This window comes from Exiguobacterium sp. AB2 (assembly GCF_000696055.1).
GTDB classification, from domain to species: domain Bacteria; phylum Bacillota; class Bacilli; order Exiguobacteriales; family Exiguobacteriaceae; genus Exiguobacterium; species Exiguobacterium alkaliphilum.
In genome coordinates, this window is record NZ_JNAA01000023.1 from 1 (window position 1) to 40,772 (window position 40,772).

At 52.3% G+C, this 40,772-nt stretch carries 44 protein-coding genes and 1 pseudogene; 26 read left to right on the top strand and 19 right to left on the bottom strand.

The features are described 5' to 3' along the window. Positions 1 to 4 precede the first annotated feature (4 nt). The 5 genes from DI14_RS03615 to DI14_RS03630 all read right to left on the bottom strand — a co-directional run bounded on the left by DI14_RS03615 (position 5) and on the right by DI14_RS03630 (position 4,471). Positions 5 to 826: a YihY/virulence factor BrkB family protein gene (locus tag DI14_RS03615; protein ID WP_369792693.1), complete on the bottom strand. Its 822-nt coding sequence runs from the start codon at positions 824 to 826 to the stop codon at positions 5 to 7. Then, on the bottom strand, positions 748 to 951 hold the full coding sequence (locus tag DI14_RS15595; RefSeq protein WP_235193384.1) for a hypothetical protein: 204 nt from the start codon (positions 949 to 951) through the stop codon (positions 748 to 750). The genes DI14_RS03615 and DI14_RS15595 overlap by 79 nt, the downstream gene beginning before the upstream one ends. Before the next feature lie 67 nt (positions 952 to 1,018). Next, positions 1,019 to 1,453 (bottom strand): NUDIX domain-containing protein, encoded by a 435-nt coding sequence (locus DI14_RS03620; RefSeq protein ID WP_034805399.1) that lies wholly within the window; start codon positions 1,451 to 1,453, stop codon positions 1,019 to 1,021. Between the two features lie 66 nt (positions 1,454 to 1,519). Continuing rightward, positions 1,520 to 2,446, bottom strand: coding sequence for a PfkB family carbohydrate kinase (locus tag DI14_RS03625; protein ID WP_034805330.1), 927 nt, complete (start codon positions 2,444 to 2,446; stop codon positions 1,520 to 1,522). Between the two features lie 117 nt (positions 2,447 to 2,563). Continuing rightward, positions 2,564 to 4,471, bottom strand: a complete 1,908-nt coding sequence (locus tag DI14_RS03630; protein ID WP_034805331.1) for a heavy metal translocating P-type ATPase — start codon at positions 4,469 to 4,471, stop codon at positions 2,564 to 2,566. A gap of 198 nt (positions 4,472 to 4,669) precedes the next feature. Between DI14_RS03630 and DI14_RS03635 the strand changes: the two genes are divergently transcribed. After that, the gene (locus DI14_RS03635) at positions 4,670 to 5,605 is read left to right on the top strand and encodes a DMT family transporter (protein ID WP_034805332.1); all 936 of its coding nucleotides are present in this window, start codon (positions 4,670 to 4,672) and stop codon (positions 5,603 to 5,605) included. A 132-nt stretch (positions 5,606 to 5,737) separates the two neighbouring features. Further along, positions 5,738 to 6,040 (top strand): hypothetical protein, encoded by a 303-nt coding sequence (locus tag DI14_RS03640; RefSeq protein ID WP_034805333.1) that lies wholly within the window; start codon positions 5,738 to 5,740, stop codon positions 6,038 to 6,040. A 38-nt stretch (positions 6,041 to 6,078) separates the two neighbouring features. On the opposite strand, the gene DI14_RS03645 is transcribed toward DI14_RS03640, so the two are convergent. The 3 genes from DI14_RS03645 to yfkAB are packed head-to-tail and all read right to left on the bottom strand — an operon-like array spanning position 6,079 to position 8,616. Beyond that, on the bottom strand, positions 6,079 to 7,221 hold the full coding sequence (locus DI14_RS03645) for an MFS transporter (protein ID WP_034805334.1): 1,143 nt from the start codon (positions 7,219 to 7,221) through the stop codon (positions 6,079 to 6,081). Positions 7,222 to 7,262: 41 nt separating this feature from the next. Next, entirely contained in the window at positions 7,263 to 7,457 is a 195-nt protein-coding gene (locus tag DI14_RS03650; protein ID WP_034805335.1) for a hypothetical protein, read from the bottom strand. A 52-nt stretch (positions 7,458 to 7,509) separates the two neighbouring features. Further along, entirely contained in the window at positions 7,510 to 8,616 is a 1,107-nt protein-coding gene (gene yfkAB / locus DI14_RS03655; RefSeq protein ID WP_034805338.1) for a radical SAM/CxCxxxxC motif protein YfkAB, read from the bottom strand. Between the two features lie 85 nt (positions 8,617 to 8,701). Here yfkAB and DI14_RS03660 point away from each other — a divergent pair, with 85 nt between their 5' ends. Genes DI14_RS03660 through DI14_RS03670 form a run of 3 tightly spaced genes read left to right on the top strand, consistent with a single transcriptional unit; the run spans position 8,702 to position 10,781 of the window. Next, complete coding sequence (locus DI14_RS03660) at positions 8,702 to 8,899, top strand: hypothetical protein (protein WP_024371614.1); 198 nt, start codon at positions 8,702 to 8,704, stop codon at positions 8,897 to 8,899. A 6-nt stretch (positions 8,900 to 8,905) separates the two neighbouring features. Continuing rightward, on the top strand, positions 8,906 to 10,282 hold the full coding sequence (gene rlmD / locus DI14_RS03665) for a 23S rRNA (uracil(1939)-C(5))-methyltransferase RlmD (protein ID WP_034805339.1): 1,377 nt from the start codon (positions 8,906 to 8,908) through the stop codon (positions 10,280 to 10,282). 7 nt (positions 10,283 to 10,289) lie between these two features. Next, a complete protein-coding gene (locus DI14_RS03670; protein WP_338042349.1) occupies positions 10,290 to 10,781 on the top strand; it encodes a cytidine deaminase in 492 nt (163 codons plus the stop codon). Between the two features lie 30 nt (positions 10,782 to 10,811). Here DI14_RS03670 and DI14_RS03675 read toward each other — a convergent pair whose 3' ends face one another. Beyond that, positions 10,812 to 11,012 (bottom strand): hypothetical protein, encoded by a 201-nt coding sequence (locus DI14_RS03675; protein ID WP_034805341.1) that lies wholly within the window; start codon positions 11,010 to 11,012, stop codon positions 10,812 to 10,814. A 122-nt stretch (positions 11,013 to 11,134) separates the two neighbouring features. On the opposite strand from DI14_RS03675, the gene DI14_RS03680 reads away from it, so the two are divergent. The 3 genes from DI14_RS03680 (at position 11,135) to DI14_RS03685 (ending at position 12,132) form a co-directional block, all read left to right on the top strand. Then, positions 11,135 to 11,422 (top strand): hypothetical protein, encoded by a 288-nt coding sequence (locus tag DI14_RS03680; RefSeq protein ID WP_034805344.1) that lies wholly within the window; start codon positions 11,135 to 11,137, stop codon positions 11,420 to 11,422. 244 nt (positions 11,423 to 11,666) lie between these two features. Further along, complete coding sequence (locus DI14_RS15415) at positions 11,667 to 11,837, top strand: hypothetical protein (protein WP_160165636.1); 171 nt, start codon at positions 11,667 to 11,669, stop codon at positions 11,835 to 11,837. Positions 11,838 to 11,841: 4 nt separating this feature from the next. Further along, entirely contained in the window at positions 11,842 to 12,132 is a 291-nt protein-coding gene (locus DI14_RS03685; RefSeq protein ID WP_034805345.1) for a hypothetical protein, read from the top strand. A 278-nt stretch (positions 12,133 to 12,410) separates the two neighbouring features. Here the strand turns inward: DI14_RS03685 and DI14_RS03690 are convergent, their stop codons facing one another. From DI14_RS03690 to DI14_RS03720, 7 genes and pseudogenes are all read right to left on the bottom strand, one after another. After that, the gene (locus DI14_RS03690; protein ID WP_369792692.1) at positions 12,411 to 12,689 is read right to left on the bottom strand and encodes a transposase; all 279 of its coding nucleotides are present in this window, start codon (positions 12,687 to 12,689) and stop codon (positions 12,411 to 12,413) included. A gap of 222 nt (positions 12,690 to 12,911) precedes the next feature. Further along, positions 12,912 to 14,303 (bottom strand): cell wall metabolism sensor histidine kinase WalK, encoded by a 1,392-nt coding sequence (locus DI14_RS03695; RefSeq protein ID WP_034805348.1) that lies wholly within the window; start codon positions 14,301 to 14,303, stop codon positions 12,912 to 12,914. Then, positions 14,300 to 14,989 (bottom strand): response regulator transcription factor, encoded by a 690-nt coding sequence (locus DI14_RS03700; RefSeq protein WP_034805350.1) that lies wholly within the window; start codon positions 14,987 to 14,989, stop codon positions 14,300 to 14,302. Before DI14_RS03700 ends, DI14_RS03695 begins: the two co-directional genes overlap by 4 nt. A 168-nt stretch (positions 14,990 to 15,157) precedes the next feature. Beyond that, positions 15,158 to 15,724, bottom strand: a complete 567-nt coding sequence (locus DI14_RS03705) for a GNAT family N-acetyltransferase (protein WP_034805351.1) — start codon at positions 15,722 to 15,724, stop codon at positions 15,158 to 15,160. Positions 15,725 to 16,082: 358 nt separating this feature from the next. Then, positions 16,083 to 17,207: pseudogene (locus DI14_RS03710) on the bottom strand (RNA-guided endonuclease TnpB family protein). A 235-nt stretch (positions 17,208 to 17,442) separates the two neighbouring features. Beyond that, the gene (locus DI14_RS03715; RefSeq protein ID WP_034805352.1) at positions 17,443 to 18,588 is read right to left on the bottom strand and encodes an amidohydrolase; all 1,146 of its coding nucleotides are present in this window, start codon (positions 18,586 to 18,588) and stop codon (positions 17,443 to 17,445) included. A 16-nt stretch (positions 18,589 to 18,604) separates the two neighbouring features. Then, on the bottom strand, positions 18,605 to 19,513 hold the full coding sequence (locus DI14_RS03720) for a TIGR01777 family oxidoreductase (RefSeq protein WP_034805353.1): 909 nt from the start codon (positions 19,511 to 19,513) through the stop codon (positions 18,605 to 18,607). 158 nt (positions 19,514 to 19,671) lie between these two features. Between DI14_RS03720 and recX the strand changes: the two genes are divergently transcribed. The 12 genes from recX to DI14_RS03780 all read left to right on the top strand — a co-directional run bounded on the left by recX (position 19,672) and on the right by DI14_RS03780 (position 32,640). Beyond that, positions 19,672 to 20,484: a recombination regulator RecX gene (recX, locus tag DI14_RS03725; protein ID WP_034805355.1), complete on the top strand. Its 813-nt coding sequence runs from the start codon at positions 19,672 to 19,674 to the stop codon at positions 20,482 to 20,484. 51 nt (positions 20,485 to 20,535) lie between these two features. Further along, positions 20,536 to 22,173: an L-lactate permease gene (locus DI14_RS03730; RefSeq protein ID WP_081825810.1), complete on the top strand. Its 1,638-nt coding sequence runs from the start codon at positions 20,536 to 20,538 to the stop codon at positions 22,171 to 22,173. Positions 22,174 to 22,504: 331 nt separating this feature from the next. Continuing rightward, positions 22,505 to 24,247, top strand: a complete 1,743-nt coding sequence (locus tag DI14_RS03735) for an ABC transporter ATP-binding protein (RefSeq protein WP_034805357.1) — start codon at positions 22,505 to 22,507, stop codon at positions 24,245 to 24,247. A gap of 22 nt (positions 24,248 to 24,269) precedes the next feature. Then, positions 24,270 to 26,315: an ABC transporter ATP-binding protein gene (locus DI14_RS03740; RefSeq protein WP_051622531.1), complete on the top strand. Its 2,046-nt coding sequence runs from the start codon at positions 24,270 to 24,272 to the stop codon at positions 26,313 to 26,315. A gap of 9 nt (positions 26,316 to 26,324) precedes the next feature. Further along, entirely contained in the window at positions 26,325 to 27,500 is a 1,176-nt protein-coding gene (locus DI14_RS03745) for an RNA-splicing ligase RtcB (protein ID WP_034805358.1), read from the top strand. 69 nt (positions 27,501 to 27,569) lie between these two features. Then, entirely contained in the window at positions 27,570 to 27,884 is a 315-nt protein-coding gene (locus tag DI14_RS03750; protein ID WP_034805360.1) for a YfhH family protein, read from the top strand. After that, positions 27,881 to 28,150 (top strand): YfhJ family protein, encoded by a 270-nt coding sequence (locus DI14_RS03755; protein ID WP_034805362.1) that lies wholly within the window; start codon positions 27,881 to 27,883, stop codon positions 28,148 to 28,150. Before DI14_RS03750 ends, DI14_RS03755 begins: the two co-directional genes overlap by 4 nt. Before the next feature lie 161 nt (positions 28,151 to 28,311). Further along, positions 28,312 to 28,851 carry a helix-turn-helix domain-containing protein gene (locus DI14_RS03760; protein ID WP_034805364.1) on the top strand — a complete coding sequence of 180 codons (540 nt, stop codon included), beginning with the start codon at positions 28,312 to 28,314 and terminating at the stop codon, positions 28,849 to 28,851. Positions 28,852 to 28,867: 16 nt separating this feature from the next. Continuing rightward, complete coding sequence (locus DI14_RS03765) at positions 28,868 to 29,974, top strand: ABC transporter ATP-binding protein (RefSeq protein WP_034805366.1); 1,107 nt, start codon at positions 28,868 to 28,870, stop codon at positions 29,972 to 29,974. Then, the gene (locus DI14_RS03770; protein ID WP_034805368.1) at positions 29,961 to 30,782 is read left to right on the top strand and encodes an ABC transporter permease; all 822 of its coding nucleotides are present in this window, start codon (positions 29,961 to 29,963) and stop codon (positions 30,780 to 30,782) included. Before DI14_RS03765 ends, DI14_RS03770 begins: the two co-directional genes overlap by 14 nt. After that, positions 30,779 to 31,573 (top strand): ABC transporter permease, encoded by a 795-nt coding sequence (locus DI14_RS03775; RefSeq protein WP_034805369.1) that lies wholly within the window; start codon positions 30,779 to 30,781, stop codon positions 31,571 to 31,573. Before DI14_RS03770 ends, DI14_RS03775 begins: the two co-directional genes overlap by 4 nt. Continuing rightward, positions 31,570 to 32,640, top strand: a complete 1,071-nt coding sequence (locus tag DI14_RS03780) for a PotD/PotF family extracellular solute-binding protein (RefSeq protein ID WP_034805370.1) — start codon at positions 31,570 to 31,572, stop codon at positions 32,638 to 32,640. The genes DI14_RS03775 and DI14_RS03780 overlap by 4 nt, the downstream gene beginning before the upstream one ends. Positions 32,641 to 32,695: 55 nt before the next feature. On the opposite strand, the gene DI14_RS03785 is transcribed toward DI14_RS03780, so the two are convergent. Beyond that, entirely contained in the window at positions 32,696 to 33,055 is a 360-nt protein-coding gene (locus DI14_RS03785; RefSeq protein WP_034805372.1) for a DUF779 domain-containing protein, read from the bottom strand. A 1-nt stretch (position 33,056) separates the two neighbouring features. Then, positions 33,057 to 34,577, bottom strand: coding sequence for an aldehyde dehydrogenase (gene adh, locus DI14_RS03790; protein ID WP_034805373.1), 1,521 nt, complete (start codon positions 34,575 to 34,577; stop codon positions 33,057 to 33,059). Between the two features lie 221 nt (positions 34,578 to 34,798). Between adh and DI14_RS03795 the strand changes: the two genes are divergently transcribed. Continuing rightward, on the top strand, positions 34,799 to 35,332 hold the full coding sequence (locus tag DI14_RS03795) for a YceI family protein (RefSeq protein ID WP_034805375.1): 534 nt from the start codon (positions 34,799 to 34,801) through the stop codon (positions 35,330 to 35,332). A gap of 29 nt (positions 35,333 to 35,361) precedes the next feature. Here DI14_RS03795 and DI14_RS03800 read toward each other — a convergent pair whose 3' ends face one another. Continuing rightward, positions 35,362 to 36,342: a metal-dependent hydrolase gene (locus DI14_RS03800; protein ID WP_034805385.1), complete on the bottom strand. Its 981-nt coding sequence runs from the start codon at positions 36,340 to 36,342 to the stop codon at positions 35,362 to 35,364. Positions 36,343 to 36,426: 84 nt separating this feature from the next. Between DI14_RS03800 and mutY the strand changes: the two genes are divergently transcribed. The 5 genes from mutY to DI14_RS03825 all read left to right on the top strand — a co-directional run. Next, complete coding sequence (mutY, locus tag DI14_RS03805) at positions 36,427 to 37,479, top strand: A/G-specific adenine glycosylase (protein WP_034805387.1); 1,053 nt, start codon at positions 36,427 to 36,429, stop codon at positions 37,477 to 37,479. Next, entirely contained in the window at positions 37,448 to 37,873 is a 426-nt protein-coding gene (locus tag DI14_RS03810; RefSeq protein WP_034805389.1) for a hypothetical protein, read from the top strand. The genes mutY and DI14_RS03810 overlap by 32 nt, the downstream gene beginning before the upstream one ends. A gap of 89 nt (positions 37,874 to 37,962) precedes the next feature. Beyond that, the gene (locus tag DI14_RS03815; RefSeq protein WP_034805392.1) at positions 37,963 to 38,505 is read left to right on the top strand and encodes a DUF402 domain-containing protein; all 543 of its coding nucleotides are present in this window, start codon (positions 37,963 to 37,965) and stop codon (positions 38,503 to 38,505) included. A 36-nt stretch (positions 38,506 to 38,541) separates the two neighbouring features. Then, positions 38,542 to 40,290, top strand: coding sequence for an ABC transporter ATP-binding protein (locus tag DI14_RS03820; RefSeq protein WP_034805394.1), 1,749 nt, complete (start codon positions 38,542 to 38,544; stop codon positions 40,288 to 40,290). An 89-nt stretch (positions 40,291 to 40,379) separates the two neighbouring features. Next, positions 40,380 to 40,772 (top strand): hypothetical protein (locus DI14_RS03825; RefSeq protein ID WP_034805397.1); only part of this gene is annotated, 393 nt, incomplete at its 3' end.

Sequence of the window (40,772 nt, forward strand, 5' to 3'; positions counted from 1 at the left end):
TTTCTTATCCGTACGTATTGATTGGGATATCTTTATAATCGTCTTCTGTTTCGCCTTTTTTCTTCGCTTTCTTGTTCTTCTTGAAATCACGTTCATATTCTTGTTCGCTTGGGGACTTGAAGAATCGCATCCACGTGGCGTTGATCTCGGAGCCGATCAAGATGATCATACCGGTCAATTGAAGCCATAATAGTGTCACGATAATTCCGCCGAGCGAACCGTACGTCGAATCGTAGTTTCCGAAGTTCGACACGTATAGACTAAACCCGAGCGAGACGAGTTGCCACGTGATGACCCCGAAGATGGCGCCTGGAATCGTGCTCTTCCAAAAGACGTGTTGCTGGGGTGCGATTTTATAGAAAATCGACAGCGTCAAAATCAAGATGACCGTCGTCAGCGCGTAACGAAAAATATTGATTAAGATGACCTCGGCCCCGGAAATCGGAAGGAATTCCATAAGGAACGAGATGATCTGCGACCCGAACACGTTCGAGACGATGAGGAGCAATACGCCAACACCGAGTAAGAACGTCAATCCGAGGGCGATGCCTTTACTGACAAAGAAATTTCGTTCGTTGTCTTCCCCGTAGGCGTGAATCGCCATGTTGATGAGCCGCTCGACCCCTTTCGAGGCCGACCAAATCGCTAAAATCGCACCGATGGAGAGCAGTCCGCCACGCGGTTCCCCGAGCGCTTCAAAGATGCCCGATAGGAACTCGGTCGCGGCCGCGCCTGGGGCCAAGTTGTTCAACTGCTCTTGGAATGACGCCTGTGTGATGTCAAAGAACGACAGCAGCGCCAGAATGAAGATGATTCCTGGGAAAATAGATAAAAACCAAAAAAAGCGAGCGTCGCACCAAAGTCTTGGACGTTATGATCTTTAAATCGGCGCAATAATTCTTTTCCGAACGCGAGCCAATTCTTTTTTTCTTTCACTTCTTTCGTGTCCATAACATGCCTCCTGAACGTTATCGTTAGAAACTATCTTCCCGATTTGTGAGGAGGTTACACTATAAATTCAATCTTCGGCCAATGTTTTGTCGTAAAAGCGCTCTGAAGACTGACTAAGCAATTCTGCGAGCAAGGGCGGACGGACAGGAAGGTGGCTGAGTGCACTCCGTTTGATCCACATCGGTGTGTAGGATCCTTCCGTCTGTTCGGCTTGAAACTCTTCGCCCGTCCCGGTCCCGAATTCGCCACCGGTGACGCGGGCCCAGTAGTAGGGGTTCAATTCACCGTTGAATGCGACATGGGCGGCGACGCCTTCAAGTTCGACGTGTACGCCGAGTTCCTCGTGCGCTTCGCGTATCGCCGTTTCTTCGGTCGTATGGCCAAATTCGACACCTCCGCCCGGGAAGACATAATAAAGGACGTCAGCTTTTTCGCGACGAATGAGGGCGATCTCATCTTGTTCATTGACGAGAATGATGGCGCTCCGTTGTTTCGTTCTCATGAATTCAATCATTCCTTTCTTAAAACCGAGAACAAAACGCATCGACACGGCGGTCGATGCGTTAGCTCAGTCACGTGTTGGTTGTTCAAGTGAAGCATACATCTCAGGCGTCAGTCCGTTGTCATGAGAGCCGATGACTTTCCCGGCGACACGCATGCCGAGACGAAGTGCATCTTCAATCGAATGCTCTTTCATGAGCTCGGAAATAACGGCAGAGAAGAAGGAATCCCCGGCGCCTGTGGAGTCGGCAACTTTCACTTTCGTCGTCGGCACGTGACCTTGTTCGTTCGTACGAAGGTCGACGTAGACGGCGCCGAGCTCGCTCATCGTGACAATCGTGAGCGGCGCGCCTTTCATGGCGAGCACCTCGGCGACGCGAAGGGCATCGTCAACCGTGACGATGGACATATCCGAGAGAATCTCGGCTTCTTCGCGGCTACAGATGAAGCCCGTGAACCCTTGGAGCAAGTGACGGTTGCGTTCGATGACCGAGAGATGGCCGCATACACCGTATAGCGGGAGCTTCATCTCGCGGCACAATTCAATCGTCTCGTTCAAGACGTTGACCGATAAGTCGAGGTCGATGGCGACAGCCGCGCTCTCGGCGAACACGGTATCGATGCGACGGAGGATGCATTGTTCCAACATCGCCTCATCAGGTTGTTTAGAGATTGACGTCTGGAGGTCACCGTTATTGTCCATGACCGCGAGCCACATACCCATACCGTTGTCTTCGAGCAAGTCGACGTGTTCGACATTGACGTTCAAACTGCGGAGTTCTTCGAGGACACCGATTCCGATTTGATCGTTCGTCACGGTCGAGACGAAGCGGACATCGTTCCCGAGCACACCTAAGTTCTGAGCGACGTTGCGTCCGGTACCGCCGTTTGAAAAGGCGATATCTCCGACGTTTTTCGCATCTTTATGGAGCGGGGCGAACGACGTTCCTTTTATGTCGACAAACACCTTGCCGATTACTGCAATCGTATTCATACCTTGTACCACCTTTAGTCAATCTACCTATTGTTTCGGTCTGTTAGACACATTGTTTCCATTATAGCGAAATCGGCATTTGCTTTCAATGACGGTTTCGTGACGTGTCGAAATTTGTCAGTCCCACGATGAGCTGAGCAGACGGAGACCGTTCAATATGACGAGGATGGTCGACCCTTCGTGTCCGACGACGGCGAACGGCATGACGAGCAGTTCAAAGATGTTCGTCGCAATCAAGACGAGGATGACGCCGAGAGCGAAGATCACGTTTTGAAGGACGATTCGATTCAGTTTGCGCGACTGCTCGATGGCTGAACTGAGGCGGACGAGGTCGTTTTTCATGAGGACGACATCAGCCGTCTCAAGAGCGGCGTCTGTCCCTTCGCCCATCGCGATGCCGACGTCGGCTGTGGCGAGAGCGGGGGCGTCGTTAATGCCGTCACCGATCATGCCGATCGACCCATACTCCGCCTTCAACAACTTGATTTGTTCGACCTTCTCATCCGGCAGGCACTCGGCGATATAACGGGTCAAACCAGCTTCTGTCGCGATGGCCCGCCCAGTCGCCTCATTGTCGCCGGTGATCATGATCGTGACGATACCGAGACGGTTCAAGCGCTCGATCGCTTGCTTCGCTTCTGGACGTAGCGTGTCACGCAAGGCGAAAGCCCCGAGGGTTCGGGTTTCGTCACTGATGAAGACGAGCGTATGGCCGGCTTCTTTCAATCGTTCGACTTGATCAAGGAAAAAGTCGCCGCTCGCGTCCGCGAATTTTTGTTTGCCGACCCGGTACGTGACGCCGTCAATCATCGCCTCGATGCCTGAACCGGTGACGTCTTTGAACTGTTCCATCGTGCCGGTATGTTTTCCCGTGTAGGCAACGAGCGCTTCGGCGAGCGGGTGCATCGAATGCTCTTCAATCAAACTGACGATCCGGAAGACGTCATGTTGTGTGACGTCCGGGTGAAGCAGAACGTGCTGGACTTCGGGTTTTCCGATCGTAAGTGTTCCTGTTTTGTCGAACGCGATCGCTTTGAGCCGCCCCATGTTCTCGATATGGACGCCGCCTTTAAACAAGATGCCGTGTTTGGCGGACGAGGCGATGGCGGCCAAAGCGGCTGGCGTGATCGCTGCGACGAGCGCACAAGGGGAGGCGACGACGAGCAAAATCATGCCACGATATATGCTCGTCTCGAGCGACCAAGGCGTGAAGACGGGACCGAGCAAGATGATGGCCGCAACCGATAACAAGACGACTTGGACGTAACGTCCTTCGTAGCGGTCGATGAATTGAGCGGACGGGGACTTCTCTTCCTGCGCTTGTTGGACCATTTGAATGATCTTTTGGAACAACGTCTCCGTGGCGAGTTTTGTGACTTCGAGCGTCAAAACGCCGTTCAAGTTCACACTCGAACCGAACACGTCGTCACCGACGTTGCGCTCGACTGGAATCGATTCACCTGTGATCGCAGCTTCCTCGATCGAGGCGCTACCGCTCAAGATGCGTCCGTCGACCGGGATTCGTTCCCCAGGGCGGACGTAAATCCGGTCCCCGACCGACAGTTCGTCGATATGCACGACGTCTAACCCGCCCTCGTCGTTAAATCGGGTCGCTTGTTCAGGTTGCAGTTCCATGAGCGACTCGAGGGCACGCTCGTTCTTGTTCATCGTATACGTCTCGAGGGCACCCGATAAGGCGAAAATGAAAATGAGGATGGCACCTTCCATCCAATAGCCAATCGAGGCGGCGCCGATCGCCGCGATGATCATCAACAGCTCGACGTTCAGCGACCGCGTCTCCCACGTGTCGGTCAATCCTTCTTTCGCCTTGGCGTACCCCCCAATCAAGAAGGCAGACAAATACAAAGTGACATAAATCCACGGCGTTCCAACTTGTTTTTCAGCGAGATAAGCGAGTACAATCAATACACCGCTGAAGAGCGCCATGATGAGCTCGATATGCTCGAACCAACTTGCCCGTTTGAAGACGTGGCTTTTTTCGTGTGTAGCGGTTGATGTGTTCATGAAGCACCTCTTTCTAATTGATAATGGATATCACTTAAATGATAATGGATGAGGATGATTATCATTATCCAAACCCTTAAAATGAGGGTTTTTATTGGTTTCAATCGATTATCCTTATTTATAATTATTATCATGTAAGGTTATTTTATCATGGAAGAGAACAACTCACAAACTAAAAGATTAAGGAGATTTGGTGACATGCCCAACTTGTTTCAACGGCCTTGGACCGTCACGTTGTTCGCTTTATTGAACACGTTCTTATGGGGGAGTGCGTTCCCGTTTATCAAACTAAGCTATGAAGCGCTTGAAATCAGTCCGGACGAATATGGTCAGCAACTCATTTTTGCTGGAGAACGGTTTTTGCTTGCGGGTGTCTTACTTTTATTGATTAGCCGTACCGTCTTCAAGCGACCGATTCATTTGACGGTCGAACGCGTGAAGGCGTATGCGCACCTCGGTGCGTTTCTGACATTTTTACAATATTTATTTTTCTACGTCGGACTGTCGCTGTCGACGGGCGTGCAAGGTTCGATTATCGCGGGTTCGACGTCCTTCTTCCAAATGGCGCTTGCGCATTTTCGGTATGAGGACGACCGGTTGAATCGGTTGAAAGGAATCGCCCTCACACTCGGCTTTTCCGGCATCGTCATCGCCAACTGGCCGTCCGCGAGTTCGGAGATCGGGTTTGGGGTCGGGGAAGTGTTGCTCATTTTGGCGATGGTCTCGGGGGCGTTCGGCAACTTGATCGCAAAAGATTACTCCCGTAGCCACGACGTCGCGCCGATGACGGCTTGGGCGATGGTGTTCGGATCGCTCGGCCTGCTCACCGTTGGCCTGGTACTGGACCCAGTTGGTGTGTTCTTGCCATACACCGGGAAAACGCTGTTATTCCTCTTATACTTGGCACTGTTATCTGCGGTCGGGTTCACCTTATGGAACACGCTGATGAAATATAATCCGGTCAGCCGCGTGTCACTCTATATGTTCTTTGTTCCCTTATTCGGGGTCATCTTATCGGGTGTTTTACTCGGAGAGACGATTCCGTGGAATGCACTCGTCGGGCTGTTGTTCGTCGTCGCGGGGATTTATTTATCGACTTACTTCCAAGGTCGTAAACAGTCTGTTCGCAAATGAGATTGAAGCACGGTTGACGGAATTGTGTTCTCATGGGAAAATATATTAAAAATTCTGAATTCTTTCAGTTCACAGTCGGTCTTCGTCGTAAAGACTTGCGTACAACGTGTCATAAAGGAAGGAGGAAAGAACGTGACGAGAAACCAGATTGTCCGCAATATACTCGTCTCGCGGCAACCGCGTGATGAGTACGTCAAGTACGTGATGAAGTGCGTGAGTCGGGGGTTAAAAGAGCACCATGACCAAGTGGATGCGCGTGCCGTGCGACAAGGCGACGACATTCAGACGAAATGGCAAATTAACGACCGGGTCATCGAGGTGACGCTCAAGTCGGACGTGTTGGCCACACTTGAGACAGAACCGTACGCGCTCGATGAAGTGTTCATTCAGGCGTTCGAGCGAAACGACGTCCGCGTCGGTCCGGCGAGAGAATAAACGAAAAGGGATGGGGCTCCGGCGAGCTCCATCCCTTTTTACATATCAATCGGTTTGGCTTTGGCCGTGAACAGGCTGACGGCGAGAATCCCGAGGATGAGTGTATACATGAGAAAATATACGTCTTTTGGCAAACTGATCCAAAACGCACCGATCATCGGACCACTAATCGAACCGACGCTGAACGCGATGCTATAGAGCATGTTGCCGGTCGGTAACAGCGAGCGTGGCAACACTTCGGTCATATGGGCGAGGCCGAGGGAATAAGTCGATCCGAGACCGGCCCCGGCCAAGGCGAACAAGACGAGTAGCCACACATAATGGTCGACGGCTAAGTTCGCGAGCGCAAACAATACCGTACCGAGCGTCAACACGATTTGTAAGATGCGTTTCTTCCCGAAGTGATCGGCAAGACGACCGAGCGGGAGTTGGACGAGGATGGAAGCGACGATGAACGTCGTGATCAGCGTACTCGTTTGAGCGAGCCCGATGTCGTTTCGGACCGTGAAGATTGGCAAGTTCGCATTCAAGCTCGCCTCGAGAAACCCGTATGTAAAGGCAGGGAGCAGCGTATAGCCGGCACCAATCAACACAAGCCGAATCCGCCCGGTCGAGTCTGTTTTCACTTTCTCCGCTTCAGGAAATTCGTTCTCGACTTTAAAGATGAGGACGAGTGAGGCGAGACAGAAGAAAATCAAGACGAGGAACGGCAACCAGAAATGCAGGTCGACGAGCGGTGCGATGAGTGGACCGACGGCAAAGCCGAGACTGAACGACATGCCGTAGTACGCCATCGCTCGACCGAGGCTTCGTTTTTCGCTCACGGACGTCACCCATACTTGCGAGCCGTAATGGAGTGCGGAGTCACCAAAACCGATGACGAAACGCATGACGGCCCAGGCAAAGAGCGTTGGCCAAAGTGGTAAGAAGAACGTCGCGAGCGCCGTCAAGACGATGCCTAAGACGATGGTCGGTCGAAACCCGTACTTGCGGACGAACCGTTCGAGCAATGGCGCCGAGACGATGACACCGAGATAGAGCATCGTGGCGTTCAGGCCATTCAACCATGCAGGGGTCCCGTCGCGTTCGATGAGCGTCGATAACAGCGGGATGAGCGCCCCTTGAATCAACCCGGAAATAAATACGATAAGCAATAAAATCGAAAAACGAAACCGTTGCATAGTTCACCTCGTCATTACATAGTAAAAAGCTGAGAAGGTTCTCAGCTTTTTGTTTCGTCAATCGGTTGAGTGAGATGGTTCAAATGTAAGAGCTCATCGTCCCAACTGCCTTGACTGAAAACTTCATCACGGTCTACTTTGTCTGAAACGAATGCGGCTGTCAATAAGATGCTAAGCACACCACCGAAAATGATGATGGCCATGACGGTGATCATGAATACATAGATGGCAGTCATCTCATACACCTCGATTCAGTTTAGATACTAAATATTTCCCGATGCGAAGGAATTAAAACGGGTCGGCGACACGTTTTTGGAAGTCAATTTCTGGATAGTACGCTTGCTTGACGAGCGCGTTCGGACCGAGACATTTCACGGCCGGACAATGACAAGACAACGTCGCGTTCAAGGCACTGTTCGTCCACGTCTCATACGCCTCTTGGAACGATGTGTCATACAACGTCCCGAGCGACCCGAGTTCATCGCCGAAATCAGTGACGATAATCTCACCGTCAAAGATGTTCGTGTTCAAACGAGAACGGCCGTCTGGGTCGTTTCGGACTGTGACGTTTTTCGCTTCATGCAGCCGCTTCAACAAGGCGCGGTCTTCCGGTAAGTCGGAACACGCATAGAAAGGCAACGTACCGAACAGCATCCAAACGTTTTCATCCCGCACGTCGAGCAGGTCGTGGATGGCTTGGCGAATGTCCGGGAGCGAGGCCGATTCGAGCGCGCTCGCAAAGTCGGCGGGGTACATCGGGTGTACCTCCATGCGCTGACAGCCGAGCGAGACGATTTCCTCATGGATTGCCTTCAGATGAGGAATCGTCCGTTTGTTGAGCATCGTCTCGGCCGATACGATAATGCCTTCTGATGTGAGGGCACGGGCGTTGTCTTTCATCGTCTGGAGCATCTTCAACCGCGCGGCCTTGCTCGGCTTCCGATCCATCATCGCGAATCCGCCTTCTAAAAAGTCGGCATCCGTCCCCCAGTTATGCGAAATGTGCAAAACGTCGAGGTACGGGGTAATAAGATGATAGCGAGACAACGGCAACGTCAAGTTCGAATTGATTTGCGTCCTAGCCCCGCGTTCCTTGGCATATTTGAGCAGCGGCACGACGTAGTTGCGGACCGATTTCATTGATAGCATCGGCTCGCCGCCCGTAATCGAGAACGCACGCAAATGTTCAATCTCGTCGAGACGCGAGATGAGCAGTTCGAGGGGCACTTCAGGAGTTTCGGTCTGGTCGAGCATATAGCCGACGGCACAGTGTTCGCAGCGCATGTTGCATAGTTTGGTCGTCGTCACTTCCACGTTCGAAAGGACGAGACGACCGAACTCGGTTTGATCGAGATACGCTTCCCACGGATCAAACGTTGTCGAGATGTTTTGCATGTTGATTCCACCTTTTCATCTAGTTACACGAAATAGTATGCTATAATAACAACTCTTTGTCACGAACCAAAGGAGCGATCATGAGATGGGTAAATCACGAACCGATACGGCAGGAAAAATGAATGTGTTGAAATCGAGAACGGAATTGCTCTGTCTGTCAGTCAATACGTTGGACGAGCACACGACGCCAGAGGATTTGCATCGCCTGTTAGCTGACATTGATTCCTTACGTGCGAAAGTCGTACGTTACGCCAAAGATTTAGAACAAGGATCGAAAGGATGAAACACATTGAAACTGATCGTAGGAGATTACAAGAGCGTCACCGCCGAACGTCTCGGAATTAACGGGGAGGGGATTGCGACCATCAATCGGATGGTCGTCTTTATTCCGAACTTGTTGCCGGGTGAAGAGGCGAAAGTCGAGATTACACGCGTCGAACGAAACTATGCCGAGGCCCGTGTCGTCAAGCGCGACAATGCGTCAAAAGACCGTGTCAAACCGCCGTGCCCAATCTATGACGAGTGTGGGGGCTGTCAGATTCAACATATGAGCCCACGCCTTCAAATGGAGTATAAGGAAGAAATCGTTCGCAACGCGTTCCGTCAAAAGACGAAACTGAACGTCGACAAATCGGACATCCGCCCGACAAAAGGGATGAAAGATCCTTGGTATTACCGAAACAAATCTCAGTTCCCGCTCAGTGTCCGTCGTGGTGAAATCGTGTCGGGGCTGTATAAACCGAACTCGAATACGCTCGTCCCGATTGAACATTGTATGGTTCAACAGCGCGACACGACGAATATCAACAACGCCATCGTCCGGATCTTGAACGAGCTCGACATCCCGGTGTACGACGCGCGTCGTGATACTGGCTTTGCCCGGACTGTCGTCGTCCGCTCGGGCTATAAGACGAACGACGTCCAAGTCGTCCTCGTCGTCGGGCACGAAGATGTACCGGACCTAGACGAACTTAGCGATCGCATCATGGGGTTGCCGAACGTCGTCTCGTTCCATTTGAACATCAACTCGAACCGTTCGGGCGTCATCTTCGGCTATCGTACGATTCACATCGCCGGCCAAGAGAAGATGGACGAACAGCTCGACGACGTCCATTACCACTTGTCGCCACGCGCGTTCTTCCAACTGAACCCGGCCCAGACCGAGGTCATGTATCGTGAAGTCGTCGAGGCGGCCGCTTTGACGGGCGAAGAACGTGTCATTGACGCATATGCCGGCGTCGGGTCGATCGGGCTGTGGCTCGCGCCGCACGCCAAAGAGATTCGCGGGATGGAAGTCGTCCCAGAGGCGGTCGAAGACGCCAATGCCCATATGCGCGAGAACGGGTTCAACCATGCGACGTATGTCGAAGGCCGGGCCGAGCACTGGATTCCGCGTTGGGTGAAGGACGGATGGATCCCTGACGTCATCGTCGTCGACCCACCGCGCACCGGAATCGACCACCAACTGTTGAACGCGATCATCTCTTCGAAGGCGCAACGACTCGTCTATGTGTCATGTAACCCACAGACGCTCGCCCGTGATGCGGATCAATTGATGAAAGCTGGATACAAAGTGAATTACGTGCAACCGTATGACATGTTCCCGCAGACGGCGCACGTCGAGTCGGTCGTCGTCTTCGAGAAAAAGAAAAAGAAGAAATATTGACAAGTCGATGAAAACGCTTGATGAGAAAGCGTTTTCATTGTATAGTTCAGATGTCAGACTTCCTTTAGAAAACGAAGCGGAGGAACATCCAATGATTCCACAAGACCAAGTGAACGAACTTGTCCAAAAGGCGATCGCGGCCCGTACGCGCGCATATACGCCTTATTCAAAATTCAATGTCGGCGCCGTCGTCATCGATGAGACGGGGAAAGAGATTTCCGGTTGTAACGTCGAGAACGCCTCATACGGTTTGTCGATGTGTGCTGAACGGACGGCCATCTTTAAGGCCGTGTCAGAAGGCAGCAAGACGATTGAGACGGTCGTCGTCGTCGGTGACACAGACGGGCCGATCTCGCCGTGCGGTGCTTGCCGTCAAGTCATCGCCGAGTTCGCGAGTGACGACTTCACGTTGATTTTGGCGAATATGGCGGGAGACACGAAAGTGATGACAAAAGAAGAGATGCTTCCATACGGCTTCTCGCCGAAAGATTTAACGTAAAAGGATGCGGCCGAGCCGCATCCTTTTACGTTAGTTATATTTTTTCTCGCTAACCGAGTCGTCTTTTGAGTGGCGCTTACGCTTCTCGTCTTTCACTTCTTGATTCAATTCTTCGACTGGAATCGGGTCGACCGTCTCCATCCCTTCCTCGTCGAAGATGCTGTCCTTGTCTGTATCGACGGCGTCCGGATTGTCGAAGCGACGCTTAGATGGCCGGTTTTCTTTTTTCATTCGTTTCGCCTCCTTGTTTCTCTGTTATTCCACTTTCTGATTTCGTGTAAACGCTTCACGAAATGGTTTCGATTTAAAACAATGGTGGAATTATCCGTACATAGTGACTAAGGAGGGGTAGCATGGATAAAAAAGTGTTAATGGGTATCGTCCTTGGCGTCGCCGGGGCCGCGCTCGTGGCGCCGAAAGTGGCGGCACTGCTGACGCAAGACCGCGAGGATGACACGTGGAGCAAGATGGACCGGATGGAGAGTGTCGATTCGGATAAGGACGAGGCCGAGGCGGGACTTACCCAGCTCGACTCGAACCACCGGGCCGAATGGCAAGCGAACGGCTTCCCGCAGACCCACGCCGAGCGTGAGCGGCTCATGAACGAATCGGAAGAAACGTTCAAAGGCCAAGACATATAAAAAAAGGTAGCCGCGGCTGCCTTTCAGATTGAAGACAAAGTCACGTTTCAGGCGAACTGAAACGTGACTTTTTCGTTGACTGGTTCTCTACCTTTCATAAGTCTACTTTTTTCATAACCGCCGTAAAATATATATTTCCCTAGTTCCAATTTAAGACGCATGTCTTTTCCCTTTAACGATTTTTCCAGGGGTTTCGTTCCATGATTGAGTATGTTAATTTGGCAACTGTTAGGAGGTTGGACATATGAAAAATTCAGCTAAAGAGTGGATTTACATTTTGTTGCTCGCCGCAGTAACATTTATGTATTTCTTTGTCGATGGAATGACCAATACAACAAAGACTATAGTCACCATTGCAGTATTTATAGCTGTTGTTGGACTTAAGTTTGCAGTCAAAACTACTAAGGAGGGCTGAGATCATGCCCAAAAAGTCAAAACTTTTATCTCTTGTAATGTCGATAGTACTCCTGTTTTCAGTAGCTTTCATCCCAATGGGTGTAGCTAGTGCTGAGGAAGAATTAAGTGAGGAGGATTTGGAATTAATTGAATTATTGACTGCAATCGAGAACATGCCTGATGAGATAATCTTGCAGGGTGAAGATGCTATTAAGGCTCATCTCGAGAGTGAAGTCAGCTTCCATCTTGAATTAAATGAGAATGGAGAATCAGTTGTGTTCCGGGCAGCAAGTGTCTCGTCGATTGCTGGTTGAGTAGGAGCAGTGGGCAGTGCACTCGTGGTTAACTTCACACCCGCTAAAATCCTTAAAATCAAATCTGCACTTAAATCGGTCGGAGGAGCAACTAAGTTCGTAAAAGCCGTCAAACCGTATTACCAAATGTCGCGAGAGGATAAGCTAAGTAAGACAGCATCACTCAATCAAGCCGTCCGACTAGCTGCCAAAGATGCTGGTCCAGATACGAGAGAGGCTTTATTAGACCTTTTCGGGGTATCATCAGTGGTCGGATCATGTGCAGCAGCTTTCGGTAATTAAAGTAAAAAGACCTCAACCACTGTTGACGGCCACACAAATGAGGGCGCTCTGCCCGCCATCTTCTTGAGATTGAGGGCAGCAAAGGTAAGCATCGTCTGCATTGAAACTTTTTCAAGTCCCCGGTAACGGGTCCAACGCATGTCATGCTTCTCTTTTGCGTCCGCGAACACGCGCTCGTCTGGCGTGACCATCTCCAATCGTGTTCGATTGGTTTCCGATTCTGTTGATTTCCTGATCGTCCGATTCGCCCCCATGACGGGTTCTCTACCTCTCATTATAAAAAATGGACGAGGGTACGAAAAGAGGGATGGATGCTTGGACCGACCAAGGGCACGGCGAGACCTCTAGGGGAATAGCAAGCAAAGGGAGACCCAGCAGCATTAAGCGATGCGGCTCCCTGCTTGCCCCCAGAAAAGCGAGCTGTGCCCGGTCGGACAAATAAAAAAACTGCAGACAATGTTTTGTCTACAGTCCGATAGTCAGCCGCAGCTGCCTTTTTATATGTCGAATTCGTCATCCGGTAGCAGTGGCAGGCCAAGTGTGACCGTCGTGCCTTGACCGACTTCGGAAGCGAAATGGATCGAGCCTCCGTGACGTTCCATGATGTGTTTGGCGATGGCGAGTCCGAGACCGGTGCCACCGTCTTCGCGGGTCCGGGACTTGTTGACGCGATAGAATCGTTCCGTCAACTTGTCGAGATCTTTCCGCGGGATGCCGCGGCCTTCATCACGAATCTCGGTGATGGCATATCCTTCCTCAGAAAACGTCTTCACATGGATGGCTTTGCCGGCCTCCGTATACCGTAGCGCATTATCGAGCAAGTTCCCGACGACTTGTTCGAGGCGATCGTGGTCTCCGAGGATGATGAGGTCAAAGTCGAGATCCGTCTCGATGGCGACGCCTTTCGCCTGTGCGATCGGTTCGAAGCGATACAATACGTCTTCAAGCACTTGCGAGTAGACGACCGGCTCTTTCGTCATCGGGTACGAGTCGCGTTCAAGTTGGGCGAGGTCGAGTAAATCGTTGACGAGCCGTTGCAAGCGTTCCGTCTCGTTCTCGATGATGTCGTAATATTGTGCTTTCGTCTTCTCATCGAGCGATGGGTCTTGAAGCATCTCCGTGTAACCGCGGATGTAAGACAGCGGGGTCCGGAGCTCATGGCTGACGTTCGCCAAAAACTCTTTTCGCTGCTCTTCGACGAGCCCGAGCGATTCGGCCATCCGGTTGAGCGTCTCGGCCAGTTCACCGATCTCGTCATCATAGTAGATGGGGATGCGGTGCGAAAAGTCGCCTTTGGCATATACTTGTGAGGCGCGTTTCATCTGGATGAGTGGTTGAATGATGGTGTCGATGATTTGCGTCCCGAAGATGAGCAGATTGACGACCATGAGGAGGAGTAAAAACGTAATCATGAGCCGAATCGGTTGGAACGGCTCACTGATTTTACTCAGCTCCATATAAAGGATGAGCGCGTTGTCGAGCTCTCCGTTACGAATGAGCGGGAAGGCCGACATGAGGATATCGACGTCCTCGGTCGGATGCTTGCGTGTGACCGAGATGGCGTAGCCGTCCTGGAGTCGGGCTAGGTCTTGTTCGCGCAAAAACGTCTTGCCTGAGCCGAGCCCGTCCTCTTTGACGGAAGATAAGAACACTTTCGTCTCCGTCAATTCGTTCGTGTACGTCATGCTGTCAGAGAACGCGTCAGAGAACCCGTCTGCCTTGTAGATGGTGACGAGCTTCTCTCCGCGGTTGATGAGTAGTTCTTCTTGCGTCTGGATGTAGAACTTGTCGTACAAGTAAAACGTCATGATGATGAACACGAACGCGGAGAAGAGGCTGGCCGTCCAAATGGTGATCCAAATCCGCTTCCGGATCGTGTATTGCTTCATACGTTCGCCTCGAACTTATAGCCGATCCCCCAGACCGTTTGAATGTAGCCGCCGGCTTCGCCGAGCTTCAGGCGGAGCGTTTTAATGTGTGTGTCGACCGTGCGAAGGTTCCCGTGATACTCGGTTCCCCAAATTTGGTCGAGCAGCTGTTCGCGAGAGAAGACTTTCTCTTCGTTCGTGATGAACAAGTAGAGGAGGTCGAACTCTTTACGGGTCAAGTTGACGGTCTTTCCTTTCACGCTGACCGCACGTCCTTCGACATCAATCGATAACACGCCGACATCGAACGTCGCTTCTTGTTCTTTTGAGAAGTTGTGTGTCCGGCGAAGCGTCGCTTCAATCCGGGCGAGCAGTTCCCGTGGGCTGAACGGCTTTGTGATGTAGTCGTCTGCCCCAATCTTCAATCCGTGAATGCGGTCGAGTTCCTCGGAACGGGCCGTGAGCATGATGATCGGCACGTTCGAGAACTCACGGATACGCATGCACGCCGTTAGCCCGTCAAGTTCAGGCATCATCACATCGAGTAAGACGAGGTGGAACGACTGTGCTTTCAACAGCTCGATCGCTTCGAGCCCGTTCGTCGCCGTGACGGTCTTGTATCCTTCCTTCTCTAAGTTCGAGACGAGCAAATCCCGCATTTGTTCTTCATCATCAGTCACTAAAATTCGAAACGTTGGTTCTGACATGGTCCATTCTCCTTTACAAAACAGTTAACGGGGCGTGTGAGAAATCCCTCATACTTCTATCATACCTATCTCTCCGAATTAGAACAGAAATATTCATCGCCGTAAAGTTGTCCTCATGCAATCCACACAAAAACGCCACAAAAAAGCCAATTCTTTGTCAGAATTGGCTTAAGCTTCGAGTTGCGCCTCGTAGGCAATCTCGAATTCTGGGGCATGGAGCGAGTGCAAGTAAAGCTGGAAGCTCGACTTTGACACTTCATATAGTACGTACTCGACGTCCCCTTGATTGATTTCAACAAACAGCTCCGAACGAATCTCATTGGCGCAAAACGCGTACGGCAACTTTTCGGCCGCGGCGATCGAGCGTTCATTCGATTTTCGGATTTTAAAAAATACACTTTCAATATCAAGCTCGAAGAACAATTCTGAGAAGAACGCTTCTTTCGCGACTTGATTGTAACCTTTCCCGTGATACGGTTTGCCAAGCCACGTACCGAGGAACCCGTAGCCGGATTCCACATCGAACAAGCTGATTGTCCCAATCGGGGTCCCGAACTCGTTCGTGATGGTGCGTGAGATGATGTTTCCTTGCTCTTCTAGCTCGATTACTTGCTTCGTGCTAAATAAAAACTCGTCAAAGTGGACCGTCTTTTGACGGACATACGGAAAGACATCTGGGTGTTGCATCAGTTCGAACAACTCCGCGCAGTCGGTGAGCTCACGAAATTTGAGCACCTTTACATTCCTCCTCCTATTTCAGACCGCTGAAGAATAGTCGTAACGAAAGCATACTTCTGGCTTCGCTGTTCGAACCGCCTTGGTTGCTTTTTTGAAGTTACAAGATAATTTTATATAGATTTTTTAAAAAAGCAAGTAAATTATGCGTAAAAACGCTTGTCAACAACCCACCACTTAACGAACTGACGGTCCGTCTGAAGTGGGGGCTTGCGTCCGTCGAGGACTCGACGGCGCCCCTACCCTCGTAGGGTGCGGTTACGCTCGTTCCTGCCCGGTAGTGCGGACGGCGCTCGTGCGCCTCCTACCTTCGTATGGCGGAACATCGGGACGGTTGACCTCGCCCCTGCCACGGGAGTCATGCTCCCGTGGCACCTGCACCGATGTGGTCGATGCCTTTCCGATGCAGGTTCATCGCGCCGACCCGGTCGTCGTTCGACCGGTACCGGCAGTTCTTGCATTGGAACGTGTGCAGCCTCTTGTCCCGGTTCGCCTTATCGGTGTGCCCGCATGTCGGGCAGGTCTGGGAGGCGTGTCTCGGGTCGACGACGATCACTTTCTGACCGTTCATGGCGGCCTTGTACGCGAGCATTTGACGGAACTGGTAGAACGCCCACGACACGGAGACGTAGCGGTTTCTCGCGCGTACCTTCTCTGTGGCGGCACGGATGCCGGTCAGGTCCTCCAACACGAACAGCGTGCCCCTCGGATGCCGGTCGACGAGTGCCTTCGTGACTTGATGGTTCATATCGGTCACATAACGGTTTTCTCTCGAGCCGAGCTGTCTCAGCCGCTTGCGGGCCGATGGGGTCTGCCGTCGTTGCAGCTGTTTGCGGGTGGCTTTGGACGTGCCTCACTTGTGCTTCACCGTTCTTCCGTCGTAGAAGGCGGTCTCGCCCTGGCTATCGTACGTGACCGCCAGGAAGTTGATGCCGAGGTCCACGCCGACGACGTTGGTGACACGGGCGTCGGCGAGTTCAGGGAACGCCTTCGTCACGGGGATGTGCAGGAACCATTTCTCGTGTTTGTGCACCAGTTTGGCCGTGCCGAACCGCCACGTCCCGTTGAAGTACCGCCTCATGCCCTTGCGCGCATAGTCCAGCTTGATCCGGCCGTCCAGCGTATTCACGCTGAACCAGTCCCGGGTGAGCGAGTAGTCCCGGTTCCAGACGAGGTCGTACTCGGGACGCTTGAACTCGATACGGGACCATGCGTGCCCGTTCGACCTCGCCGACTTGTACCGGGCGACCACCGTCTTCATGACCGACTGGGCCATCTGGCTCTTCAGGCCGAAGCGTCTCCTGATCTCGGCATAGTGCGAGTCGTTGAGGCTCACCGGGTTCAGGTCCCTCGTCTCGAAGACGTGTCCCGACAGCCAGTCACAGGCCGATCGGTACGCGTCCATCGTCGCCCTCAGAGTAGCGGCTTGAGAGGCTAGGCTGTAGATTTGTATTTTTGCAATGATTGTAGACGTGGTACTCACCACCTTTCCCTACATAAACGATACCCGTTTTTTTAGCGGAAAATGAATTGACTTAACTAATAGAAGGGAGGAGGCAAGGTAGGAGTTCATAAGCGGTTATCATGCACATGTTTAGCATTATTGTGTCCTATCCCGAAGATGATGGAAATTCCTCCCCCACTTATCGTCGGGCTGTGCCCGGGACACGATTGAAGTAGGGGTATCCTTGCTGCTTAAAGATGAAAATTAGTCCATCTCATGATGCGTTTTTCGCGCGTTCTGTCGCATACACAATTTGACCGTTCACAATCGTCATAATCGGCTTCGACATGTAGTCGAGCGGGAAGTGGCTCCAGAGCACAAGGTCGGCATCTTTCCCGACTTCGAGCGAGCCGATTCGGTCGTCGACACCGAGCGATTCGGCCGGGTGAATCGTGATGGCGCGTAGCGCGACATCGACCGGCAGCCATTCACGTGCGGCGAGTCCGGCACAAAGGTTCAAGTATTGGACCGGTGTATACGGGTGGTCGGTCGTGATCGAGACGATCATGCCGTGCTCGTGTAGGATCCGGTACGTCTCCCACGTCTTGTTTTGAAGCTCGATTTTTGATTTGCGCGTGAACGTCGGCCCCACGGTGACGTGCTTCACCCCAAGCTCACGCAACTTTTCGGCGACGAGATGACCTTCCGTGCAATGTTCGATGCGGTAGTCGAGGTCGAACTCTTCGGCGAAACGGACGACCGATAAAATATCATCGGCGCGATGGGCGTGGACTCGAACCGGCATCTTTCGGTCAAGGGCGAGCTGGATCATCTGGCTGCCGAACGTGCCAATCGTCTTCGTCGAGTCGACGGTCCGGAACGCCTCGCGCAGAAGCCCCATAATCCCCATCCTCGTCAAATCACCTGTCTTGCCCATGCTGTGGATGCGCTTCGGGTTTTCGCCGAGCGCCATCTTGAGCCCGGCATACCGCCTGAGAATCATATCTTCGATGAAGCGACCGTGTGTTTTGATGACGCTTGTCACGCCGCCGATGACGTTCATGCTACCGGGCATGACTTGGACGGCCGTGACACCGGCCCGAAGTGCTTCTTCAAACCCTTCGTCGAGCGGATAGACACCGTCGATGGCCCGGGCATGCGGCGTCATCGCTTCGACCGTCTCGTTCGCATCGTTCCCGACCGAGCCGGTTCCTTCGTCATAGAGTCCGAGGTGCGTATGGGCATCGATAAAACCGGGGAATAAGAAGTTTCCCTCGGCCTCGATGACCGTCTCATCTTCGAGCGGGTCGAGAAGATCGGCCATTTCGACAATCTTGCCGTCTTTGACGCGCAAGTCCCCGTAGAAGTGGGGAGCGGTGATCGGGTAAATATGGGCGTTACGAATCAATAAGTTACTCACGTATTGTATATCCTCCTCAAGTTAAATGTAGCAGTTGTTTCAGTGCGGGCTCCAATGTCTCATAACGGAACTTGAACCCATGGTTGAGCGCTTTCGTCGGGACGACTTTCGCGCCTTCTAAGACGATGACGCTTTTCTCACCGAGCGCGAGTTTCATGAGCGGTGCCGGTGCGGGAATCCAGTGCGGACGATGCATGACGCGGGCGATGGTTCGTCCGAACTCATCCATCGTGACTGGCGTCGGGGCTGTTCCGTTGACGGGACCCGCGATGGCCGGGGTCTCGATGACATGGACAAATAGACGAACGAGGTCGTCGAGGTGAACCCACGGGACCCACTGTTTTCCGGAACCGATTTTTCCGCCGACGCCAAACGTGTACGGTAACTTCATGAGCGGGAACGCGCCGCCGTCATTTGATAGGACGACACCTGTCCGCATAAATGCGAGCCGGATTCCCATCTCTTCGATTGGGGCGGCTTCTTTTTCCCAAAGCACGCATACGTTCCCTAAGAAGTTTGTCCGTTCCGGGAGCGGTGTGGACTCGGAGTACGTGATCGAGCGGTCTTCACCATATATTCCGATGGCCGAGCCGCTGATGACGACACTCGGTTTTTGCTTCATATTTTTAATGATGCGCACAAGCTCTTTCGTTCCGTCGAGTCGACTTTGTAGGATGGCTTGTTTTTGTTTATGGGTCCAACGCCCGTCGTTGATCGAGGCGCCGGCCAAATGGATGAAGGCGTCGACGTCTTGGAGCGCTGTTTCCGGCTGGCTGTCCGGTGTCATCCATTCCACGAAGGAGATGCCTCCTTGCCGCGGCCGCGGATTGCGTGTCAGGACGACGACTTGATGGCCGGCCTCAGCAAGGGCGCGGACGAGCGGACGACCGATCAATCCGGTCCCACCGGTAATTGCAATTTTCATGAGTCTCCCTCCAGTATATTGAAGCGATTTCAAAACGGGTATGAGTTCCATAAAGAAAGTGGGTCGTTCGTATTGTGAATACCCTTTCTTCTAACTTATCAAAAATCCTCCTTAAGCGGGGAACGTGATATGTTAGAACTAGGAAAAGGAGGGTTTTTGTGAAAATCGCCAAGTTTACGACGCAACAGAAAAACAAAGACCGGTTGAACGTCTTCGTCGAGAAAGACGGCAAAGAAGAGTTTGCCTTTGCGATCGATGTCGATGTGTTCATTAAATATGGATTGACGAGAGGGATGGAGCTTGAAGATGACTTCGTCCGTGACGTACTCGAAGCCGAAGAGGAGCAAAAGGCTTACAAAGCGGCCGTCAACTATTTGTCGTACCGAATGCGTGCCGTTTCAGAGGTGCATGACTATTTGATGAAGAAAGAAGTAAGCGAACCGGTCATTAAACGCGTTACGGACCGTTTGATCGAACAGCGTTACTTGAACGATGCCGAGTTCGCCAAAGCCTACGTGCAGACGAAGTTCAACACGAGTCCGAGCGGACCTGTGAAAATCAAACGAGAGCTTGCGCAATTTGGCATCGCCCAAACGATCATCGAAGACGTGATCGCCTCCCTCACGCATGAGGATCAGCTCGAAAAGGCCGGAAAGTTTGTTAAAAGGAAACAAATGGAAACAGATCGACGTTCCGCCACAGAAGTGCAACAAAGAATTCAACAAACCCTGATGCAAAGGGGTTTCACGTTTGATATTATTTCAGAGGCGATTCACACGTTTTGGGAAAACGAGGATGAGGACGTCGAGCTTGCGGCCTGTTTGACACAAGCCGAAAAGTTGAATCGAAAGTATAGCGGATATGATGCATTCGAACGGAAACAGCGCATGAAGATGCAGCTTCGGCGCAAAGGATTTCCGTATGATGTCATCGAGCGCGCGTTAGAGCGCCTCGTTGAGGAACAATCGTAGTGGGACATCGGTTTACGGTATAGGGGAAAAAACTGAAAAGGTGGGTCTACATTGACAATTTTCGAATGGATTACAGCACTGATGCCGATTGTATCGGTGCTCATCTTACTGGTCATTATGCGGTTACCGGCATCGATTGCGATGCCACTTTCGCTCGTTTTAACAGCAATTCTCGCATTTTTCGTCTGGCAACTCGACGCCACACAAATCACGGCGGCTGTTCTACAAGGGCTCGTCATCGCCATTACGGCGGCTTGGATCGTCTACGGTGCGATTGGAATGATGAACACGATGAAAGAGGGCGGTGGGATGAACGCCATCCGCTCCGGGTTTGTCACGATTACGCCGGATCCACGGATTCAAGTACTCATCGTCGGCTGGCTGTTCGTTTCTTTCATCGAAGGGGCATCCGGTTTCGGGACTCCGGCCACGGTCGCGGCCCCGCTTCTAATCGCACTAGGCTTCTCACCGATTGCGGCTGTCGTCATCGCACTGTCGGCCAACGTTTCCGCCGTCACGTTCGGCGCGGTTGGGACTCCTGCACTGATCGGGATCGGGAACGGTCTTTCGCTCGACGTGAGTCAACCGGAAGCGATTGAGTTTTTGACGAGCGTCGTCTTGCAGACGGTGCTCATCGATATGGTCGTCGGTCTGTTTATTCCGTTCATTCTCATTTTGATGCTGACGCGGTTCTTCAGTAAACAAAAGTCGGTCAAACCGGCGTTTGAAGTGTTGCCAATCGCGCTCGTCGCAGCGCTCGTCTACAGCATCCCGGCCTATTTATGGACGCTCGTCCTAGGATTTGAATTTGGAGGTATGCTCGGTGGATTGACAGGTCTCGTCATTTTGGTTGCGATGGCGAAGAAGGGCATCTTGATGCCGAAGCGTGTTTGGACGTTTGACGGATACGTCGACGAACTCGACGAGCCGCTCGAACAACCGACCGTCAAGACAGGCAAGCGTGAACTGCCGCAATGGAAAGCGTGGGCCCCTTACTTGATTTTAACGATTTTCCTCGTGTTGACGCGGACCGTGCCGTTCTTGAACGAACTGACGCGTAGCGTCCGCATCGATTTGCCGAACATTTTGAGTATCGAAGGCATCTCGACATCGTGGGAACCGTTCTATTCACCAGGCTTCATGTTCATCTTGACGATGATTGCGACGTTCTTCCTCCATAACATGAGTTGGTCGCAAGTGACCTCGGTGTTTAAAGCGACGACGCTCGGTGTCGTCGGGACGGCGATCACGCTCGCTGCTTCCGTGCCGATGGTTCGGATTTTCATTCATTCGGAAAATGGTGGGGCAGGTCTCGCTTCGATGCCGGTCGAACTCGCAACGGCTGCGGCCGACACGTTCGGTGGCGTCTGGCCGCTCGTTGCACCGTGGATTGGTGCGCTCGGGGCGTTCGTTTCCGGGTCGGCTACGTTCTCGAACATGATGTTCTCGAGTTTAACGACGAATGTCGCCGAGTCGGTTGGAGTCAACGAGACACTTGCCTTGTCGATGCAGATGGCGGGGGCGAACGCCGGTAACATGATTTGCGTCTTGAACGTCGTCGCAGTCGCCTCGGTGGCAGGGCTCCTCGGAAAAGAAGGAACGATTATCCGCTATACGCTCATGCCAATGATTTATTACGTGACAGCGACCGGTCTTGTCGGTTTGATGCTCGCTGCATTCTTCTTGTAAAAAGTTACAAATTATTTACGATAATAATATTGACAATTTTCTGAACAGTCTGCTAAGGTTTTAGTAGATTTTCAAACTATGAACAGAGAGGAGCCAGCATGATGAAGTACATCCCAACACTACAACGCACACACACAACATCATATGGCTACTCGTATTTGACTGCATATCGTATTTGACTGCATAATTTGGCAGCTGGATAGGGGTAGTGTCCTTTCCCTGACCATGCAAAAGACTGAAGACTCAGAAGCGTACTTCATCCGATTGGTTGCACAATCAGGTGACGTGCGCTTTTTTGCGTGCGCGGAAAGGGAGGAAGGGGGAATCAGTCATGAAACTGATTAGACAATTGGATTGGTTTATTAAACGGCAAAAACGGACGTATATCGTCGCCATCATCTTGTTGATTATCACCGGGGTCGTCGATATGCTCCCGCCGTGGATCATCGGACAGGCGATTGATGCGATTCGCGAAGGCAGCCTGACGACAGAACGGCTTGTTATGATTGTCGGGTCATTGCTCGGCATCATGGTATTATCGTACGTCCTTTCGTATGTATGGATTGCCCGCCTCTTCGGGACGGCCTTCCTGCTAGAGAAAAAATTGCGGGGTCGCTTCTTTGGTCATTTGCTTCGGCAGACGCCGCGATTTTATCAGCAGCATCGCACGGGTGACTTGATGGCGCTCGCGACGAACGATTTGAAAGCGGTCGAACGAACGGCCGGGTTCGGCGTCATGACGCTCGTCGATTCGTTCAACATGACGCTCATCGCGCTCACCATCATGGGCGTGTTCATCGATTGGAAGCTGACGCTCGCGGCACTGTTACCGATGCCGATTCTCGCCTGGTCGATGAACAAGCTCGGGCGCCAAATCCATGCACGCTTCACGGCGGCGCAAGATTCGTTCGGGGTCATGAACGACCAAGTCGTCGAATCGATTTCAGGGCTTCGTGTCGTCCGCTCGTTCGTCCAAGAAGAGGCGGATACGAAGAAGTTCGACACGATCACCGACGACGTCATGGCGAAAAACATGCACGTCGCCAAAATCGACGTCTTGTTCGAGCCGGTCATCAAACTACTCGTCGGACTGAGCTACTTGATTGGCCTGTCGTTCGGGACGTATCTCGTCTTCACGAACGACATCACACTCGGTCAACTCGTCTCGTTCAACATTTATCTCGGGATGCTCATCTGGCCGATGTATGCGTTCGGAGAATTGATTAACGTCGTCCAACGCGGAACGGCGAGCTTAGAGCGGATTGAAGCGACGATGAACGAACGGCCAGACGTCGAGTCGACGGGGACGACGGATGTCGCCGTTCCTGAGAAGATCACGTTCAAATCGCTCACGTTCACGTACCCGGGGTCAAACCGTGCGTCGCTTGAAGACATCGTGCTCCACGTGTCACGCGGAGAGACGATTGGGATCGTCGGGCCGACCGGGGCCGGGAAGACGACGCTCTTGCGTCAACTGCTCCGGGAATACCCGATTGACGATGCGTTGCTCGTCAACGGCATCCCCATCTCAGACATCAAGCTCGAACAAGTCCGAGGCTGGAGCGGCTACGTGTCGCAAGAACACTTGCTGTTCTCGAAGACGGTCCGCGACAACATTTTGTTCGGGGCGGCCGATGCGACCGAGGACGACCTTCAAACGGCCATTCGCCTTGCGGCGTTCGATACCGATATCAATCATTTAGAGAACGGACTCGATACGGTCGTCGGTGAGCAAGGGGTCATGCTGTCGGGTGGACAGAAACAACGTCTCTCGATTGCCCGAGCCTTGCTCAAAGACCCTGAGATTCTATTACTCGACGACTCGCTCTCTGCAGTCGATGCGAAAACGGAATCACGAATCATCGACTCGGTCCGGACGAGCCGGTCGGAACAGACGAGCCGGTCGGAACAGACGACGTTCATCGTCGCCCACCGCCTATCGGCCGTGGCCCATGCCGACCAGATTCTCGTCTTACAAGACGGCCGCGTCACGGAACGCGGTACGCACGACCAACTGATGGAACGACACGGTTGGTATTATGAACAATACGTTCGACAAGGGGAGACGGAGTAATCCGGGAAAGGGGGAATCTCTCATGATCGATCAACACGAATTAGATCCAGTTCGCAGGAAAAAGACGATTCGCTCACTCGTCGGCTATGCCAAACAAGTGAAGCGTTCGATTTTCCTAGGTCTGTTGTTACTCTTTTTAGCGGTCGGCGCAGAACTTGCCGGTCCGTATATCGCAAAAATCATCATTGACGACCATATCGTCGCCATCGAGCGCGATTGGGTACAAGTCGAATCAGGGGGTAGCGTCTCGTTTGCCGGGAACGTCTACGAGAAAGAATCAAGACTCGATGGGGAGACGGTCGTCCGGCCGGTCTCGATCGTCCAGACGACAGAAGGCTACTATCTCGTACCGGATGCCGTCATGAGCGGGGGCGTCCGCGAAGTAGAGAACGACGTCCTCACCATCACGCGTAGCGATGAGGCCGCCACTTACGAAAACATCGTGCCGCTCTCATCGACGGACGTGTTCCGATTTTATGAGACAGATCTCCGGGCTGTCCTCTTCTTATCCGGACTTTATGTCATCTTGCTTTTGATTGCGGCAGGGTTGAACTGGGGACAACAGATGCTCCTCCAACGTTCGGCCCACCAAATCGTCAAGACGATGCGGCTCGATGTCATGCGGCACTTACAGACGATTCCTGTGCGTTACTTTGACCAGACACCAATCGGGAAAATCGTCAGCCGGGTCACGAACGACACCGAGACGATTCGCGACCTTTATTTAGGCGTCCTTGCCCGTGTATTCCAAAGCGTCGTCATGATGATTGGTGTCTTGATCGCCATGTTCTTCTTAGACGTCCGACTCGGTCTCGTCTCGCTCATCATCATCCCGGTCGTCATCGTCTGGATCAAGTTGTTCCAACGTCTGTCGACACGGAACAACTTCCGGGTGCGGGCACTCGTCGCCGATATGAACGCCCAATTGAATGAAAGCATTCAAACGATGCCAATCATTCAATCGTATGTGAAAGAAGACCTCGTCTATGACGAGTTCAACGAGAAGAACAGTGACAATTTCCAGACGCGTCGGAAGTTGCTCAAGCTCGACGCGCTCATGTCGCACAACTTGGTCAACTTTTTCCGCAATATGGCGCTTGCCTTGCTCATCTGGGTCGTTGGGGCGCAGACGCTCGGTACGGGCAGCGTGCTCACGCTCGGGATTCTGTACGCGTATATCGATTACGTCTCACGGATTTTCGAACCGGTGACGCAAATCATGAACCAACTGTCGCCACTCCAGCAGGCGCTCGTCTCGGCAGACCGGATGTTCCAGTTGCTCGATGAGAAAGGGGAAGACGTGTCGTCAGAACGCATCCCACGCTTTAAAGGCGAAGTCGTCTTCGATGACGTTTCGTTCAGTTATGAGGCCGGAAAACCGGTGCTCCAACACATCGACATCCACGCCGCACCTGGAGAAACGGTGGCGCTCGTCGGGCATACCGGAAGTGGCAAGAGCTCGATCATGAACCTGCTCATGCGCTTCTATGATCCGTCACATGGGGCGCTCAACATCGATGGGATGGACGTGACAAAACTACCGACACAAGCGGTCCGTGACCATCTCGGCATCGTCCTCCAGGACCCGTTCCTGTTCACGGGGTCGATTAAGACGAACGTGACGCTCGGCGACGAGACGATTTCCGATGAGCGCGTCTGGCGGGCGCTCACGGCGGTCGGAGCCGACCGCTTCGTCAAGCAGTTGCCGAACGGACTAGAGGAACCGGTCATCGAACGTGGCGCATCGCTTTCGAGCGGTGAACGACAACTGATCAGCTTCGCGCGCGCGCTCGTCTTCGACCCGGCCATCCTCGTCCTAGACGAGGCGACAGCGAGTGTCGATTCAGAGACAGAGGCGCTCATCCAAGAGGCGCTTAAGACGCTGACGAAAGGGCGGACGACGTTTGTCATCGCCCACCGCCTGTCGACGATTCGAGAAGCCGACCAAATCCTCGTCCTCGACCATGGTCACATCATCGAACGCGGGAACCATCAATCGCTCATCGCAGACGGCGGTGTCTACGCTCGCATGCATGAGCTACAAAGTAAACAACAAGCCATCAGTTAAGGAGGCAATATGGAGATTATCGGAAAGCACAACCGCGCCAAAGTATTCAATGAACGGATGGATGATATGACGCGTGCGCAACTGCAGACGCTCGTCGATCAACCGTTCACAGAAGGCGCGACGATTCGCATCATGCCGGACATGCACGCCGGTAAAGGTTCGGTCGTCGGCACGACGATGACGATTCACGATAAGATTGTGCCGAATTTGGTCGGCGTCGACCTCGGATGCGGCATGCTCTGTACCGAGATCAAGGCGAAACGAATCGATTTTCAAAAACTCGATGACGTCATTCGTCAAGCGGTGCCGAGCGGGATGAACATTCGGGAAGAAGCCCATGCTTATGCCGCGAAGCTTCCGTTAGAAGACGTCCGGGCCCCGTTCAAACTCGACCGTGCCTTACGCTCGGTCGGGACGCTCGGGTCGGGCAATCACTTTATTGAAGTAAATGAGAACAACGGGCGGACATATCTCGTCATCCATTCGGGGTCACGCCATCTCGGTGTACAAATTGCCGATCATTATCAAAGTCGCGCAATCGAACACATGATGAAGACGACGGATGTGATGGAAGCGATTGAACAGTTGAAAGCTACCGGACGTGAGCATGAAATTTCAACGTATCTCGAGACAGAGCGTGAGACGCGGAAACAATTCCGCGACCTCGCCTACGTCGAAGGCGACGCGATGCAAGATTATATGCACGACGTGCGGATCGCGCAACAGTATGCCGCGATGAACCGCCTTGCCATGACCGATGTCATCGTCGAGGCGATGAACTGGAGCGTCCTTGACCAATTCGACACGGTGCATAACTATATCGACCATGACGATCGAATCCTTCGAAAAGGGGCGATTTCGGCAAAAGACGGGGAACGGGTCATCATCCCGATGAACATGCGGGATGGCTCGCTCATCTGTACCAGGAAAGGGAATCCCGACTGGAACTTCTCCGGACCGCACGGAGCCGGACGCATCATGTCACGCTCGGCTGCGCGGAAGCGTGTCGACTTCAATGAGTTCAAACGAGCGATGTCCGGCGTCTGGTCGACGTCGGTCCGGCCGTCAACGATTGACGAGTCACCGTTCGTTTATAAATCGATGAAGGAAATCGTTCGCTATATCGAACCGGCCGTCACCATCGACCAAGTCATTAAACCGCTCTACAACTTCAAGGCGAACTGAACGATCTGTTCAGTTTCGCCTTTTTCTTTTCTATCGAAAATCTGATACGCTACAAGTGAGGTGAACGAAATGGAAAAACGATTGAGTGACTTATCGAAATACGAATTGGAGCAAGAGATTCAAGCGCTCCACGAACGGAAGCGGAAAGCGGAGCAGATGGGGATGGTAAGTGAGATTGAAGTCGTCTTGCGCCGCATCGCCATCGCCGAGAGCTATTTGATTGACCCGTCGTCGTTCAAACCGGGAGAGACGTATATCGTCAACTACAATGAACGTCCGTTCCGCTTGAAGTTCGTCAACGGCGTCATGGGGTGGGGGACGTTCGAAGGCGAAATGATGGAGCGTGCGATTCCGCTCTCTGAACTGTCGGAGGTGAAGGCATGAACCGGTCCGAGCAATATGAACGGTTGGCCGAAATCTTGATGGCGAAAAACGATGTGTTGAGCGAGCTCGAAGCGCTGACGTGGGTCGAAGTGCTGTGGGAGGATTTTGAAACGACGCTTGCCCGAGCCGGAGAACCGTATCCGGGGGAGGCGAAATCGTTTCAGTACGTCGTCCAACAGATTGATGCGTATGGCCCGCAACTACATCTATTCCAAACGAAAAACGAGAAGTTCAAACACTTGATGTCAAAACGAGATCTTCACTAAAATCACGCCAAATTGGCGTGATTTTTTACTTGCAAACGTGTTACAGTTGGTTATAATAAAAGGCGCTATTTGTTTGCTTGATAGTTAAGTATTTATAAACTTTCTTTAGTTGGAATCATCTTTCACTAAACTTACCGCAAAGTCGAAAGGAGGAACGCGACTTGGAAGTCGGTCAAAAATTGAAGCGCCTCCGCGTTAAAAACGGATTGACGCAAGAAGAGTTGGCGGAACGCACCGATTTGAGCAAAGGGTACATCTCGCAAATTGAGCGGGACTTGAGTTCGCCCTCGCTTGAGACACTCTTTGACTTATTGGAAGTGCTAGGTTGTTCACCGAAAGAGTTTTTCGATGAAGAGATTTTTCAAAAAGTCGTTTACACTGAGGACGACCGGACCGTCTATGCCGACGAGGAACGAAAATACCGGACCGAGTGGCTGATCCCGGAATCGAATGAGAAAGAGATGGAGCCCATTTTACTGACGTTCGCCCGACACGGTGAGTTCAAGCGTTACGAGCCTTCGCGCTCGGAGACGTTCGTTTATGTGTTATCGGGACGCGTCGCTTTGAAGCTTGGGAACCATACGTATTTTGCCAAAGCGGGTGAAACACTTTACTATGTCGCGTCGGACTCGCACCAACTCGTCAACGATTACGAGGACGTGACCGAATGTCTCGTTGTCGCGACACATTCATATTTATGAACAGGGAGGAAATGAGATGAACGAACAGACAATTATCCGTTTTGATAACGTGTCGAAACGCTACGACGATACCGTCGTCTTAGAGAACATCAGTTTTGAGATTGAGCGAGGGAAGTTCTACACGCTACTCGGACCATCGGGATGCGGGAAGACGACGATTCTTCGGCTCATCGCGGGGTTTATCGAGGCTTCCAATGGAGACATTCACTTTGATGGGAAACGAATCAATGACGTGCCGGCGAATAAACGTCAAGTGAACACGGTGTTCCAAGACTATGCACTCTTCCCTCATTTGAACGTGTTCGAGAACGTCGCGTTCGGTCTACGCATCAAGAAGATGAAAGAGGCCGACATCAAGACGAAAGTCGAGCAAGCGCTCAAGTTCGTCAACTTGGTCGGATACGAATCGCGTGAAATCGATGAGATGTCGGGCGGGCAGCGCCAACGTGTTGCCATCGCGCGCGCCATCGTCAACGAGCCGGAAGTCATTTTGCTCGATGAACCGCTCTCGGCGCTCGACTTGAAGCTCCGGACAGAGATGCAGTATGAGCTACGTGAACTTCAGCAACGTCTCGGCATCACATTCATCTTCGTCACCCACGACCAAGAAGAAGCGCTCGCCATGTCAGACGAGATTTTCGTCATGAACAACGGGCGCATCGTCCAAAGCGGGACACCGACCGACATTTACGACGAACCGATTAACCGTTTCGTCGCTGACTTTATCGGTGAATCGAATATCGTCCCAGCTGTCATGCCAGAAGACCACGTCGTCTCGTTTGCCGGGAAGACGTTCGACTGTGTCGACCAAGGGTTTGACCGCAATGAAAAAGTCGAAGTGATCATCCGTCCGGAAGATTTGGAGATGACGTCCGTCGATTCGGCGAAACTGGTCGTCGATGTCGATTCGCAACTGTTCCGCGGCGTCCATTACGAGATTTGTTGCTATGATGAAGAAGGAAACGAATGGCTCGTTCATTCGACGAAAAAATCAGTCGTTGGTTCGAAAATTGGACTCACGTTCGACGAGGAAGCGATTCACGTCATGCGCCTAGGAGAGACGGAGGAAGAGTTCGATCGCCGCCTCGAGTCGTACGAGGAGGTCGCCCATGAATCGAACTAGTCAAACAGCGAAGACGGTTTACATGACGACGTATTGGGTGTGGATTGCCCTATTCGTCATTGCACCGCTCTTCCTCGTTCTTTACTATTCTTTCTTTGATATTGAAGGGAACTTGAGTTTAGAGAACTATCGGACGTTCTTCACGTCGACGTATTTGACGATGACGCTGTCGTCGTTCTGGTATGCGTTCTTGATCACATTTTTCTCGCTCCTCATTGGCTATCCGACGGCCTACTTGTTGACGAAGACGAAGCACAAACAATTGTGGCTCCTTCTGATCATCTTGCCGTCGTGGATCAACTTGTTATTGAAAGCCTACGCGTTCCTCGGCATTTTCGGGACGTACGGCATCACGAACCAGTTTTTAGAGGCGATCGGCATCGGGACGCAACAGATTTTGTTCACGGACTTCAGTTTCGTGTTCGTGTCGGTGTACATCTTCATCCCGTTCATGATTTTGCCGATTTATAACGCTATCGAGAAACTGCCGCCGTCGCTCGTCTATGCGTCGCGCGATCTCGGGGCCTCGAACTGGACGACGTTCCGACGCGTCATCTTCCCGCTCACGCTTGACGGTGTCAAATCGGGGATTCAAATCGTCTTTATCCCGGCACTTTCACTCTTCATGATTACACGTCTTATTGCTGGAAACCGGGTCATTACACTCGGGACGGCAATCGAACAACAATTCCTCGTTACGCAAAACTGGGGCATGGGCTCAACGATTGCCGTGTTCTTAATTTTGGCGATGGTGCTTGTCATGGTCATCACGCGTGACTGGGGTGCGAAAGGGGCGGTGCGTCGATGAAACCGAAAAAATTTAAATTAGCTAACCTCTATTTGATGGCGGTGTTCTTCATTCTTTACGCGCCGATTCTCTATTTGGTCGTTTACTCGTTCAATAGCGGTGGGACGATGAGCAGCTTTGAAGGGTTCACCCTCGAATGGTACGAGGCGCTCTTCACCGATACACGTCTCCTCGTCATCGTCTTAAATACAATCGTCATCGCGCTGCTCTCGGCGACGATTTCGACCGTGCTCGGAGTCATCGGTGCGCTCGCCATCTATACGGCCAAGCAGAAGTTCACGAAGACGTCGCTCTTGTCACTCAACAACGTGCTGATTGTCAGCCCGGACGTCATTATCGGGGCGTCGTTTCTCATCTTGTTCACGATGCTCGGTATTCAGCTCGGGTTCTACTCGGTGCTGTTGGCCCATATCGCGTTTTCGGTCCCGATTGTCGTCATCCTCGTCTTGCCGAAGCTACAAGAGATGAGCCCGACGTTAATCGATGCGTCGCGCGATTTAGGGGCGAGCACATGGGACGTGCTCACGAAAGTCATCTTGCCGTACATCACACCGGGCATCTTCGCCGGGTTCTTCACGGCACTCACGTATTCGCTCGATGACTTCGCCGTCACGTTCTTCGTCACGGGGAACGGGTTCTCGACGCTCGCGGTCGAAGTGTATTCACGGGCACGTCAAGGGATCTCGCTTGAGATTAACGCCTTGTCGACGCTACTGTTCTTGTTCACGCTCATGCTCGTCCTCGGGTACTATGTACTCGCGCGACGCACGGCGAAGGAGGTCAGACGATGAAAAAGTTAGTCATCATGTTGACGGCGCCGCTCGTCGTCAGCTTCGGCATCTTGCTTTGGATTTATCAAATCAATATGGCGCAAGGGTTCGGCGGGGACAATACGCTCGTCGTCTACAACTGGGGCGACTATATCGATGAGGACTTGATTGATGAGTTCGAGGAAGAGACCGGGTTGAAGGTCATCTATCAGACGTTTGATTCGAACGAGGCGATGCTCACGAAAATCCAGCAAGGTGGGACGGCCTACGACATCGCTGTCCCGTCCGACTACGCCATCAGCAAAATGATTGAAGAGGATTTACTCGTCCCAATCGACTATACCAAGCTTGAGAATTTCGACAACATCGACCCGCGCTTCCTCGATAAGTCGTTTGACCCCGGCAATAAATACTCGGTCCCTTACTTCTGGGGAACGGTCGGGATTGTCTATAACCCAGAACTTGTCGACGGAGAGATCACGTCGTGGAACGATTTATGGGAGATGCCGCTTGAAAACGACATCTTGCTCGCGGACGGAACACGGGAAGTGATGGGCTTCGGTCTGAACTCGCTCGGTTACTCGCTCAATACGACTGACGAAGCGGAACTGCTCGAGGCGGAGAAAAAGCTCGAGACGCTGTGGCCGAACATTAAAGCGATCGTCGGCGATGAGATTAAGATGCTCATGGCGAACCGGGAAGCAGCCGCGGCCGTCGTCTGGTCCGGTGACGCCTCAGAAATCATGTACGAGAACGAAGAGTTGACGTACGTCATCCCGGAAGAAGGGACGAATCTTTGGTTCGACAATTTGGTCATCCCGAGCACGTCCCGTAACGTCGAAGGGGCCCATCAGTTCATCGATTTCATGCTCGACGCCGAGATTGCGGCACGCAACACGGACTATGTCGGCTATTCGACACCGAACGAGGCCGCGCTCGAGTTCCTCGATGAAGAAGTCGTCACGGATGAACGGTTCTATCCCGATAAAGAAGTGACGGACGAGCTTGAGGTGTATGAGAATTTAGGCAAGCGCATGAACGCGTATTACAACGAGTTGTATTTGCGCTTCAAAATGCAGAGTAAATAACAGAAGTCCCGCTCGAAGATGAGCGGGACTTTTTTGTATTCAAGTGAGAGTTCATTCACGACTGTTGCAGCTCGGCCCGCTCCTCGTCTGTGAAGACACGCGAACGGCTTAAAAACCGCTTCCCTTCGACGCCTTCGACGGAGAACATGCCGCCTCTGCCATCGACGACGTCGATGATCAGTTGCGTATGCTTCCAATAATCATATTGCTTCTCGTGGATATAGAACGGACACCCCCCGATTTCGCCAAGTAAGACGTCGTGATCGCCGACGAGAAATTCACCTTGGGGAAAGCACATCGGTGAACTTCCGTCACAACATCCGCCAGACTGGTGAAACAGGAGTGGTCCATGCTTTTGTTTCAGTCGATCGAGAAGCGCGAGCGTGGCGGGGGTGGCCTCGACGCGGTTCACCATCTTAGAAGAACCCGAGTTTTTGTTCGCTGTAACTGACGAGCATGTTTTTCGTCCGTTGATAATGGCTGAGCATCATCTTATGGTTCTCACGGCCGATCCCTGACATCTTATAGCCGCCGAACGCCGCGTGCGCCGGGTATTGATGATAACAGTTGATCCAGACGCGACCGGCTTGAATCTCACGCCCGAAACGGTAAGCCCGGTTCATGTCGCGCGTCCATACACCGGCACCAAGGCCGTAGAGCGTGTCATTGGCGATGGCGATTGCTTCGGCGTCGTCTTTAAACGTCGTCACCGAGAGGACCGGTCCAAAGATTTCTTCTTGGAAAATACGCATCTTGTTATGGCCTTTGAAAATCGTCGGTTGGACGTAGAAGCCGTCCGCGAGCTCACCATCCATCACGTTGCGCTCACCACCGATGAGGCACTCGGCACCTTCCGATTTGCCGATCTCGAGGTACGACAAGATTTTCTCGAGCTGCTCGTTCGACGCTTGGGCGCCCATCATGACGTCAGGGTCGAGCGGGTTGCCAAGCTTGATCGCTTTCACGCGTTCGAGGACGCGTTCCATGAACGGCTCATAAATCGACTCGTGGATGAGGGCACGTGATGGACACGTGCATACTTCACCTTGGTTCAAGGCGAACATGACGAGCCCTTCAATCGCTTTATCGAAGAAATCATCGTCCGCATCCATAATGTCGGCGAAGAAGATGTTCGGCGATTTTCCACCGAGCTCGAGCGTCACCGGGATGATATTTTGTGACGCGTATTGCATGATGAGGCGGCCTGTCGTCGTCTCACCTGTAAAGGCGACCTTGTCGACACGGTCGCTCGACGCGAGCGGTTTACCCGCCTCGAGCCCGAACCCGTTGACGATATTCAAGACGCCTGGCGGGAGCAGGTCTTCAATCAATTCTAGGAGCACCATGATTGACGCAGGTGTCTGTTCCGCTGGTTTCAAGACGATACAGTTCCCGGCGGCGAGGGCCGGCGCGACTTTCCAGACGGCCATCAAGATTGGGAAGTTCCAAGGAATGATTTGCGCGACGACACCGAGCGGCTCTTGGAAGTGATAGGCGACCGTGTCGTTGTCGAGTTCGCTGATGCCACCTTCTTGGGAGCGGATGACCCCGGCAAAGTATCGGAAATGATCGATGGCGAGCGGAAGATCGGCATTCAGCGTCTCGCGGACGGCTTTCCCGTTCTCCCATGTCTCGGCGTAAGCGAGCATCTCAAGGTTTTCTTCCATACGATCGGCAATCTTATTCAAGATGACGGCACGTTCCGTCACCGACGTCTTGCCCCAATCTTCTTTTGCGGCGTGAGCCGCGTCTAGCGCGAGTTCGACATCTTCCTTTGTCGAGCGGGCGACTTCACATAAAACTTTACCGTTGACCGGAGAGGTGTTCTCAAAATATTCTCCCCCGGCAGGCGCTGTCCACTTGCCATTGATGTAATTCTCATAGCGGTCTTTAAAGTGTACTTTCGTGCCTGTCGAGTTTGGGACTTCATAAATCATGGTCGTTCCTCCCTTTTCCGTAAAGTATCGGGAACCTATGTATGCGCTTACATTTTCAAGTAAGCAAATAGCTCCCTTTTCCATCCTAACGGGTAGTTGTGATAAAAGTCAAAATTTTTCGACAATAATTTGTCACATTTGCGAAAAAATGTTTTGAAGTCAAGATTTGTGGTAAACAACATATTAGAATGAATTCATAATCCGAAGGAGTGGACGTACTTATGGCAAAAACGTATCAAGTCGACCCAGCCCATAGCACCATCAACTTTACCGTCAAACATATGATGATCTCGAAAGTGAAAGGCGAATTTAAAGATTTCAACGTCGAGGCGAACGGGCAACCGGATGATCTCGCGAACGCGAGTGTGAAGGTGACGATTAAGGCGGCATCGATTGACACGAACAATGGTGATCGCGACAACCACTTGCGGTCCGGTGATTTCTTTGACGTGGAGCAACACGAGGACATCGTGTTCGAGTCGACGTCGTTCCGCTCAAAAGGCGGCGGCGAATTCGAGTTGACAGGCAACTTGACGATTCGCGGGACGACACGTGAAGAGACGTTTGAAGTCGAGTATGAAGGAAGCGCGAAAGATCCTTGGGGCAACATGAAGCATGCCTTCACCGGTGATGGGTCGATCAACCGTGAAGACTACGGTTTGACGTGGAACCAAGCGCTCGAAGCGGGCGGCGTCCTCGTCGATAAGAAAGTCAAATTCGATTTCGAGCTCCAGTTCACGGAATCGGAGGCATAATAAAAAGTCGCTCCGCGGAGCGACTTTTCTTATTCATAAGCCAATTTTTTCTGCAAGCTCTCTTCGCTGAACACCCAGCCGGTGAACGAAGACAACACTTCGTTCGATTCCTCGTCGACGATGACGACGGCGACGAACGGATAAATGTCTTTTGAGAAGTAACGCAAATTCGTGAACCGGTACTCGATCATGCCGTTGTGGCGTGTGACCGTGTACGTGTGAATCTTCGAGAACGCCAGGAACGCTTGCAAGTCGGCATTTTTTCGTGCCTCGACGAAATGAAGGTCGTCTTCACCTGGCATCGGTTTGTCACGGAACCGGCCGCATTCAATGACTTCCCCTTTTTTCACTTTGACGGCACCGAGACCATCGCGGAAACGGACGGCGACGTGCCAGTCATCCCAACCGATTCCTGGGGAGATGAAGAGCTCATGGGCACCGGCGAAGTGACGCGCGACCGTGGCGAGCGCGCGGTTACGCAACTTGAACTGAATCGCATAATAACTGACGACGAGCGCAATGAGCAATGCAAAAATCGGGACAGTCGCCCCTGTGATGAGCCATAATACATATGCTCCGTAATAGGCGGAGAACAAGTACGGATCGAACGTTCCGATGACGCCCCAACCGATCCATTTTTTCGAAAACGGTTGTAGCGCCTGCGTTCCATAGGCGTTAAACAAATCGACGGTAACATGGAGCAACACGGCGATTTGGGCCATGACCCAGAGCGAAGCGGGGTTGACGCCAAGCACGGTCCCGATGACTGCGCTGACGATGATCGGCCAAGCAAGGAGTGCGGTGATTCCGTGTGAACGACCGCGATGCTGGCGTAAATACGTGCTATTGCCTTTTAATTTGAAGACCGTATCAAAATCCGGAGCGTGCGAGCCGACAAGCGCCGTGGCGGTCATGGCGAGGAAAAGCTGTGCGTCGCCTGACACTTCCGGGCTGAGTGTCGCCATGGCACTTAAACCAAGTCCCATCCCAATGTGAGTAGCTGTATCCAATGTGCTTCAGCACCTCCATCAAATAAACACGTCGTTAACTGATCTCATATATCATACAATATCTCTAAAACGAGGGGAAACGAAATGCTTGATCTTGATAAATTGTTCACAAATTATACTATTCCTGAATTCAATGAAAATTTAGTGACGTGGTTCAATCGAGAAAAACGCGATTTACCTTGGCGCCACAATAAAAATCCATATCGTGTCTGGGTCAGCGAAGTCATGCTACAGCAGACGCGTGTCGATACGGTCATCCCCTATTTCAATCGATTCATGGAGCGATTCCCGACGATGGAGTCGCTCGCTGAGGCCGAACCAGAAGATGTCGTCAAGTATTGGGAAGGGCTCGGGTATTACTCACGTGTTCGCAACCTTCATCAAGCGGTCCGCGAAGTCGTCGCCGTTTATGACGGGATTGTCCCGGAAGAGAAAGAGCGGTTCGAAAAGCTAAAAGGGGTCGGACCGTATACGACAGGGGCCGTACTCTCAATCGCCTACAATCAACCGGAACCGGCCGTTGATGGCAACGTCATGCGCGTCATGTCGCGGCAGTTCGGTATTTATGACGACATCGCCCTCCCGAAGACGCGAAAGCTGTTCGAACGAGTCGTCCGGCGCTTGATGGACCCGAGCCATGCCTCTGATTTTAATGAAGGCGTTATGGAACTCGGGGCGACGGTATGCACGCCGAAAAACCCGATGTGTTCGCTTTGCCCCGTCCAAGAGCACTGCTATGCTTATACCCATAACGTGCAAGATGAACTCCCTGTCAAAACGAAAAAAGGGGCGTCCCGAATTGAGATGTATGACGCACTCTATTGCCGCCGCGACGGGAAGACAGCTTATGTCAAACGACCGGACGCAGGTCTGCTCGCCGGAATGTGGCAATACCCGCTTACAGAACGTGGAACAGGGGAACAGATAAACGGAACCTATGTGGGACAAGTGAAGCATGTTTTCTCGCACATCGTTTGGTATTTAGACTTGTACGTCGTCGAGACGCTACCGGAAGGGAATTGGGTCTGGCTCGACGGGGAAGAGCGGGCCAAGTTGACGGTGTCGGTCGCGCAACAAAAATTAGAACAGATGGCAGGTGTAGACGATGAGACAGTTCGACGTAACGACGACGTTTGAGACGTCATCGGAGCAACTATGGGCGTTGCTGCAAGACGCCTCGCTCTTATCAAAACTGACGTCATTCCCGAAAGTGACGCTCGTAGGGGACGGGGCCTCGGTTGAAGGGAACGTCGTCCAACTCCGCATCGGAATCGGTCCGGTCTCTTTGCCTTGGAATAGCGTCATCACGTTGGCTGGAGACCGTGCCTTTTGTGATCAAGGCGTGAAGCTACCGTTTCCGTTCAAACGATTTTGCCACGTCCATCGCGTCGAGACACGTGAGGGGCGGGCGGTCATGATCGATGAAGTCACGTTCGACAGTTATCTTCCGAACGTGCTCGTCGAACGTTTCGTGCTGCGCCCGATGTTCAAGTCACGCGCTACTGCTTTCCAAAACATACTAAATTCCTGAAAATAAGAGATTTCCTTTTTCATTGGTTCTGAAAGTCGCTATAATTAAATATGAGAATTGTATAGCATCATAGCGGAAAGGAGGAGCTTATGAGCTTATTTCCCAAAGCAGGTAGCAAGATCGAGATACAGAGCTACAAGCACAACGGAACTTTGCATCGCGTTTGGGAAGAAACGCTCGTCCTTCAGTCGTCAAAAACGGATATGATCGGATTCAATGACCGCATCATGGTCAGCGAGTCAGACGGTCGGCAATGGAGAACGCGAGAGCCGGCAATTTGCTACTTTTCATCTGAGTTTTGGTTCAATGTCATCTGTATGATTCGCGAAGATGGGATTTACTATTACTGTAATCTAGGTTCGCCGACGACGTTTGATGGCAACGAACGCGCCATCAAGTACATCGACTATGATTTGGACATCAAGGTGTTCCCAGATATGTCGTACACGATTTTAGATGAGGATGAATACGAGCGGCATCGTCGCGAGATGAATTATCCGAAAGCGATTGATCGAATCTTGAAACAGAACGTTCAAGAACTTATCAACTGGATTCGAGGACGGAAAGGGCCGTTCAACCCAACATTCGTCGATGAATGGTATCGCGAATACGAAGCACGTTACCGGAGATGATTGTTCATCTCCGCTTTTTTTCTTGAAGGAGGAACTATGGGCAGTATTAAACGTTATTTGCAATTTGTTAAACCGTATAAGAAACAGATTGCGCTCACCATCTTCGTCGGAATCTTGAAATTTTCGATTCCGCTCGGATTACCGTTACTTTATAAATATGTCATTGATACTTATTTGACAGACCCAGACCCGGCGGCCGATTACACCGAGCTCGTCTGGCTGTTCAGCATCGTCTTCTTCATCTTTCTCGTCTTGAAACCGCCGATTGAATATTTACGTCAATATTTGGCACAATGGGCGGCAACGCGAATCTTATTCGATGTCCGGAACCGTTTGTTCGACCACGTGCAGAAGCTATCGCTCCGTTATTATTCGAACAACAAGACCGGGCAAATCATCTCCCGCATCATCAACGACGTCGAGCAGACGAAAGACTTCGTCATCACCGGCCTCATGAACATTTGGCTCGATATGGTGACGATTTTAATCGCCATCGCCATCATGTATACGATCGACCCACAACTGACGCTCATCGCGATTTTGCCGCTCCCGTTCTATGCGATTGCTGTCCGTTACTTTTACGGTCGCCTGCGTCGTTTGACACGTGAACGTTCGGCCGCACTCGCCGATTTGCAAGGTCATTTGACGGAACGGGTGAACGGCATGGCCGTCATCCGCAGCTTCGCCCTCGAACCGTATGAGAACAAGGCGTTCGAACAACAGAACGGTGGCTTCTTGAAAGCGGCGCTTCGACACACGGGTTGGAACGCGAAGACGTATGTCGTCGTCTCGACGATTACGGACATCGCCCCGATTTTGATTTTCACGACGGCCTCATGGCTCGTCTTGCAAGATCAAGTCTCACTCGGGACGCTCGTCGCGTTCATCGCATATATCGATCGGTTGTATGCACCGCTCGGCCGACTCGTCAACTCGGCGACGACGCTCACGCAGTCGGTCGCGTCGATGGACCGGGTGTTCGAGTTCCTCGATGAACCGTATGACATCGAAGAGAAAAGAGGCGCATTCGTGCCGGTCCAGACGGCCGGTAAAATCGAGCTCGACCGTGTCGGGTTCGCCTATGAGAAGGAAGGCACACGTGCCCTTCATGACGTGAGCCTATCGATTCGGGAAGGGGAACGGGTCGCCTTCGTCGGTATGTCCGGCGGTGGGAAGTCGACGCTCGTCAGTTTGATCCCGCGCTTCTATGACGTCACGGATGGGAGCATCAAAATCGACGGTGTCGACGTGCGGGACTTCAAACTGCGCGCGCTCCGCGATCAAATCGGTATGGTCATGCAAGACTCTGTGCTCTTTAGCGAGTCGGTCGCGATGAACATCCGGATGGGGAATCCGGAAGCGTCAGACGAGGACGTCATCGCCGCCGCGAAAGCAGCGAACGCGCACGAGTTCATCTCGAACTTGCCGAACGGGTATGATACACCAGTCGGGGAGAAAGGCGTGAAACTGTCAGGCGGTCAAAAGCAACGCCTTGCCATCGCCCGCGTCTTCTTGAAACACCCGCCGATCATCATCCTCGATGAAGCGACGAGTGCACTCGACCTCGAAAGTGAGGCGATGATTCAAGACTCGCTCGCACGCCTGACGAGAGGACGGACGACGTTAATCGTCGCGCACCGCTTGTCTACAATCACGGACGCCGACAAAATCGTCGTCGTCGACAATGGACGAATCATGGAGACCGGGACGCATGAAGAATTGATGCGTCGACGGGGTGCCTACTACGACCTGTATATGATTCAAGACTTAGCTGTCGTCGAATAAGGCTTCGAGTTCTAAACTCGAAGTCTTTTTTTGTTTTTCGTTCGTGCGAGACGGGAATGAGGTAACGACATGAAAAGGGGGACGATTCAATGATGAACGGGGAAGGATTGATTCAAGTTCGGCCGCTCAATGAAGGGATTGAATTAACGTGGTCACTCGAAGGGGAAGTACACGTCGTTCGAAATGGCACGGACGTTTACGAAGGAACCGAGCACCATTATGTGGACCTTGAAACAAAAGTCGGCGAACAAGTTGCCTATCAGTTGACGTTTGCGTCATGGGAAGAGGCGTGCGTCTACACGGCGGCCGTCAACCCGAAAGACGACGTATATTGGAACCGACATTTGACCGCCGCTGTCGTAACCGATGCAGGCACCTACTTGCATTGGGATCCGATACCAGACGTGGAGTCGTATGCGATTTATCGCCAAGGGCGCCGCGTCGCGGAAGTGAGCGGGTCCGGGTATATCGATGACACACCG

What these genes read in the sequence shown, in the direction of transcription:
- DI14_RS15595 (WP_235193384.1), bottom strand. Translation starts at nt 951, where the DNA reads ATGGACACGAAAGAAGTGAAAGAAAAAAAGAATTGGCTCGCGTTCGGA.
- DI14_RS03620 (WP_034805399.1), bottom strand. Translation starts at nt 1,453, where the DNA reads ATGAGAACGAAACAACGGAGCGCCATCATTCTCGTCAATGAACAAGAT.
- DI14_RS03625 (WP_034805330.1), bottom strand. Translation starts at nt 2,446, where the DNA reads ATGAATACGATTGCAGTAATCGGCAAGGTGTTTGTCGACATAAAAGGA.
- DI14_RS03630 (WP_034805331.1), bottom strand. Translation starts at nt 4,471, where the DNA reads ATGAACACATCAACCGCTACACACGAAAAAAGCCACGTCTTCAAACGG.
- DI14_RS03635 (WP_034805332.1), top strand. Translation starts at nt 4,670, where the DNA reads ATGCCCAACTTGTTTCAACGGCCTTGGACCGTCACGTTGTTCGCTTTA.
- DI14_RS03645 (WP_034805334.1), bottom strand. Translation starts at nt 7,221, where the DNA reads ATGCAACGGTTTCGTTTTTCGATTTTATTGCTTATCGTATTTATTTCC.
- DI14_RS03650 (WP_034805335.1), bottom strand. Translation starts at nt 7,457, where the DNA reads ATGACTGCCATCTATGTATTCATGATCACCGTCATGGCCATCATCATT.
- yfkAB (WP_034805338.1), bottom strand. Translation starts at nt 8,616, where the DNA reads ATGCAAAACATCTCGACAACGTTTGATCCGTGGGAAGCGTATCTCGAT.
- DI14_RS03660 (WP_024371614.1), top strand. Translation starts at nt 8,702, where the DNA reads ATGGGTAAATCACGAACCGATACGGCAGGAAAAATGAATGTGTTGAAA.
- DI14_RS03670 (WP_338042349.1), top strand. Translation starts at nt 10,290, where the DNA reads ATGAAAACGCTTGATGAGAAAGCGTTTTCATTGTATAGTTCAGATGTC.
- DI14_RS03675 (WP_034805341.1), bottom strand. Translation starts at nt 11,012, where the DNA reads ATGAAAAAAGAAAACCGGCCATCTAAGCGTCGCTTCGACAATCCGGAC.
- DI14_RS03680 (WP_034805344.1), top strand. Translation starts at nt 11,135, where the DNA reads ATGGATAAAAAAGTGTTAATGGGTATCGTCCTTGGCGTCGCCGGGGCC.
- DI14_RS15415 (WP_160165636.1), top strand. Translation starts at nt 11,667, where the DNA reads ATGAAAAATTCAGCTAAAGAGTGGATTTACATTTTGTTGCTCGCCGCA.
- DI14_RS03685 (WP_034805345.1), top strand. Translation starts at nt 11,842, where the DNA reads ATGCCCAAAAAGTCAAAACTTTTATCTCTTGTAATGTCGATAGTACTC.
- DI14_RS03690 (WP_369792692.1), bottom strand. Translation starts at nt 12,689, where the DNA reads ATGAGAGGTAGAGAACCCGTCATGGGGGCGAATCGGACGATCAGGAAA.
- DI14_RS03695 (WP_034805348.1), bottom strand. Translation starts at nt 14,303, where the DNA reads ATGAAGCAATACACGATCCGGAAGCGGATTTGGATCACCATTTGGACG.
- DI14_RS03700 (WP_034805350.1), bottom strand. Translation starts at nt 14,989, where the DNA reads ATGTCAGAACCAACGTTTCGAATTTTAGTGACTGATGATGAAGAACAA.
- DI14_RS03720 (WP_034805353.1), bottom strand. Translation starts at nt 19,513, where the DNA reads ATGAAAATTGCAATTACCGGTGGGACCGGATTGATCGGTCGTCCGCTC.
- DI14_RS03735 (WP_034805357.1), top strand. Translation starts at nt 22,505, where the DNA reads ATGAAACTGATTAGACAATTGGATTGGTTTATTAAACGGCAAAAACGG.
- DI14_RS03740 (WP_051622531.1), top strand. Translation starts at nt 24,270, where the DNA reads ATGATCGATCAACACGAATTAGATCCAGTTCGCAGGAAAAAGACGATT.
- DI14_RS03745 (WP_034805358.1), top strand. Translation starts at nt 26,325, where the DNA reads ATGGAGATTATCGGAAAGCACAACCGCGCCAAAGTATTCAATGAACGG.
- DI14_RS03750 (WP_034805360.1), top strand. Translation starts at nt 27,570, where the DNA reads ATGGAAAAACGATTGAGTGACTTATCGAAATACGAATTGGAGCAAGAG.
- DI14_RS03755 (WP_034805362.1), top strand. Translation starts at nt 27,881, where the DNA reads ATGAACCGGTCCGAGCAATATGAACGGTTGGCCGAAATCTTGATGGCG.
- DI14_RS03765 (WP_034805366.1), top strand. Translation starts at nt 28,868, where the DNA reads ATGAACGAACAGACAATTATCCGTTTTGATAACGTGTCGAAACGCTAC.
- DI14_RS03770 (WP_034805368.1), top strand. Translation starts at nt 29,961, where the DNA reads ATGAATCGAACTAGTCAAACAGCGAAGACGGTTTACATGACGACGTAT.
- DI14_RS03775 (WP_034805369.1), top strand. Translation starts at nt 30,779, where the DNA reads ATGAAACCGAAAAAATTTAAATTAGCTAACCTCTATTTGATGGCGGTG.
- DI14_RS03780 (WP_034805370.1), top strand. Translation starts at nt 31,570, where the DNA reads ATGAAAAAGTTAGTCATCATGTTGACGGCGCCGCTCGTCGTCAGCTTC.
- DI14_RS03785 (WP_034805372.1), bottom strand. Translation starts at nt 33,055, where the DNA reads ATGGTGAACCGCGTCGAGGCCACCCCCGCCACGCTCGCGCTTCTCGAT.
- adh (WP_034805373.1), bottom strand. Translation starts at nt 34,577, where the DNA reads ATGATTTATGAAGTCCCAAACTCGACAGGCACGAAAGTACACTTTAAA.
- DI14_RS03795 (WP_034805375.1), top strand. Translation starts at nt 34,799, where the DNA reads ATGGCAAAAACGTATCAAGTCGACCCAGCCCATAGCACCATCAACTTT.
- mutY (WP_034805387.1), top strand. Translation starts at nt 36,427, where the DNA reads ATGCTTGATCTTGATAAATTGTTCACAAATTATACTATTCCTGAATTC.
- DI14_RS03810 (WP_034805389.1), top strand. Translation starts at nt 37,448, where the DNA reads ATGAGACAGTTCGACGTAACGACGACGTTTGAGACGTCATCGGAGCAA.
- DI14_RS03815 (WP_034805392.1), top strand. Translation starts at nt 37,963, where the DNA reads ATGAGCTTATTTCCCAAAGCAGGTAGCAAGATCGAGATACAGAGCTAC.
- DI14_RS03820 (WP_034805394.1), top strand. Translation starts at nt 38,542, where the DNA reads ATGGGCAGTATTAAACGTTATTTGCAATTTGTTAAACCGTATAAGAAA.